General features: G+C 32.1%; 64 protein-coding genes, 1 other RNA gene and 1 pseudogene (2 of these 66 only partly in view). 35 read left to right on the top strand and 31 right to left on the bottom strand.

Annotation, left to right across the window (positions count from 1 at the left end; all coding sequences use genetic code 11):
* From ACXAFS_RS05940 to ACXAFS_RS05920, 5 genes are all read right to left on the bottom strand, one after another.
* Window positions 1-391 carry the 5' portion of a hypothetical protein gene (locus ACXAFS_RS05940; protein ID WP_475305880.1) on the bottom strand. 104 nt of this gene lie to the left of the window's left edge, so the window shows 391 of its 495 coding nt (coding positions 1-391); its start codon is at window positions 389-391; its stop codon lies off the left edge, out of view.
* A gap of 45 nt (window positions 392-436) precedes the next feature.
* Entirely contained in the window at window positions 437-1,285 is an 849-nt protein-coding gene (locus tag ACXAFS_RS05935) for a sterol desaturase family protein (protein WP_475305879.1), read from the bottom strand.
* 4 nt (window positions 1,286-1,289) lie between these two features.
* Complete coding sequence (locus tag ACXAFS_RS05930) at window positions 1,290-2,189, bottom strand: hypothetical protein (protein WP_475305878.1); 900 nt, start codon at window positions 2,187-2,189, stop codon at window positions 1,290-1,292.
* A gap of 66 nt (window positions 2,190-2,255) precedes the next feature.
* The gene (locus ACXAFS_RS05925) at window positions 2,256-2,864 is read right to left on the bottom strand and encodes a hypothetical protein (RefSeq protein ID WP_475305877.1); all 609 of its coding nucleotides are present in this window, start codon (window positions 2,862-2,864) and stop codon (window positions 2,256-2,258) included.
* Window positions 2,865-2,867: 3 nt separating this feature from the next.
* The gene (locus ACXAFS_RS05920) at window positions 2,868-3,362 is read right to left on the bottom strand and encodes a YkgJ family cysteine cluster protein (RefSeq protein ID WP_475305876.1); all 495 of its coding nucleotides are present in this window, start codon (window positions 3,360-3,362) and stop codon (window positions 2,868-2,870) included.
* A gap of 56 nt (window positions 3,363-3,418) precedes the next feature.
* Here ACXAFS_RS05920 and ACXAFS_RS05915 point away from each other — a divergent pair, with 56 nt between their 5' ends.
* A complete protein-coding gene (locus ACXAFS_RS05915) occupies window positions 3,419-4,123 on the top strand; it encodes a class I SAM-dependent methyltransferase (RefSeq protein WP_475305875.1) in 705 nt (234 codons plus the stop codon).
* Here ACXAFS_RS05915 and ACXAFS_RS05910 read toward each other — a convergent pair whose 3' ends face one another.
* From ACXAFS_RS05910 to ACXAFS_RS05890, 5 genes are all read right to left on the bottom strand, one after another.
* Complete coding sequence (locus ACXAFS_RS05910; RefSeq protein ID WP_475305874.1) at window positions 4,124-4,795, bottom strand: hypothetical protein; 672 nt, start codon at window positions 4,793-4,795, stop codon at window positions 4,124-4,126.
* 90 nt (window positions 4,796-4,885) lie between these two features.
* Window positions 4,886-6,610 carry a TonB-dependent receptor gene (locus tag ACXAFS_RS05905; RefSeq protein ID WP_475305873.1) on the bottom strand — a complete coding sequence of 575 codons (1,725 nt, stop codon included), beginning with the start codon at window positions 6,608-6,610 and terminating at the stop codon, window positions 4,886-4,888.
* A 31-nt stretch (window positions 6,611-6,641) separates the two neighbouring features.
* Window positions 6,642-7,184: a T9SS type B sorting domain-containing protein gene (locus ACXAFS_RS05900; protein ID WP_475305872.1), complete on the bottom strand. Its 543-nt coding sequence runs from the start codon at window positions 7,182-7,184 to the stop codon at window positions 6,642-6,644.
* A gap of 55 nt (window positions 7,185-7,239) precedes the next feature.
* Window positions 7,240-10,263 carry a tetratricopeptide repeat protein gene (locus ACXAFS_RS05895; RefSeq protein ID WP_475305871.1) on the bottom strand — a complete coding sequence of 1,008 codons (3,024 nt, stop codon included), beginning with the start codon at window positions 10,261-10,263 and terminating at the stop codon, window positions 7,240-7,242.
* Between the two features lie 117 nt (window positions 10,264-10,380).
* Window positions 10,381-11,976 carry a right-handed parallel beta-helix repeat-containing protein gene (locus ACXAFS_RS05890; protein ID WP_475305870.1) on the bottom strand — a complete coding sequence of 532 codons (1,596 nt, stop codon included), beginning with the start codon at window positions 11,974-11,976 and terminating at the stop codon, window positions 10,381-10,383.
* A 98-nt stretch (window positions 11,977-12,074) separates the two neighbouring features.
* On the opposite strand from ACXAFS_RS05890, the gene ACXAFS_RS05885 reads away from it, so the two are divergent.
* The 3 genes from ACXAFS_RS05885 to ACXAFS_RS05875 are packed head-to-tail and all read left to right on the top strand — an operon-like array spanning window position 12,075 to window position 14,545.
* The gene (locus tag ACXAFS_RS05885) at window positions 12,075-12,758 is read left to right on the top strand and encodes a cell division ATP-binding protein FtsE (RefSeq protein ID WP_475305869.1); all 684 of its coding nucleotides are present in this window, start codon (window positions 12,075-12,077) and stop codon (window positions 12,756-12,758) included.
* A gap of 3 nt (window positions 12,759-12,761) precedes the next feature.
* A complete protein-coding gene (locus ACXAFS_RS05880; protein WP_475305868.1) occupies window positions 12,762-13,625 on the top strand; it encodes a glycosyltransferase family 2 protein in 864 nt (287 codons plus the stop codon).
* On the top strand, window positions 13,625-14,545 hold the full coding sequence (locus ACXAFS_RS05875; protein WP_475305867.1) for a glycosyltransferase family 2 protein: 921 nt from the start codon (window positions 13,625-13,627) through the stop codon (window positions 14,543-14,545). Before ACXAFS_RS05880 ends, ACXAFS_RS05875 begins: the two co-directional genes overlap by 1 nt.
* On the opposite strand, the gene ACXAFS_RS05870 is transcribed toward ACXAFS_RS05875, so the two are convergent.
* Entirely contained in the window at window positions 14,530-14,937 is a 408-nt protein-coding gene (locus tag ACXAFS_RS05870) for a sugar 3,4-ketoisomerase (protein WP_475305866.1), read from the bottom strand. The two genes, ACXAFS_RS05875 and ACXAFS_RS05870, sit on opposite strands and share 16 nt — an antisense overlap.
* A gap of 14 nt (window positions 14,938-14,951) precedes the next feature.
* On the bottom strand, window positions 14,952-16,037 hold the full coding sequence (locus ACXAFS_RS05865) for a glycosyltransferase (protein WP_475305865.1): 1,086 nt from the start codon (window positions 16,035-16,037) through the stop codon (window positions 14,952-14,954).
* A 37-nt stretch (window positions 16,038-16,074) separates the two neighbouring features.
* On the opposite strand from ACXAFS_RS05865, the gene ACXAFS_RS05860 reads away from it, so the two are divergent.
* Window positions 16,075-17,220, top strand: coding sequence for a glycosyltransferase (locus ACXAFS_RS05860; protein WP_475305864.1), 1,146 nt, complete (start codon window positions 16,075-16,077; stop codon window positions 17,218-17,220).
* A gap of 4 nt (window positions 17,221-17,224) precedes the next feature.
* Here the strand turns inward: ACXAFS_RS05860 and ACXAFS_RS05855 are convergent, their stop codons facing one another.
* The 6 genes from ACXAFS_RS05855 to typA form a co-directional block, all read right to left on the bottom strand.
* Window positions 17,225-18,520: an O-antigen translocase gene (locus ACXAFS_RS05855; protein ID WP_475305863.1), complete on the bottom strand. Its 1,296-nt coding sequence runs from the start codon at window positions 18,518-18,520 to the stop codon at window positions 17,225-17,227.
* Between the two features lie 11 nt (window positions 18,521-18,531).
* Complete coding sequence (locus ACXAFS_RS05850) at window positions 18,532-19,839, bottom strand: O-antigen translocase (protein WP_475305862.1); 1,308 nt, start codon at window positions 19,837-19,839, stop codon at window positions 18,532-18,534.
* Window positions 19,840-20,940, bottom strand: coding sequence for a DegT/DnrJ/EryC1/StrS family aminotransferase (locus tag ACXAFS_RS05845; RefSeq protein ID WP_475305861.1), 1,101 nt, complete (start codon window positions 20,938-20,940; stop codon window positions 19,840-19,842).
* Window positions 20,937-21,914 (bottom strand): GNAT family N-acetyltransferase, encoded by a 978-nt coding sequence (locus ACXAFS_RS05840; protein WP_475305860.1) that lies wholly within the window; start codon window positions 21,912-21,914, stop codon window positions 20,937-20,939. The genes ACXAFS_RS05845 and ACXAFS_RS05840 overlap by 4 nt, the downstream gene beginning before the upstream one ends.
* 65 nt (window positions 21,915-21,979) lie before the next feature.
* The gene (locus ACXAFS_RS05835; protein WP_475305859.1) at window positions 21,980-22,216 is read right to left on the bottom strand and encodes a uroporphyrinogen decarboxylase; all 237 of its coding nucleotides are present in this window, start codon (window positions 22,214-22,216) and stop codon (window positions 21,980-21,982) included.
* 70 nt (window positions 22,217-22,286) lie between these two features.
* Complete coding sequence (gene typA, locus ACXAFS_RS05830) at window positions 22,287-24,086, bottom strand: translational GTPase TypA (RefSeq protein ID WP_475305858.1); 1,800 nt, start codon at window positions 24,084-24,086, stop codon at window positions 22,287-22,289.
* 188 nt (window positions 24,087-24,274) lie between these two features.
* Here typA and ACXAFS_RS05825 point away from each other — a divergent pair, with 188 nt between their 5' ends.
* Genes ACXAFS_RS05825 through ACXAFS_RS05815 form a run of 3 tightly spaced genes read left to right on the top strand, consistent with a single transcriptional unit; the run spans window position 24,275 to window position 26,617 of the window.
* On the top strand, window positions 24,275-24,634 hold the full coding sequence (locus ACXAFS_RS05825) for a hypothetical protein (protein ID WP_475305857.1): 360 nt from the start codon (window positions 24,275-24,277) through the stop codon (window positions 24,632-24,634).
* Window positions 24,635-24,672: 38 nt separating this feature from the next.
* A complete protein-coding gene (kdsA, locus tag ACXAFS_RS05820) occupies window positions 24,673-25,485 on the top strand; it encodes a 3-deoxy-8-phosphooctulonate synthase (RefSeq protein ID WP_475305856.1) in 813 nt (270 codons plus the stop codon).
* Between the two features lie 49 nt (window positions 25,486-25,534).
* The gene (locus tag ACXAFS_RS05815) at window positions 25,535-26,617 is read left to right on the top strand and encodes an acyltransferase family protein (RefSeq protein WP_475305855.1); all 1,083 of its coding nucleotides are present in this window, start codon (window positions 25,535-25,537) and stop codon (window positions 26,615-26,617) included.
* A 20-nt stretch (window positions 26,618-26,637) separates the two neighbouring features.
* Here ACXAFS_RS05815 and ACXAFS_RS05810 read toward each other — a convergent pair whose 3' ends face one another.
* Entirely contained in the window at window positions 26,638-27,015 is a 378-nt protein-coding gene (locus tag ACXAFS_RS05810; protein WP_475305854.1) for a DUF1801 domain-containing protein, read from the bottom strand.
* A 31-nt stretch (window positions 27,016-27,046) separates the two neighbouring features.
* On the opposite strand from ACXAFS_RS05810, the gene ACXAFS_RS05805 reads away from it, so the two are divergent.
* The gene (locus ACXAFS_RS05805; RefSeq protein WP_475305853.1) at window positions 27,047-27,985 is read left to right on the top strand and encodes a transglutaminase domain-containing protein; all 939 of its coding nucleotides are present in this window, start codon (window positions 27,047-27,049) and stop codon (window positions 27,983-27,985) included.
* On the opposite strand, the gene ACXAFS_RS05800 is transcribed toward ACXAFS_RS05805, so the two are convergent.
* Window positions 27,982-28,326, bottom strand: coding sequence for a hypothetical protein (locus tag ACXAFS_RS05800; RefSeq protein ID WP_475305852.1), 345 nt, complete (start codon window positions 28,324-28,326; stop codon window positions 27,982-27,984). The two genes, ACXAFS_RS05805 and ACXAFS_RS05800, sit on opposite strands and share 4 nt — an antisense overlap.
* 110 nt (window positions 28,327-28,436) lie before the next feature.
* On the opposite strand from ACXAFS_RS05800, the gene ACXAFS_RS05795 reads away from it, so the two are divergent.
* From ACXAFS_RS05795 to ACXAFS_RS05760, 8 genes are all read left to right on the top strand, one after another.
* The gene (locus tag ACXAFS_RS05795) at window positions 28,437-29,048 is read left to right on the top strand and encodes a hypothetical protein (RefSeq protein WP_475305851.1); all 612 of its coding nucleotides are present in this window, start codon (window positions 28,437-28,439) and stop codon (window positions 29,046-29,048) included.
* 51 nt (window positions 29,049-29,099) lie between these two features.
* Window positions 29,100-29,393 carry a winged helix-turn-helix domain-containing protein gene (locus ACXAFS_RS05790; RefSeq protein ID WP_076617240.1) on the top strand — a complete coding sequence of 98 codons (294 nt, stop codon included), beginning with the start codon at window positions 29,100-29,102 and terminating at the stop codon, window positions 29,391-29,393.
* A 58-nt stretch (window positions 29,394-29,451) separates the two neighbouring features.
* A complete protein-coding gene (locus tag ACXAFS_RS05785; RefSeq protein ID WP_475305850.1) occupies window positions 29,452-30,837 on the top strand; it encodes a DUF4153 domain-containing protein in 1,386 nt (461 codons plus the stop codon).
* Between the two features lie 315 nt (window positions 30,838-31,152).
* A complete protein-coding gene (locus ACXAFS_RS05780) occupies window positions 31,153-31,665 on the top strand; it encodes a Coq4 family protein (protein WP_475305849.1) in 513 nt (170 codons plus the stop codon).
* A 2-nt stretch (window positions 31,666-31,667) separates the two neighbouring features.
* Complete coding sequence (locus ACXAFS_RS05775) at window positions 31,668-32,282, top strand: SanA/YdcF family protein (protein WP_475305848.1); 615 nt, start codon at window positions 31,668-31,670, stop codon at window positions 32,280-32,282.
* A gap of 3 nt (window positions 32,283-32,285) precedes the next feature.
* On the top strand, window positions 32,286-32,684 hold the full coding sequence (locus tag ACXAFS_RS05770; RefSeq protein WP_475305847.1) for a ribosomal maturation YjgA family protein: 399 nt from the start codon (window positions 32,286-32,288) through the stop codon (window positions 32,682-32,684).
* A complete protein-coding gene (locus tag ACXAFS_RS05765) occupies window positions 32,647-33,315 on the top strand; it encodes a DUF1361 domain-containing protein (RefSeq protein WP_475305846.1) in 669 nt (222 codons plus the stop codon). The genes ACXAFS_RS05770 and ACXAFS_RS05765 overlap by 38 nt, the downstream gene beginning before the upstream one ends.
* 61 nt (window positions 33,316-33,376) lie before the next feature.
* On the top strand, window positions 33,377-34,237 hold the full coding sequence (locus tag ACXAFS_RS05760) for a hypothetical protein (protein ID WP_475305845.1): 861 nt from the start codon (window positions 33,377-33,379) through the stop codon (window positions 34,235-34,237).
* Here ACXAFS_RS05760 and ACXAFS_RS05755 read toward each other — a convergent pair whose 3' ends face one another.
* A complete protein-coding gene (locus ACXAFS_RS05755; protein ID WP_475305844.1) occupies window positions 34,238-35,446 on the bottom strand; it encodes an NAD(P)-dependent oxidoreductase in 1,209 nt (402 codons plus the stop codon).
* Between the two features lie 171 nt (window positions 35,447-35,617).
* Between ACXAFS_RS05755 and ssrA the strand changes: the two genes are divergently transcribed.
* The 4 genes from ssrA (at window position 35,618) to ACXAFS_RS05735 (ending at window position 37,328) form a co-directional block, all read left to right on the top strand.
* Window positions 35,618-36,015: a transfer-messenger RNA gene (ssrA, locus tag ACXAFS_RS05750) on the top strand.
* 87 nt (window positions 36,016-36,102) lie between these two features.
* A complete protein-coding gene (msrB, locus tag ACXAFS_RS05745) occupies window positions 36,103-36,561 on the top strand; it encodes a peptide-methionine (R)-S-oxide reductase MsrB (protein WP_475305920.1) in 459 nt (152 codons plus the stop codon).
* Window positions 36,554-37,096: a peptide-methionine (S)-S-oxide reductase MsrA gene (gene msrA / locus ACXAFS_RS05740; RefSeq protein ID WP_475305843.1), complete on the top strand. Its 543-nt coding sequence runs from the start codon at window positions 36,554-36,556 to the stop codon at window positions 37,094-37,096. Before msrB ends, msrA begins: the two co-directional genes overlap by 8 nt.
* Complete coding sequence (locus tag ACXAFS_RS05735; protein WP_475305842.1) at window positions 37,089-37,328, top strand: DUF7672 family protein; 240 nt, start codon at window positions 37,089-37,091, stop codon at window positions 37,326-37,328. Before msrA ends, ACXAFS_RS05735 begins: the two co-directional genes overlap by 8 nt.
* Here ACXAFS_RS05735 and ACXAFS_RS05730 read toward each other — a convergent pair.
* Window positions 37,318-38,679, bottom strand: coding sequence for an NAD-dependent succinate-semialdehyde dehydrogenase (locus ACXAFS_RS05730; protein WP_475305841.1), 1,362 nt, complete (start codon window positions 38,677-38,679; stop codon window positions 37,318-37,320). The genes ACXAFS_RS05735 and ACXAFS_RS05730 overlap by 11 nt on opposite strands.
* 97 nt (window positions 38,680-38,776) lie before the next feature.
* Here ACXAFS_RS05730 and ACXAFS_RS05725 point away from each other — a divergent pair, with 97 nt between their 5' ends.
* On the top strand, window positions 38,777-39,505 hold the full coding sequence (locus ACXAFS_RS05725) for a nitroreductase family protein (RefSeq protein WP_475305840.1): 729 nt from the start codon (window positions 38,777-38,779) through the stop codon (window positions 39,503-39,505).
* Here ACXAFS_RS05725 and ACXAFS_RS05720 read toward each other — a convergent pair whose 3' ends face one another.
* The 5 genes from ACXAFS_RS05720 to ACXAFS_RS05700 form a co-directional block, all read right to left on the bottom strand.
* The gene (locus tag ACXAFS_RS05720) at window positions 39,506-41,482 is read right to left on the bottom strand and encodes a protein-disulfide reductase DsbD family protein (RefSeq protein WP_475305839.1); all 1,977 of its coding nucleotides are present in this window, start codon (window positions 41,480-41,482) and stop codon (window positions 39,506-39,508) included.
* Between the two features lie 130 nt (window positions 41,483-41,612).
* Window positions 41,613-42,023, bottom strand: a complete 411-nt coding sequence (locus ACXAFS_RS05715; protein WP_475305838.1) for a rhodanese-like domain-containing protein — start codon at window positions 42,021-42,023, stop codon at window positions 41,613-41,615.
* Window positions 42,024-42,052: 29 nt separating this feature from the next.
* The gene (locus ACXAFS_RS05710) at window positions 42,053-42,364 is read right to left on the bottom strand and encodes a rhodanese-like domain-containing protein (protein WP_475305837.1); all 312 of its coding nucleotides are present in this window, start codon (window positions 42,362-42,364) and stop codon (window positions 42,053-42,055) included.
* A 126-nt stretch (window positions 42,365-42,490) separates the two neighbouring features.
* Window positions 42,491-43,102 carry a thioredoxin family protein gene (locus tag ACXAFS_RS05705; RefSeq protein ID WP_475305836.1) on the bottom strand — a complete coding sequence of 204 codons (612 nt, stop codon included), beginning with the start codon at window positions 43,100-43,102 and terminating at the stop codon, window positions 42,491-42,493.
* A 7-nt stretch (window positions 43,103-43,109) separates the two neighbouring features.
* Complete coding sequence (locus ACXAFS_RS05700; RefSeq protein ID WP_475305835.1) at window positions 43,110-43,658, bottom strand: TlpA disulfide reductase family protein; 549 nt, start codon at window positions 43,656-43,658, stop codon at window positions 43,110-43,112.
* Between the two features lie 102 nt (window positions 43,659-43,760).
* On the opposite strand from ACXAFS_RS05700, the gene ACXAFS_RS05695 reads away from it, so the two are divergent.
* The 13 genes from ACXAFS_RS05695 to ACXAFS_RS05635 all read left to right on the top strand — a co-directional run bounded on the left by ACXAFS_RS05695 (window position 43,761) and on the right by ACXAFS_RS05635 (window position 53,922).
* Complete coding sequence (locus ACXAFS_RS05695; RefSeq protein ID WP_475305834.1) at window positions 43,761-44,216, top strand: MarR family winged helix-turn-helix transcriptional regulator; 456 nt, start codon at window positions 43,761-43,763, stop codon at window positions 44,214-44,216.
* Window positions 44,217-44,275: 59 nt separating this feature from the next.
* Window positions 44,276-44,908, top strand: coding sequence for an NAD(P)H-dependent oxidoreductase (locus tag ACXAFS_RS05690; protein WP_475305833.1), 633 nt, complete (start codon window positions 44,276-44,278; stop codon window positions 44,906-44,908).
* 22 nt (window positions 44,909-44,930) lie between these two features.
* Window positions 44,931-45,500, top strand: coding sequence for a YceI family protein (locus ACXAFS_RS05685; RefSeq protein WP_475305832.1), 570 nt, complete (start codon window positions 44,931-44,933; stop codon window positions 45,498-45,500).
* A gap of 259 nt (window positions 45,501-45,759) precedes the next feature.
* Window positions 45,760-47,160 carry an anthranilate synthase component I family protein gene (locus ACXAFS_RS05680; protein WP_475305831.1) on the top strand — a complete coding sequence of 467 codons (1,401 nt, stop codon included), beginning with the start codon at window positions 45,760-45,762 and terminating at the stop codon, window positions 47,158-47,160.
* A 1-nt stretch (window position 47,161) separates the two neighbouring features.
* Window positions 47,162-47,728 (top strand): anthranilate synthase component II, encoded by a 567-nt coding sequence (locus tag ACXAFS_RS05675; RefSeq protein ID WP_475305830.1) that lies wholly within the window; start codon window positions 47,162-47,164, stop codon window positions 47,726-47,728.
* A gap of 128 nt (window positions 47,729-47,856) precedes the next feature.
* Entirely contained in the window at window positions 47,857-48,849 is a 993-nt protein-coding gene (gene trpD / locus ACXAFS_RS05670; protein ID WP_475305829.1) for an anthranilate phosphoribosyltransferase, read from the top strand.
* Window positions 48,846-49,631: an indole-3-glycerol phosphate synthase TrpC gene (gene trpC / locus ACXAFS_RS05665; RefSeq protein WP_475305828.1), complete on the top strand. Its 786-nt coding sequence runs from the start codon at window positions 48,846-48,848 to the stop codon at window positions 49,629-49,631. Before trpD ends, trpC begins: the two co-directional genes overlap by 4 nt.
* Window positions 49,628-50,275 (top strand): phosphoribosylanthranilate isomerase, encoded by a 648-nt coding sequence (locus ACXAFS_RS05660; protein WP_475305827.1) that lies wholly within the window; start codon window positions 49,628-49,630, stop codon window positions 50,273-50,275. The genes trpC and ACXAFS_RS05660 overlap by 4 nt, the downstream gene beginning before the upstream one ends.
* Before the next feature lie 54 nt (window positions 50,276-50,329).
* The gene (trpB, locus tag ACXAFS_RS05655) at window positions 50,330-51,517 is read left to right on the top strand and encodes a tryptophan synthase subunit beta (RefSeq protein WP_475305826.1); all 1,188 of its coding nucleotides are present in this window, start codon (window positions 50,330-50,332) and stop codon (window positions 51,515-51,517) included.
* A gap of 82 nt (window positions 51,518-51,599) precedes the next feature.
* Window positions 51,600-52,364: a tryptophan synthase subunit alpha gene (gene trpA / locus ACXAFS_RS05650; RefSeq protein WP_475305825.1), complete on the top strand. Its 765-nt coding sequence runs from the start codon at window positions 51,600-51,602 to the stop codon at window positions 52,362-52,364.
* Entirely contained in the window at window positions 52,361-52,573 is a 213-nt protein-coding gene (locus ACXAFS_RS05645) for a hypothetical protein (protein ID WP_475305824.1), read from the top strand. Before trpA ends, ACXAFS_RS05645 begins: the two co-directional genes overlap by 4 nt.
* A gap of 392 nt (window positions 52,574-52,965) precedes the next feature.
* The gene (locus ACXAFS_RS05640) at window positions 52,966-53,418 is read left to right on the top strand and encodes a tRNA (cytidine(34)-2'-O)-methyltransferase (RefSeq protein ID WP_475305823.1); all 453 of its coding nucleotides are present in this window, start codon (window positions 52,966-52,968) and stop codon (window positions 53,416-53,418) included.
* Between the two features lie 84 nt (window positions 53,419-53,502).
* Window positions 53,503-53,922 carry an EF-hand domain-containing protein gene (locus ACXAFS_RS05635; RefSeq protein WP_475305822.1) on the top strand — a complete coding sequence of 140 codons (420 nt, stop codon included), beginning with the start codon at window positions 53,503-53,505 and terminating at the stop codon, window positions 53,920-53,922.
* A gap of 53 nt (window positions 53,923-53,975) precedes the next feature.
* Here the strand turns inward: ACXAFS_RS05635 and ACXAFS_RS05630 are convergent.
* The 4 genes and pseudogenes from ACXAFS_RS05630 to ACXAFS_RS05615 form a co-directional block, all read right to left on the bottom strand.
* Window positions 53,976-54,656 (bottom strand): annotated as a pseudogene (locus ACXAFS_RS05630) (uracil-DNA glycosylase family protein).
* A complete protein-coding gene (gene yaaA, locus ACXAFS_RS05625) occupies window positions 54,656-55,414 on the bottom strand; it encodes a peroxide stress protein YaaA (RefSeq protein WP_475305821.1) in 759 nt (252 codons plus the stop codon). The pseudogene ACXAFS_RS05630 and the gene yaaA overlap by 1 nt, the downstream one beginning before the upstream one ends.
* Window positions 55,415-55,611: 197 nt before the next feature.
* Window positions 55,612-56,646, bottom strand: coding sequence for an RluA family pseudouridine synthase (locus tag ACXAFS_RS05620; RefSeq protein WP_475305820.1), 1,035 nt, complete (start codon window positions 56,644-56,646; stop codon window positions 55,612-55,614).
* Window positions 56,647-56,648: 2 nt separating this feature from the next.
* On the bottom strand, window positions 56,649-56,760 hold the 3' end of the coding sequence (locus tag ACXAFS_RS05615) for a PASTA domain-containing protein (protein WP_475305819.1). It continues 440 nt past the right edge of the window; only the last 112 of its 552 coding nucleotides appear in the window; the start codon falls outside the window, past its right edge — the gene reads right to left on this strand; it ends in the stop codon at window positions 56,649-56,651.

Raw genomic sequence — 56,760 nt, 5'->3', positions numbered from 1 at the left:
CTTTGCATTCTACCGGAACAAATACTGTTTGTCCTTGTTTTAGAGTATCTGCATCAAAAAAAATTCCTCCACATGAAATTTCTTTATTATTAATTAAAACCTCTATCTCATAACTTTTAGATTTTCTTAATCTAAATGAAACTATTCCTTCTTCATTAGGTCTCACTTCAGCCATTTGCATTGTCATCCACATATAATACCATGGTTTTTCAATTCTAGAAAGAATAATATCAGTTTTATCAAATGAAATTTCTTTCTCGTTCTTATGTATTTTGAAGTAAATTTCAACTTCAGAGTTGGCAAGTATATTGTAATGTTTGATATAAAAAATTACACCAAACAAAATCAATCCAAAAGTGATTAAATGTTTCTTCTTTAAATCTACAACCAACTGACTTATATTTTACATTCTTTCTGAATCAATAATTGTATAATATTACTCCTCAACATCTGCAGAGAGTGTCGGTTTTTCATATTTCTGGAAAGGTTGTTTCAATAGTTCTTTTATCTTACCATTCTTTACCTCATCTGGAAAAACATCTACTCCGTAAACCAGATTTTCTCTATCCATGTACATGTAAGTACCAAGTAAACGATCCCAAATACTAAAAATATTTCCATAATTAGAATCGGTATAAGGCAATCTGTAATGATGATGAATCTTATGCATATCTGGCGAGATGATAAAGTAGCTCAAGGCTTTGTCCAAACCTTTAGGCAATTTGATATTAGCATGCGTAAACTGTGTAAAAATTAAAGACATGGCTTGGTATATCATTACCAAAGCAAATGGTGTGCCTACAGCAAAAACACCAAATAACGTAAATGCAAAACGAATAACACTTTCTATGGGATGATGCCTGTTGGCTGTTGTCGTATCTACTTTATGGTCTGTGTGATGCACCAAATGCACCATCCAAAGTGGTTTTACTTTATGCTCTACAAAATGTGCTAAATATGCACCAAAAAAATCTAATAACAGAACTCCAAGAAATGCATACAGCCATAAAGGTTGGCTATCTGGAAACAACCAATTAATAATACCAAAATTGTGCTTAACCACCCAATCTGATGACCATAAAAGTAACGTCGCTAATGCAAAATTAACAATGACAGTTGTTAGCGTAAAAAATAAGTTAGGCAATGCATGCTGCCATTTGTTATACTTAAATTTGAATAAAGGCAAACCACCTTCTAATAGCCAGAAAAATGTTAATCCACCTATTAAAATAAGACTTCGGTGTGATGATGGAATTGTGTCAAAGTAATTAATAATCGTTTCCAAAAGATTATCTATTTAGATTTATAATCAACTGTGCTTTTTTCAAATTTACTGAAGAAATTTGAGATTTCCACAACTCAGCATCTTCAGATTTATCTGCGCTCATGTATGCTGTGTAATATAAAAATGCTATAAATGGTTTATTACTTTCTACAATCTCATCCTCTTCCATTTTCTTTAATTGTCTTATCACTTTTTTTGGACGCTTTAACAATAATTCTTCCTGTAGTTCTAACAAACCACATCGTTGTTGTAAGGCTGAATGTTCAGATTGTTCTTCGGCTTTAATAAATCTTTCTGCCTCTTTAAGATAGATATTAGACAATTTTATAACGTCATTTCTGGTTTGCTTATTAACATATAAGCTTAGATCTAAATATTTAGATGCGAGAAAATAAGCTGAATAAAAGTTCTTATCCTTTTTATAATCCTGTAATTCTTGGGCAATGTAGGTTGTATTTAAAGCATAACGTTCAATTAGAGTTGTGATATTCTGAAAATCTTCGGTAGAGTAATCAACATTAAGAATATTACCATTGATATCCATAATTTTTATACTATCATCATTAAACTTATCAATGTAATTCTGGCTGCGCTTGCCTTTTATTTTTTCGTATAAATCTGCATATCGATATTCTGATACAATTACAGGCACAAAATGTTCCCAAATTAAGGGACTCACTTGCTCGTCTTCATACAGATTATTAATAAATATAGTTCTACCTTTATCATCTTTTACAATAACAGGATATTGATACGTTGTGGTTTCTTCCCAAACCATTAAAACCATTTTATTCTGAACCGTTGCTAAGGCTTGCGCTACCTCAAGATTTTTCATCCATTCTTGAGCTGAAGCTGTGTTTACCATTAAAACAACAAGCAATAATTTTAGTAGAACGTTTTTCATGTTAAGTTTTTTCAAAAAGTTGTATCAAAAATCATTCCTAATGACATTGGTTTTTGATTTTAAAATTTATCTAACCAGATACTCTGTTTCAGTTCTTGTACTTATTCGTCTTAATAAAGAGAAAAATGCTAAGAAGAATAGTACAAGATATATTATTATAACCTTAAAATAACCCAAATTGGCTATAGAAAAAATAATACTTCCCAAGCCAGGTCTACCTCCTGATAATTCATATTCAACTCCATTACTCAATTGAACAGTATAATACATGGTCCATGCAAAGAAAAGTAATACCGATATTATTGCAAAAGCAGGTCCTTTTACATATTTAAATTCATTTGGAAGCCTTTTAGAATATTTAAATTGTGGCAACTTCGTTTTTATATAATCAAAAACCTCACTCTTTATCTTTTCGTCTGAAATATTCAATTCTTCTTCTAAATCATTACCGTAATATATTTTGATATAATTTACATTTTCTTGATTCTCTATACTTTTAACATATGTAAATGGAATAGAAAATAAGTCTCTTAATTTTTCTTCATTTATATTAGATTTATAGATACGAATATCTCCTTTTGGGTTCCCTTTATATATATCCGAATCTGTTACGATAATCACCTTATCATTCTTTCTTACATTAGACAACCAAACTTTATAATCTTTTTCATCCATAGATTATAGTAATATTCTTTTTTTCATTTCTTCAACAATATTATAAGCTGCAGGACAAATAGCTACATTCTTTAAAGTTAAATTAGAAATTTGCTGAAACTTTTTACGATCTGTATGCGGAAATTCTCGGCAAGCCTTTGGTCTTACATCATAAATCATACAGTAATTATCCGCATCTAAAAACGTGCAAGGCACAGATTGCAACACATAATCATTATCTTCATCTACACGTAAATATTGATCTATAAATTGCTGCTCTTTCATTTTGAAAGATTTTGATATGCGCTGAATATCCTTATCCGTAAATAAAGGTCCTGTAGTTTTACAGCAGTTAGCACATTGCAAACAATCCGTACGCTCAAACTCTTCCTCATGCAACTCCTGCATAATGTAGTCTAACTGTTTTGGTGGCTTTTTTCTAAGTTTGGCAAAGAAGGTTTTGTTTTCCTTATACTTATCTTTGGCCAGCTTTGGCAGATTATTGATTTGGTTTTGCATATTGTAAATATAATCAGAATGAGATGCTGAATCAAGTTCAGCATAACAAAAATATTATGACAAAAGACATCTTTGGAAAAGCACTATTAGATTATCAGAATGGCAATTATTCTGAAGATATTATCACATGGACCAATATATCTGATAAGGACGAATTACCACTTCCCTATTTATTTAGAACTTATTCTGAAATGCCAAAACTAGAGCAAAAAGCTTTACAACTAAGCAAAGGTAAAATCCTCGATGTTGGTTGTGGTGCAGGCAGTCATTCGCTTTGGCTACAAGAAAAAGGATTTAATGTAAAAGCAATTGACAGCTCTAAAGGTGCTATTGAAGTCTGCAAATTAAGAGGTCTAAAAAATGCTGAACATATAGCGTTATTAAATGAAACAGATATGTTTGACACCATTCTGCTTTTAATGAATGGCACCGGTATTTTTCAGAAAATAATACAGGTTGTTAAATACTTAAACCATCTTAAAACTTTATTGAAACCTAACGGACAAATTTTAATCGATTCATCTGATATATCCTATATGTACGAAGATGAAGATGGTGGTACTTGGCTAGATTTGAACAGTGGTTATATTGGTGAACTTGATTATTTCTTTAGCTATAAAGGTGAAGAAGCAACTCCAATGAAATGGCTCTACTTAGATTTTGAAACACTAAACACAGCTTGCCAAACCGTAGGTCTTAAATGCGAAAAAATTATGGATGGCAAGCATTTTGATTATTTAGCGAGGATAACCTTAATCTAATCATAAACAATTTGAATTATAATACTTTACAATCTCTTGAAGATCTTTCATTTTGAATTCTTTGTTGTCTAATTTAGATCTTAACGACGGACAGTCATCAAAATATTCCATTGCCCTTTTTCTAAACGACTTTAAAATATTAGCTTGATTAAACACTACAGGTTCTTCTCCTTCTCTAAGAAACATAACCTGATTATGACTACCCATAAAACCTGGCTGATACACAGGCGCAGCATTAACACCTGGTCCAGGAACCCACATTCCGCCAGATTGTACCATCACAGTTCTTCCAACTAACCTAAGTTTCCCTTCAACCAATACCTCAACAAATCCTTGCTTAGTTTTTTTCTTATTTAAAAAAACAGGAATATAGGTCTCTACTCTTGTCTTTTGAATCTTCTTCTTATTAACACGCTCCGTATAATGAATGGTAAACACAATACTATCTACTTCTTCAGGCTTGTATTTACTCTTCTTTCCTTTTTTATCTTTTCTATATTTTAATTGCTCTTTCTTTAAATTAAGAGTTGCATACATCATTGGTATTTTAGCCTCACCAACAAGTGTTTTTCCGTTTTTTAGATACACTTCTGCATCTGTCCATCCATATTGCGCGAAAGATAGATTTAAACATAATAGAAATGCCAATAAGAAGAAAAACTGTTTATTCATGGTTGTAAATTTAATTGTCTATATATACATAAAAGGGACACTGAAACAAGTTCAGAATGACAATAAAAAGATTCCTTTTTCAAAGGAATTTTAGAAATCAAACTGATACGTAGCACCTGCTAAAAACTGAATGCCCTGTACTGGAAAATTTAAGTAACGCTGATAATCTTGATTAAGAATGTTATTCACTTTTCCAAATACAGATAATTGGTCATTAATTTTATATCCTAAATGTGCGTTTGCATCAAAATAGCTATCTAATGTTATTACTGGACTAGATTCTTCCGGAATCAATACAGCTATCAAGTCTTGCTGATCTTTACGTTCACCTATATAAATGGCGCTAGCACCTGCATACCATTGCTCAGATATTTGTAAATCCATAAAAATAGAACCTGTAACGTTTGGTAAATTCCATGCTTCTGCCTCGTTATCCATATTATAGTTAAAGTATTCTCCTTTAAAGCCAAGGGTAAAGTTTCTATTAACATCAATATTTAATTCGCCTGCTACTGAAAAGGTAGTGACATCATCATAAACAACTCCAAATGAGTTACCGTATTGGTAATCTGCAATAGCATCTCCTCTGGCATCATTCGCTTTAAAAAGCGCCTTGTTTTCTTCTGCGTAGTAATTTCCTTTTACGTTATAACTTACGTTATTAGACAACTTTCCCTTTAAGCCCAAAAAGCCATTATAGCGTTGGTCTGTAGGTGCTACAAATAGTGTTGGAGATACAAACGGATTCTCAGTAGCAAAATCGTAGTAAGAGTTTTGCTGAAGTTGGCCTGTAATTCCACCATAAGCAATCAAAATTTCATCTACTAAACGATATGATGCTTCAATGTTAGGGTAGATAAAAAACTTATTGTCGCTTAACTCAGTATCGTTAAGATAGACTAATCTTACACCTAAATTTACTGTTAAATCATCTTGGGTCAACTGATATGATGGAGATAAGCCAAAAGTGACATTACCATAATTTATTTCACCACCAAAATAACCTTCCTTAAAATTACCACCTATGTAATCAATGTAAAATTCAGTATTAATAGCTTCGCCTTGCACAGGAATATCAAAACCTGCTTTGGCTACAAAACGGTTTTCACCAGAATCTTGATTATCTCCAAAACGTCTAAAACGAACACTACCATCATTGATAATAGCATCGTCAAAACTCAATTTTCCACCTAGATAAAAACTATTGAAGGTATGACTTGGGTCTATCATATCGGCTTCGGTCTGCCCAAAGAAATTTTGAGGCAAACCATACCAGTTGTAAGTCATTAAGTCGAAACCTCCATATACTTTCCATGAAAAATCTCTTAACTTTTGAGAGTAATGCGCATTTAAGTGCGTGGTAGAAAAATCATCATCTAACAATAAATCTTCAATTCCACCTTGAGAAGAATGGTGACTGAAATAACCACCAACATTTTCAGAATTACTTAGCTCATGGTTAAGATATACTTCACCTAAAATTGAAGTATAAGTACCTACTCCAAGCGATGCGTAATTATCATATAACTTCACAGCTTTTGCTTTATCAACCGTTGCTGCTTTACCCTTTGCAGGCGTAAAAGTTGAAGCCACTGGAATTGAAAAAATATTATACTTCACCTCTTTTTTCTTTACCAAATTAGAGTCTTGCAATTTTGGAGTATCCTTAATCTTAAAGGCATCTGAAATTGTAGGTTTGTATGGTGTTACCACATTTACTACCTGGTCATCAATGGTATCCTTTGCTCGTTCTTGAGCTATTATTGATACACTGCTTGATATGGTGATTATAAAAATTAAAAACTTGATTTTCATTTGTAATGTTTTGATTGAATCTTATGCAATATTAATTTCCTGTAAGAGTTGGGTCGAATTGAGAACTAGGGGTGCAATCACTAAAATTTTGTTCGTCTAAAGCCGAGAAATTTCCAAATAAGCAAAATGTACCAGATTTCATATAAATCTGTTCATTTTCAACAACTATTTTGTACTTATACGTTCCATCTGGAACACCTTCTACACCAAACTCGCCTTGAGGTTCTGTTGGAAAAGACTCATCTGAACTTGAGCCATAATCAGTACTTTCAAAAACAAGCTCGTCATCAATGTTATATATAGATACAATATGATTTTCATATAGCTGAATATTCTCAATACCAAATCTATCATTGTAAGCATCATTGTTTGGTGTAAATAAATTATATACAATTATTTCTCCTTGAGATTGGTCTAAATTATCAACATTCAATCCAAATACTGGCTCCTCTGAGCAACAACCAGCAAATACATCTTCCTCTTCTTGGTTATTGTCATCTTCGCTACAAGATGTGAATGCTATTGTAATTAGAAAAATGGTTAAAAGTGATATGTAATATTTTGTTTTTTTCATCGCTTAAAAAATGGTAGTTGAATTTCGATTATGAGATTCCTGCCTGCGCAGGAATTTAGTTATCGTCGGTTTCGATTGATGAATTTGTTTTAGCTTCTTCGGTTTTAATCTTATTAAGTTCTTGCTGTGCCTCTTGTACCACATCATCAAACTCAGGGAAATTAGAAATCACACTTTCTAAAATATAATTGGCCTGAAAAGCATCACCCAAAGCATAGAAATTCTTCGCCATAACTACTAAACCTTTAGCACTGTAGTACTTGTAACTGCTATAATCCTTAGCTAATTTTTGAATGGTTGTGTTTGATGCTTCATACTTACCTTCCTTGTTTTTAAAGTAAGCATTGTAGTATAGCGCTTCTGCCGCAACGCTTCCTGTAGCAATTTTTTCAACATCGCCATAGGCTGTTTTTGCCTTATCCTCGTTTCCTGTTTTTATAGCAGAACGTGCAATGATGATTTTAGCATCACTCTTCACTTTAGTATCTAAGTTAGAATTTGCCAATACCTTTTCGGCATAATTTTCAGCACTAGAATAATCCTCTGTTTGGTAATACGCATTCATTAAGTTAGACTGCGCATACAATACATTCTGAGGGTAATCTGCTTCAGCTTCTAAAGTTTTTAAAACCGGAATCGCTTGAGACCAGTTAGAATCTTTCAGGTAAATTTCGCAAAGTTTTACTGTTGCCTGCTCTGTATATTCACTTCTTGATGCATCAACAACATATTTGTAATGTGGTTGAGCGGTTTCAAATAAACCCTTTTTGTAATATAATTGTGCAATGTAGAAATGCGACTTTAAAGCATGGATACCATTAGGAAACTGATTTAAATATTTATTAAACTGACGAATGGCATTATCTGTATCATTTTCTAAATAAGGTTTCTCTGCTGCTAAGTACATGGTGTTATCCAACTCTACATCTGACACCTCAACATAATCCAAAGACTTTACCCAAGCTGCATACTCATCTACTCGACCTAAATCGATATAAATTAAACGCGCTGTAGAAACCGCTTGAACAGCTTCACCAGAACCTGGAAAATCGGATGCAACTTTTTTAAACTTGGTTAATGCACGCTCATTGTCATTGGCATTGTAATACACCAACCCTTGACGTAATAACGCTTTTGATGTGAAAGCACCACGTTTGTATTCCGAATTTAATCGGTCGTACATTTGCATTGCTTTGTCTGTCTCATTAGACTTTACATAAGAGTTTGCTAACTCGTACATAGCATCGTCTCGTAATGCTGATCTAGGATATGCTTCAATAAATGAATTTAGTTCTGAAATTTTAGTTGAACTTTTGCCCAAATATCCATTACTCATCGCCTTTTGAAATGCTGCGTAATCGGTTTCTATTTCATTAATCTGAATGGCTTTATCATAGGCATTGATGGCATTTTGATATTTACTCGACACGAAATATCCATCTGCCAATCTTAAATACGCATCGTTTCTTCGTGGTCTATCGCTAGAATTTTTATCAATAAATTTTTGAAAATAGGTTGATGCGTTTGAGTAATCTTTCAACTTGAAATACGTGTAAGCTAAATTGTAATCTAAGTTTTCATTCTCAGATAATCCTGAAGCTTCAGACATACCTGCAAATTGTTTAAACCCAATTAACGCATCATTATAATTGGTTAAATTATATTCGGTTTCGGCTTTCCAAAAAGTAGCTTTTGCTACAAAAATAGGATCTCTTGGTTCTTTTAATGAGTTATTAAATAGCTCTAAAGCTTCACTATACTTGGTTTCATTATACAATTCAATTCCTCTTAAAAAAGCTACTTTTTGATAGGCAACTTTGTTCTCAAAACTATTTTTGCCTTTTAATAACTCTAAGGCTTCTTTGTAGTTTTTTGATGTGATGTAAGAATCAATCAGCAAGGTTTCTATTTCTTCTCTGTAGCTTGTATCTGGATATTTATCTAAATAGCCTGCTAATACTTTCGGTACGGATTGGTAAGGGTTACCAATTTCGTAACTAATCTTAGCATAGTTTAACCAAGCATCTTCCTGAATTTTTAAATCATAATCCATTTCAGATGCATTTCTAAAGGCGTTTAATGCTTCTTGTTTTTTTTCTAGGTTTATATAACTTTCACCTAAATGATAGTAAGCGTTTTGAGCAACAGCGTTGTTTCCATCTATGATTTTATTGAATTCTGAAATGGCTTTTTCAAAATCGTTTTGCTTGTAATATGTGTAACCTAACTGGTAATAATCTGTATTACTCCACTTTCCTTTTTTGCCTTCATAATCTTGAAGGTACGGAATGGCTTCTGTATATTTTTCGAGGTTAAAATAACTTTCGCCTATGATTTTAGACAGTTCAGACTTTTCGACACCTCTAGAACTTGGCAACTGCTCCAAAGCGAGTTCTATAGCTTTTTCAAACTTACCGAGTTTAAAGTTTAAGTCCGCTTGGTAATACGATAGCTTTTCCTTGTACTTTTCGTTATCGCTCACCTGATCGAAATACTCATTGGCTGTATCGTAATCATCGCCTTCATAAGCCATATAACCAATATAGTATTTGGCTTGTGAACCATACTCTTTAGAATCTACAACTCGGTTTAAATATTTAGTGGCTTGGGTCTTGCTTTTTGTTGAATATAATGTGTATCCATAATTAAAATTGAAACGGTCACGCTCAGTACGTGCTATACTAGACTCGTCTACTTTTTGGTACCACTTGCGTGCGTAAGCATATTTAGAATTTTCGAAATAGTAATCTGCAACATCCAAAAATGCAGTGTTTCGCTTTGTACTTGTTGGGTATTCCTCAACAAATTTTTCGATTAAATCGTCTGCGTTTCTCTGATTTAGTCGTACAGCACAATTGGCAATGTAGTACGAACAGTCAGACTTTAAAACAGCATCATCTGTATTGTACTTAATATCGTCGAACAAAGATTGTGCAGCCTTATATTGTTTATTATTGTATAGTGTTAATGCCTTTTGATAATCTTTTAACTCACTTGTATATACTGCGGATTTTTGTGCAAATCCAAGCATTGAAAACGTAAGGAAAACGATAAGTAATTGTCTTTTTAAAACTAGCATTAGAGTCGTTTTTTGATTAATATGTATTGATGATAAACTATCACTATTCAAATATACTTGAATACAAAATTTATAACGACAGAAAACCTGTATAATTATAAAGTAGCTTATGAAATGTTAAAATAACCACCCTAAGAATCGCTTAAAAATGTTCCTCTTTTTTGTCTTTTCTTCGAACACAATTCGGTAAACACCAAAATTATCAGCCGATTTTGTAGCAACTGTGTTATGTAGAGGCATTTCAAAATCTTTCAAACCCATAGGAAAAGTAATTTTTTTGTCCTTAGAAACTATTCCTGATTTAACAACTTCATTTCTATTTTCTATATCATAGATTCTATAAGAAGAACCCTTTTTAATGTTATGATTGCTGAAGTCTACTATAACATCATTACCATTTTTTTCTAATAAAGCAACATTATACTCATTTGGTCTTGAGCTTAGTTTTTGAATCTTTAGAACTGGAATGATTTCAAAATCTTTTAAATGTTTCCATTCACTGTTTTTATCTACATTGAATATTTTTTGCCAATCAGAATAATTAAAAGTCATATCTTCTATAACCCTATGACTCCCTTTCTTTCTTGTGTAGTATGAATTATTGTCTAATACAAAATTTCCATTTTCTAAAGCAGGAACAGAAGATTTATGCATATTAACATAACCAGAATAAACTGTATTATTCTTAAACTCTAGTGATTTTATATGCATTAGATTAAGACCATTGTTTCTTCCCAAAATAATATTATCTACAACCAAAATTTCTTCTACCAAAGCCCTTGCTTTAAAACCAATTGCCAAAGAAACACCAGTGCCATAATTATTTGAATCTTTAAAGTCTATGTTTTGATAAAGAACATTATTCTCTACACTTATGTTATTTGCGATATTAGTTCCCTTAGTATCGTTTGTAGCTATTATAATATTATCTCTTAAAGTCCCTGACGGTAAGCCATTATTAAAAAAAATATTATTACTTAGGTTAACGTTTTTAACAAATTCATAATCATGTCCTGAAGAAGCAGACCACACTTCTACACCTTTATAGTAATTTCCAAAAATGATGTTATTTCTAATAATTCTGGTATCATCGCTCTTATTCTGAACATACATACCTTCACCTTCTCCACGCTTTTCACTTACATATCCATTATAAAAAATTAAACAATCTTCTATTACAGAACCGCCTGTATTCTTCCATGACCCAAACCCTAAACCAGGATTATTATGTATTATAATGCTTTGAAATTTACTAACCCCTGAAAGATGATTTATTCCATCACATTTATTAAAATTAATATCTCTTATATTGCGAGAATATTCGCCTAAAAAAGTGACTTCAAAATTTTTAAAGACTACGTTGTGTCCACTTACTTCTAAAACACTTTTTAAATTACTATCAATATTTCCATTTAGGGTAACCAAATCATTTTTATACCCAGAAACTGTTATAAAATTTTCATTTACAGACCTTAAAGTACTCTTGTAGCGTCCATTGTAAATTCCTTGATGTAACCAAATAATATCACCTCCATTTACACGTTCTGAAGATTGAGATAATGCTGTTTGCAAATCCCATGGATTATTGAGACTACCATCGCCATTTGGAGAACCTTTGATTTGACCATCGTCTATTGGATAGACGTGAAATTCATTTTGTGCAAAAGAAATTGCTACAAAAAACAAAAAAATATAAGTGATAGATTGTCTCATAAATTTAAGTTTTCAATTACTATGCCAAGCTCTAAATAGTATTTGGGAATTGAAATTTTACGCCATACATTTACAGATACTAAAATTATAGAAAAAATATGTCCGAAACTGTTTTACAACTTAAAAACGCAACCATCTATCAAGGTGGTAATATGGTTTTAAATGATGTTAACTTTGAAATGCAAAAAGGTGATTTTGTATACCTCATTGGTAAAACAGGAAGTGGAAAAAGTAGTTTTATGAAAACGCTTTATGGTGATTTGGAATTGACTGAAGGAGAAGGCACTATTGTTGACTTTAATCTAAGAACAATGAAAGAGCGGGACATTCCTTTTCTAAGAAGAAAACTAGGTATTGTTTTTCAGGATTTTAAATTATTACCAGATCGCACTATAAATGGTAATCTTGAATTTGTTTTGAAGGCTACTGGCTGGAAGGATAAAGACAAAATTAAAGAACGTATTGAAAAGGTTTTGGATAAAGTTGCCATGAAAACTAAAGGCTTTAAGTTTCCTCATGAGCTTTCCGGAGGTGAGCAACAGCGTATTGCCATTGCAAGAGCCCTTCTTAATGATCCAGAATTGATTTTAGCTGACGAGCCAACCGGTAACCTAGATCCACAAACAAGTATTGAGGTTATGGAAGTACTACAAGACATTAACAAAAATGGTAATACTATCCTCATGGCTACACATGATTATGCTTTGCTTTTAAAATACCCAAGCAAAACCTTAAAGTGTGATGAGAATAAGGTTTTTGAAGTGGTACAGAGAAAGAATTAATCTATGCTCTCTATTCTTATACCAACATATAATTATGATGTTGTACCTCTTGTAAAAGAAATACATAAACAAGCCAATAATAGCAATATTGAATTTGAAATAATTGTTCTAGATGATGCATCTAGTGAAATAAAATATTGTGCTGACATCTTTACTAGCTTTAAAAAAGTAAGATTAAAAGTCTTAGATAAAAATATAGGCAGAAGTGCAGCTAGAAACAAATTGGCTAATTTGTCATCTTACGATGATCTACTTTTTGTTGATGCAGGCACGTTTCCAAAATCAGAACAATTTATAAACAATTACTTAACCATTTTAGATAATGATGTTGTTATTGGTGGAATGACTCACAAAGAAGTGAAACCAAAAAAACCATTTATCCTTAGATGGGCTTACACAAAAAAAAGAGAAGCCAACAAAAAAAACAACACTTATACTTCTGCTAATTTTTTGATTAAAAAAACAATAATTAAACGCCATCCTTTTGACGAATCAATCAAAACTTATGGCTACGAAGATTTTTTATTCTTCAAAACAATAGAATCCGATAAAATCACTTTAAAGTTCATAAACAACCCCGTGATACACGATTGTGATGAAGATGCTAAAACTTTTATTAAAAAAACCGAAGAAGGACTAAAAAATCTCAAAAAATTATCAATCGAACACTATCAAATCTTTAAGGGTAGTAAAATCATAAAAGTCTATAAAAAATTAAATTTTTTAGCTTTAGATGTTATATATGGCAAAACCTTTAAATTAATTAAACCTATTATATTAAAAAATTTAAATTCTTCGAGCCCATCAATATTTTTATTTGATTTATATAAGTTAGGTTACTTTTGTAATCTAAAACAAAAAGACTAGTGCCATTTTTTTCTGTAGTCATAACAGTTTATAACAAAGCTGAGTTTATAAAAAACACTATAAATAGTGTTTTGAATCAGACATTTCAAGATTTTGAAATTATTGTTGTTAATGATGGATCAACTGATGAAAGTAAAAATATTATCGAATCTTTTAATGATAATCGTATTGAACTCATTACAACAGAAAACAAAGGAGTTTCTACAGCAAGAAACAAAGGTGTTGAAGTTGCAAATGCCAATTATATTGCGCTTTTGGATGGTGATGATTTATGGGAAAGGGATTTTTTAAAGTTTATTAAAGAAGCAATAACCAAGTATAGCAACGTTTCGATTTTTTCTACAGCTTTAGCTCATAAATATGAATACAAAATTGTTCCTGCAACCTATAACTTTAAACAAAGAAAAACCTACGAGATTCGTGATTTTTTTAAATCTAGTTTAGATCACACCATACTCACTAGTTCTAGTATAGTGTTCAAAAAAAATATTATAGAAAAAATAGGTGATTTTGATACTTCAATTGAATCTGGTGAGGATACAGATTTTTGGATAAGAATTGGAATACATTTCAAGATTGTATTTATAAATAAAATTCTTGCATACTACAACTTCGTACCCGAAAGTATAAGCAACACAGTATTTAGCGTAAAAAACAAACCCAAATACGACAAGTATTTTAAGGAAGAGCTGCAAAACAAACATTTGAAAATTTATATTGACAGAAATAGATTTCCTTTAGCTATACTTAGCAAACTCGAAAGAGACAAAGAAAGTTTTAAGTATTACAAAAGCTATATAAATCCTAACAACTTACGTTTGAGTCAAAATATAATTTTAAACTCACCAAGGTGGTTTATTAGATTATTACTTAGGATTAAATCCTTGAAAGGAGAAAAATTATATTATCCTATAAACTGATTTTTAAATTGATCGTAATCTCTAATATATTCAGCCTCGTTATAATTAGTTGAAGCCAAAACTAAGCATACTGAACCAGATGAAAAATTTTCCATCTCTCTCCAAATATTATTAGGTATGTAAAGTCCTTGTGTAGGCTTATTTAACATAATTCTTTTTCTGACATTACCATCATCTACAACAACCTCAAAACTTCCACTAAGAGCAATTAAAACAGATAGCTGTTCTTTATTAGCATGACCACCTCTGTAACTATCGTAAGGCACATCAAAAAGGTAAAATACACGTTTAATGGCAAATGGTATAGTGTCTTTTTCTATAACTGCCAATGAGCCACGTTCATCATACACTTTCGGGATTTCTATGAGTCTAATTTTGCTATCTGTTTTCATCTAATAATAAGTACTTATTTTAATATAGACTGCCATTGTTTACTTACTTCTTCTTTTGATAATTTGGCCACACTATCCTTGGCGTTAGATCTGCAATGTAAATAAAAATCTTCATCCACTACCATTCTATTCATAGCGTTTGCTAAAGCTTGCTTGTTATAATTTTCTACTAAAATCCCATTCTCTTCATTTATGACTATTTCGTTTGGCCCAGATTTACAATCTACCGATACAACGGGCACACCCAAAGCTAGAGATTCAATTAAAGCCCTCGGAAAACCTTCATACCTACTAGTTAATACTGTGAACTGTGCTGTCTTCACTACATCATACGGATTAGATTTAAAACCTAAAAATTCAACTTTTTCTTTAAGGTTTAAATTTATAGCCTTTTCTATCAGCATAGATTTATCCTCACCATCACCTAATATTTTTAGTTTAACATTGGAGCTAGGTAAAATTGATTCTGAATAAGACTCTAACAATAAACTTATATTTTTTACTCCATCATCTAAACGCCCAAAAAATAAAATATATTTTTCACTAAAATTTTCACACTTAGCCTTGTCAATTTTTAAATCTACAGGATTATATATTGTTTTGAGATTGCTGAAATTATAGTTCTCATTAAGTTTATCTTTAATAGCTAGCGAAACCGTTACAATCTTAAATGCAGATTTATATAAGATTTTACCCAAAAATCTATTAGGATTTACATATAAACTTGTTTTATAACTTCTCACACAGTAAACGAGTTTTTTAGGGCTATAAATCCATCTCGAAATAATAAACTCCTTTAAAAAACCTGTTTTGGTTCTATTATCAATTACATAATCAAAATCATTTTTTCTTAAATAATTTTTGAAAACCATTAGCCTTTGCAATCTTCCCAATACAGAGTCATTTATAGCTTTTAGTTTCCCTAAATTTAGGAGTATACCTTTGTAAGGATAATCTATTACATCTAATACAGAAATGATATGAACATCATAACCCATATCAAACAAAATTTCAGATAAAGTCGCTGAAGATCGTTCTGCTCCACCACCTCCCAAAGAAGTAACTACAATACATATCTTTTTGGTGTTGGTTTTACTCATTAACAATTATATTTGAAAAGCAAATGTAAGGATATAAATGAAGATATTACTCGTTGGGGAATATAGCAGACTCCATAACTCTTTAAAAGAAGGCTTAGAAAAACTGAATCACGATGTAAAAATTGTTGCACCTTTTGATGGTTTTAAAGCATACAATGTAGACATACTCATAACAAAAAAATACCAAAAGGGTATTGGTAAAAAAATAAAGAATATTGTATATCGTTTATTCAGTTTTGACTTGGAGTCTCAGAACATAAAAAGACAAATAATGAAACTAAAATCTAATCTAAGTGATTATGATGTAGTTCAATTTATAAATGAAGCTTCCTTTGGCTGTACCCCTAGGGTTGAAAATGATATTTTTAATGCTATTTCTTCATGGAATAAGAAGACATATTTATTGTCTTGCGGTGCTGATTATATTAGTATCGCTTATGCAAATGAAGATAATTTTAAATACTCGCTTTTAACACCATACAAAAGCGGAAAAGATAAAACTTTCATTGAACCTTATGGATTAAAGTTTTTAAATTCAGAGTTTATAAAACTCCACAAAAACATCTATAAAAAAATTAACGGTGTTATTGCATCAGATATAGATTATCATTTACCACTAAAGAATCATCCTAAATATTTAGGTTTAATTTCAAACCCAATAAATACTGACACATTAAAATTTAAAAAGCCTGTCATAAATGATAAAATTGTGATTTTCCATGGTATAAATTCGCACAATTATTACAAGAAAGGAAATGATATATTTGATGAAGCTATATCAATAATAAATAAAGCTTACAATAATCGCGTTAAAATTATAACTACTAAAAGCCTACCATACAACGAATATATTAAAAGCTATGATGAGGCACATATCTTGCTAGATCAAGTGTATGCATATGACCAAGGATATAACGCTTTAGAGGCTATGGCGAAAGGAAAGGTTGTATTTACAGGTGCAGAAAAAGAATGGTTAGAATACTATAATTTAGAAGAAGATACAATAGCTATAAATGCTCTACCAAATGCAAAAGAGATTGCAAAGAAACTTGAATGGTTAATAAAAAATCCTCAAAAAATAATTGAAATATCAATTAATGCTCGACAATTTATTGAAGAAAGACATAATTACATTCTGTCAGCTAAAAAGTATTTAGTTACTTGGAATGAGATTAAAAAATGATTATCTATAAATTATTTTGTTGTTTTGAATTGTTATTAAAGTAATTTACAACCACCATTAACACTATTATAAAATATATAATATACCTAACTAAATGTGCTATTACAACACCCTCTGTGCTAAAATAATTTATAAACAAGGTGGTAAGCACATAAAATAAGATAAGTGATATAATCTCCGTAATTACAAAGCTTTTCACCATTCGTTTTGCTAAAAATTGATGGGCTAAAATAAGACTACAAAGTCTTATAAAATCACCTAAGAGTTGCCATTTAAACAAAGGCTCCATACCTTCAAAATCTGGGTAAATAACATCTATTATTACGTTACGTAATAGATAGACCAAAGTCATACCCAACCCAAAAATTGGTAAAATTGTTTTGTAAATATTAAGAACTTCGCTTTTAAATTCTTCTTTGGTATAAATATTAGCAAATTTGGGAATGACATATAATGTAAACAATCCAGAAGCAAAAACCATATAATTTTTTGATATAAAACTCACTGCAGTCCAATAGCCTGCCTCATTAATATTTATTTTATCTTCTATAAGACTGATTATACTTAATTCTATATAGTTGAGTAAAAATGTAGAAACAAATGACATTAAGGTAAAGGCCAACAGACTATTCTTATAATCTAAGCCTAACCGTAACTTCTTAAAGTCAACAAACCGTTTTAAAACTTTTCTGAAAACAGCTACAATTACTCCTAATTGTATTACTGGCGCAATAGCTATGGCCAAAATAGCAAACTCTAAATTTACTTTGTAAAGTGCAATGACTAAAAGTATTGCTGCTAGCAGGTAACTTATCATTTCTATTCTGGCGTAGTTTTTATATTCTGATAAGCCATTAACTATACCATACAAAACTCTGTTTAAAGCAATAAAAGGCACTATAAAAGCAATAATTTTAAATACATATTTAAAATCATCAGATTTAAACAAAATTTCAGAAAAATAGCCAGACCCAAAGAAGAGCACAGTTCCTGAAATAAAAGAACCTATAAGAACAAATACTGTAGTTGTAGAAAAGAGTTTGTTTAATTCTGCCTTATTATTTTTGTGCTCAGCAACATACTTTACAATACCATTAAAAATTCCAAGAGATGAAATACTGGTTAGCATACCCATAATATTTCTAACCTGCCCTATTCTGGCAATTCCTGTTTCTCCAAAAGTTGTAGACAGCAACCATTGTGTAAAACCAGAGATAACAAGTCTTACTGTAATTACAACTGCATTAAGCGAGGTAATCTTAAGCACAATATTATCTCTAATGAATCTAGGAATTTTCATGCTCAAAATTTTTAGAATTCGTCTATTCCTTCATCATTTATAACACCAAATAATGAACTACCAAAAATAAGTAAGACTATACCAAAATGCATCAAATAGCTAAGACAATGTCCCATCACAGCACCTTTTAATCCAAAAGCATCAATGAGATATATACTAGAAAAGTACATTATAACAAATAAGAATATCTCTATGATTATAAAATGTGTAAACATCTTTTTAGCTAGGAATTTATAAGCAATAACCATAGACATTACACGCATAAAATCACCTAGAATCTGATAACCCATTAAATCTTCTATCGGTCTAAATTCTTCAGTAAATAATAAAGTAACCAACAAACTTCTACTCAGGTAAATGACACCTAATATTAGTGCGAAAACAGGAAGAACAGTTTTATAAAAACTAAACACTTCTTTTCTAAACTCGGTTTGAGTTTTTAATTCAGCAAATCTAGGCAAAATGTATAATGCCATTAATGAGTTAATAAACATGAGGTAATAATCTGAAACCCTTGTTACAGCTGTCCAATAACCAGCCTCTTTTATGCCTATTTCAGAAATAAGATAATTTCTAATAATAATATATACTATTGGCAGTGCGATTGTAGATACCAATGCCATAATCATATTTGGACTTAAGTTTCTGAGCACAGAAATCTGAATATCAGTTATGTTTATTATTGACATTAAATTTTTTCTAAAGGCAATTCCCACTATCGTAATGAGAAGATTAAGAGCAGGTGTAATAACTACTGCGATTAATGCGCCATCAATATTTTCTTGCTTTATTAAAAGAAGCGTAACTAACAGACCTAATATTTGACCTGTAATATTTATGACCAATAAGATCCTATACTTAGAAAAGCCATTCATTATGGCAAATACATACATATTTAATGAATAAAACGGAAGGACTATCGCCATCGTTTTGATGACATAAACATAATTGTTATTGAAAAAAATTAGTTCATTAATAAACTCAGCATTGTAGTAACATAAAAAAGCCAATATGAGTGATGCAAAAAAACCAAAATAAAATACAGTAGATAGCGTGTTGGTTAATTCTTTTACGTTGTTTTTATACTTACCAATGAGTTTAACAAAACCATTGTAAAGACCAGCTATTGATATGGATTGTATGGTACTAAGAAAGTTTCTTAAATTGCCAATAAGCGACATACCTTCAGGTCCTATAAAAACTGCTATAAACTTTGATATGAGAATTCCTGCAAGAATCTTAATACTAATATTGGCAGTATTAAGACTAGCGGCTTTTACTAAAACTTCATTATTTATGTAGTGAAAAAACTTTTTCAATTAATAAGCATTTATAACCTTAATCACGGTATTTACTTCTTCATCAGATAACACTGGACTTATTGGCAAACTTATAACTCTTTTATGAATTTGTTCGGTTATAGGAAGTTTTAAATCAGAAAATCTTTCTAAGGCCTTTTGTTTATGAGGTGGAGTTGGATAGTGAATCAACCATCCTATCTTGTTTTGATTTAAATAATTTACAAAATTGGCTCTATCATCTACTTCAACCACAAATGCATGAAATACGTGATTTTCAGAACCATCATAAAAAGGCAAAATCAATTTGGGGTTTTTTATCTTTTCAAGATATCTTCTCGCTATATTTCGCCTTTTTGCATTATCAGCATCTAAATATTTTAGTTTGACACTTAAAAAAGCAGCTTGTAAATCATCAAGCCTACTGTTATATCCAATAACTTCGTTTTCATATTTTATTTTGCTACCATAATTCCTCAAAAGCAAAATCGTCTCGTACAATTCTTTATCATTAGTTGTTACTGCACCTCCATCACCTAAAGCACCCAAATTCTTACTTGGGTAAAAGCTAAATGCAGCTGCATGTCCTAAATTTCCGGCTTTTATATTATGTTTCGAAACAGCACCATGTGCTTGGGCAGCATCTTCAATTAATAATAAATTATGTTTGTCTGCAATGAATCTCAATCGTTCTGCTCCTGCTATTTGACCATACAAATGTACAACTACAATGGCCTTAATGTCTTCAGTTAATTTAGGCTCTAAATCTTCGCCAGAGAGGTTATAAGTTTCACTATTAGGTTCAACTAAAACAGGTTCTAATTGCGCATGTAGAATAGATAGAATGGTTGCTATGTAGGTATTAGCAGGCACAATAACTTTATCTCCAACTTTAAGTCTTCCTATTTCTATATAGCCTTTTAGAATAAGAGTTAATGCGTCTAAACCATTCGCAGTCCCAATACAATAGTCTGTACCGCAATAGTTGGCAAATTCGTTTTCAAATGTCTTAACATTAGGACCAAGTATATAATACGAAGTGTTCAAAGATTGGGCAAATGATGCCTTAAGCTCTTCTCTGAATCTATCATTAATTTTATGTAGGTCTAAAAATTTAATCATGTATAAAGATTCTCTAAGAGTTTATAGTTTTCTGTATCAATCTTGTAGAATCCTTGGGTTGTAGAGCGCGCTCCGAAACCTTCTTTCCAATATTGCAACCCTTCATTTATATTTTGACCGTCATTTTCATTAGAAATACCAAAGTTAAAATAAGATTTATCAGCAAAAACCCCCTCTAAAAGATAATGATGTAAAAAATCTAAACTTCCTAGTGTATTTTTATCTGCATTCCCAGAAATATACTGGCTATGTGCTACATGTTTTGTTTCAAAAATTGTAGTACCAGCTACAATTATATCATTGTGGTATACATTAAATTGTCTTATTTTATCTGGAAATCTGGATTTTAAAAGCTGTATTTCTTCTAAGGTATGGACAGGCTTTACATCATGCTTGTTATCTAAATTGGGCATTAATATTTCATTCCAAAACTCTTGAAATTCATCAACTTCTTCAACGATGAGATTATTTTTCTGACCTCTTTTGTAACCGTTTTTTCTACTTCTATTATAACATTTAAACTTGATGTCTAAAGTAGAATGCATATCCATACGTTGTAGTTGTGCCTTTAGTTTAAAACATAAATAAGCTAATGGATTATTGGTCTGGTTATCCAAAAAAACAAAGGGTAACTCTTTTATGACAAGATTTTTTATTCCATTTCCTGCCAAATACTCTAAAACTGTTTTTAAAATACTTATAGCATCTTGACTTTTTAAACTCGATTTGTATATCAATCCGCCATAAGTCAAACCTTGATGAGAATGCACAATATTTTTGTCCTTATTTGCTGGTATCAATGCTATTAATTCATCATCCTTATATAACATTAAGGAATAATCTTGAAACCTATCACTATGATAGTCCATAAAATCTCTAAGGAATAAAAATGTTTGTTGGTTACTTCCTAGAGTAAATGTATCCCAATCATTTTTATGAGATGGTTTATATTGTAAAACCTTGAAGTTTTGCATCTATCAAAAATAATCTTAATTATTTATTTAACGATTTAGTGATAGATTTTTTGAAATAAAATATGCTATTTCTTCTTAATTAAATAAAACATATTAACACCCAAAATAGCTGCATTTGCTATAATAATAGGCAACCCAACTCTTAAAGTTGGCATTAGAAAACCATAAATAATAAACAAAATACAGCCTGTCATATTAACTAATCGTAATTTATTTACATCTTTCATTGTGAAAGAAATCAGCACCATTAAAGATGCTAAATATCCTATATACTCAGTCTCTGTGATTCCAAATAGTTCCATATCACTTTAAAAAAATAAAAGAGAAATGTTTTAAAACATTTCTCTTTTGTTAGTTATAATAAATTAGTCTTTACAAACTCTTATTTCGCTTACGATCTACCTCTTTCAATAAGATTTTACGCAATCTTAAATGATTTGGCGTTACCTCAACGTATTCATCCTTTTGTATGTATTCTAAAGCTTCTTCTAATGAAAACTTAATTGCTGGCACAATCTTAGCTTTATCATCTGCACCTGCAGAACGTACGTTACTCAACTTTTTGGTTTTTGTTACGTTAACTGTCATATCATCACCACGAGAGTTTTCTCCAATAACTTGTCCTTCGTAGATATCTTCTCCTGGGTCGATAAAAAACTTACCTCTTTCTTGTAATTTATCAATAGAATATGGTATTGCAGTACCGTTTTCCATAGATACCAAAGAACCATTTTGACGCTCTGGGATTCCACCTTTTAATGGTTGATATTCCTTAAAACGGTGTGCCATAATAGCTTCACCAGCTGTTGCAGTAAGCAATTGATTACGTAAACCGATAATACCACGAGATGGTACTATAAACTCACAAACCATACGGTCGCCTTTAGCTTCCATACTTAGCATTTCACCTTTACGCATTGTTACCATTTCAATGGCTTTACCAGATACGTTTTCTGGTAAATCAATGGTCATTTCCTCAAAAGGCTCGCATTTTACACCATCAATTTCTTTGATGATTACTTGTGGCTGACCAATTTGAAGCTCGTAACCTTCACGACGCATAGTTTCAATCAATACAGATAAGTGCAATACACCACGACCAAATACCATAAATTTATCAGCACTATCAGTTTCCTCTACTCTAAGCGCTAAGTTTTTTTCCAACTCTTTAGTTAAACGGTCTTTAATATGACGAGATGTTACATATTTACCATCTTTACCAAAGAAAGGCGAATCGTTAATGGTAAATAACATACTCATTGTTGGCTCATCTATAGCAATGGTTTTTAAACCTTCAGGATTTTCAAAATCTGCAACAGTATCTCCAATTTCAAAACCTTCTAAACCTACAATAGCACAAATATCTCCTGCTTGTACTTCTTCTACTTTTAAACGGCCTAAACCTTCAAAAGTATGAAGCTCTTTAATTTTACTCTTTACAATTGAACCATCTCTCTTTACCAAAGAAATTGGCTGACCAGCCTTTAACGTTCCTCTAGTTAAACGACCAATAGCAATTCGTCCTGTAAAGCTTGAAAAATCTAAAGACGTAATCAGCATTTGAGTTGTACCTTCTTCTATTTTAGGTTCAGGAATATGTTCAATCACCATATCTAATAATGGCTCTATATTTTCAGTTGGCTTTTGCCAATCTTCACTCATCCAGTTTTGCTTTGCCGAACCATATACTGTCGGAAAGTCTAATTGCCACTCTTCAGCACCAAGCTCAAACATCAAATCAAAAACTTTTTCGTGTACCTCATCTGGTGTACAATTTTCCTTGTCTACTTTGTTTACAACAACACAAGGTTTAAGCCCTAAATCAATTGCTTTTTGCAATACAAAACGCGTTTGAGGCATTGGTCCTTCAAAAGCATCTACCAAAAGCAACACGCCATCAGCCATATTTAATACACGCTCTACCTCACCGCCAAAATCGGCGTGACCAGGTGTATCAATAATATTGATTTTTGTGTCCTTGTAAACCACAGAAACGTTCTTAGAAGTAATAGTAATACCTCTTTCACGTTCTAAGTCATTGTTATCAAGGATTAGATCTCCTGTATTTTCGTTCTCACGAAACAATTGACAATGGTACATAATCTTGTCTACCAAGGTAGTTTTTCCGTGGTCTACGTGAGCAATAATTGCAATGTTTTTAATCTTCGTCATAACTGATGCTGATTTTAAGCGCGCAAAGGTACATCATATTCCTTTCAAATCGTTAATTATATGTTATATTTTAAAAATGAGACAATTTCAGTTTGTATCTTGTCGTTATAGAATTGATTAATAGTAAAAGCCTTTTCATCAACCGCTAATTGGGCTATTTACGTCTGAACCCTAAAATTTGAAAACAGATGAATGCAATTAGCAAGTACACAAAGTTTATACCTTACTTATATTTTTTATCAGTAATTTCTTTTTGGTTTACTCATATTAACAGAAGCGAAGGATTATCTGCTTACCCAATTTTATTATTCGGTATTCCGTTTTTATGGCAACTTATAAAGCCTAATAGAAAACTTAATTTTTCACTAGGCATTATATTTGTTTGCCTATCTTCTTACTTAATACTTGCCTATTTGTTTAATATACTTAACATTATGAACTGGTCAGAATCAGCTCAACGCTTATTATTTTATGGTGGTGTTTTAGTTTTTGGAAACTTTATAATGTCGCTGTGGATTATACGAAATAGTATTAAAAAGGTGTTTTAAAATGTTATCTTTGTGGCTTAACATTTAAGTCTTAAGCTTTGATAACAGTTCCAAAATTAAAACACATTGATTCGAACAATTTCTTTTTGCTTTGTGGCCCTTGTGCCATTGAAGGAGAGGATATGGCACTACGTATTGCCGAAAAGGTAGTTTCAATAACTGATAAGCTACAAATTCCTTATGTATTTAAAGGTAGCTTTAAAAAAGCCAATCGTAGTAGGATTGATAGTTTTACAGGAATTGGAGATGAAAAAGCATTAAAAATATTAAAGAAAGTTTCGGATACTTTTGATATCCCAACTGTAACAGACATCCATGAAGTTTCTGATGCTGCTAAAGCTGCTGAATATGTTGATGTTTTACAAATTCCTGCTTTTTTAGTGAGACAAACAGATTTAGTTGTTGCGGCTGCTAAAACAGGTAAGGTTGTAAACCTTAAGAAAGGGCAGTTTATGAGTCCTGAATCGATGAAACACGCTGTACAAAAAGTAAAAGATTCTGGTAGCGATAAAGCTTGGATTACCGATAGAGGCACTATGTTTGGGTACCAAGATATGATTGTAGATTTTAGAGGTATACCAACCATGCGTCAATATGCACCTACAGTTTTAGACGTAACACACTCTTTACAACAGCCTAACCAAAGTGTTGGAGTTACTGGTGGACGACCAGACATGATTGAAACTATTGCCAGAGCTGGTGTGGTTAATAATGTAGATGGATTATTTATAGAAACTCATTTTGATCCTGCAAATGCGAAAAGTGATGGTGCAAATATGTTACATTTAGATAATCTTGAAGGGTTGCTAACGCGTTTGGTTGCGATTAGGACAACCGTTAATTCTTTATAATTTACTTTTGTAATGAGACATTAGTTGTTAAATAGCAAATCAACTGTTTATGATAAAACCATTAACTTCTTTGCGATTTGTGTTTGCATTGATGGTTTTTGTCTCGCATCTTAGCTTTGTAGAAGAAAAAGACAGTACTCTAGCTTCTCTATTTAATAATATATTTTATGAAGGTTACATAGGTGTAAGCTTCTTTTTTATTCTGAGTGGCTTTATACTCTCTTACAGATACCAAAATGAATTGCTAAATGGTAAAACATCTAAAAAATCGTTTTATAATGCTAGAATAGCAAGAATATTTCCTTTGCATTTGTTAACTTTTCTAATAGCTATACCTTTAACATTTTATGAATTTGCACAAAACAAACTTCTATATAGCTTACAAGCATTAACAAACGTCACTTTAACACAAAGCTTTGTTCCAAATAGATTTATCTATTATTCGTTTAATTCACCATCTTGGAGCATTTCAAACGAAATGTTTTTTTACCTTCTTTTCCCTCTAATTATGGTATTCTTTTCAAAATATAAACAATACCTCAAGGCTTTTATACCATTAATAATAATTCTCATACCTGTTTTATCACTAACAATTCCTGAAACTTATCATCATCAACTATTTTATATAAACCCTTTATTTAGGATTGTTGATTTTATTATTGGGATACTTTTATACATAGTTTTTAAACGTTATGAAGAGACGAAAACGCAAATCAATTTCACCTATTTAGAGATTACAACAATTCTGTTATTAGTTTTATTTATAGCATTCCATAAATTCATTCCAGAAGTTGCGAGATATTCCTACTATTATTGGATACCAATGAGCTTATTAATTATTGTATTTGCATTTCAAAAAGGAGGCTTATCAAAGCTAATATCACACAAAGTCTTTATGCATTTTGGACACATTAGTTTTAGTTTTTATTTATTCCATCAACTAATAATTAGATATACATTAAAAATCAATTCTAAGTTTTTTAATTTTGAGAACGACATATTACTTGTAATCTTTATGTTTATAATGACTGTTATAGTTAGTCATTTTAGTTTTATTTGGTTTGAAAAACCAATGAATAGATACACAAAAAATCTTTTACAAAAACTAAAATTAGGCTTTAAAACTATTTAATAACTATGACAATTCGGTTTTTATTTTTTCTTACCGAGAATAAGCTTAAAAGGATTTGTATTAATTTCTAATTGTTTTTCTAGTACATAGACTATTACCTCGTCGTTAATATCTTCTACTGATTTAAAACGTAATGAGCGAATAGATTTTCTATTAGCATCAATAAAATGCTCTGTATATTTTTCTAATTTTTCAAAATGCCAAAAGGCAAAATCCACATAGTCTTTAGATTGGTTAAGGAAACATATAGGAATACCGTTATTATAATAAAATGGAATTCGCCATTTGTAAAGTAGTTCTGCATTTGGCAGCACTGCTTCAATGATGACTTGAAGTTGTAGTAAAATAGATTTATAGGGCTCCTCTTGTTTTAGGATATAGGCTTCTGAAGGATTCAAAATTGGAATAATTTTTGACTAATTTAGTAATATGAGAACAATCTTACTAGCCATATTTTTATTTTCAACGTGGTTTAGCTTCACACAGGACTATACTAAAATTGATTCTATAGTGTCTACATATCCCAACAAGTTTGAATCAATTGAAATATTTACAGATAAAATCAAATCAGATTTTAAAACTGATATAGAAAAGGTTAGAGCAACTTATTATTGGATATCTAATAATGTAAGATATGATTATAAAAGTGCTAATAACCAGAGAAATAGTTCTATGTCTTTCTCTAGTGAAGAAAGATTAAGTCAATATCAAAAAAACTATGCTGAGAAAGCTATGAGGAGAAGATTAGCTGTATGTGAAGGCTATTCTCAGTTATTAAAATTTAGTTTAGAAAGATTAAATATTAAATGTGTAGTTATTTCTGGTTTTGCAAAAACAACAATAAGAGATATTGGATGGATATCTAAAGATACCAACCATGCATGGAATGCGGTTTTTTTAGATAACAAAGGGCAATTAATTGATGCTACTTGGTCTACAGGTAGTAGACCAGACCGACCTAATGAATTTAGTTTTAGAGATGTCTATTTTTTAATTAATCCAAAACAACTTATATGGAGCCACAGACCTGAAAATGATAAATGGCAATTACTAAATAATGTCATTAATCAATCAGCTTTCTTTTACGCACCAATTATTCATGCTGGTTATTATAATTCTGGCTTAGAACTAACAAGAATGCAAGGACTAATTAAACCAAAAGAAAATATACAAATAGCATTCGATACAATAAATCAGGAAAATCAATACTATTATCAGTTTAGTGAAGATTCATTAAATCTAGAACCTATTACATTTGTAAAAGAAGGCGAAATGTATATCGCACAAATCCCTTACAATAAAACCAAGGGGAAAAAACTAGTCATTTTTAGTAACTATAAAGCTTGCCTATCATTTAAAATCATTTAAAACAATCCCAAAATTCCTAGAACCAAAATTGCTATACCAATTACAGCTTTAAATGGCATTAACTTCTCTGACAGTTTGCGTAAGCTTGATTCTAAAGCTGGCACTTTACCAAAAACATGAGTAAGCAACAATACACCACCTAAAATACTCACAATACCTATTAAGCTAAATTTTAAAATTGGCAGCACAACAAGTGCACCTCCAATTACGGTCTGAAATGGAGCTAAAAATCCAGCTATTTTATTAAAAAAATTACTCTCACCATCCCATTTATCTAAAGTCGCTAGTCCAAGTAATATACCACCAGAAATATTAGCTATTGTTAAAAGAAGTCCTATCATAATGTATTATTTTTTAATTCTTAAAACATAAATTTAGTTAATATCTTCTAAAATTGTTTTGTTGAAATCAAATTTATTTATTTACTTTGTATTTCAAAGTACTTTTAATTATGAGCAACGAAGACTATCTAAAAGACATTAGCGAGATTAAAAATTTAATGAATAAATCGTCTCGCTTTATATCATTAAGTGGCTTATCTGGCATACTAGCAGGAATATACGCTTTAATTGGTGCTGCTGTTGCCTATTGGTTAGTTATAAACCATAGCGGAGGCCTTCTTTACATTTTTCATGGTTGGGTATTTTGGACCTGTATGGCAGTACTAGCTATGATTGCTATTCTCAGTATAATAACTGGAATTATACTTACAACACGTAAAGCGAAACAAAATAATGAGAAAATTTGGGATAGCTCATCGCGTAGGCTCCTACTCAACTTTTTAATACCGCTTGTTGTAGGTGGTATTTATTGCCTCATTATTTTAGACCAAGGACGTTATGGACAAACTGGTGGTTTAATGCTAATATTTTATGGCCTGGCTTTAGTGAGTGCCTCAAAATATAGTTTAGGAGATATTAGATATTTAGGATATATTCAAATCGTACTTGGGTTAATTGCAAGTTATTATCCTGGTTATGGCTTTTGGTTATGGGTTATAGGATTCGGAATAATGCATATTGTTTATGGCAGTTGGATGCATTTTAAATATGATAGGATGTAGTTTACAGTTGCCATTCACAGTTTTCAGTAACTTTACATTAAATCTTGAACCTTGAATATTATTTCAAACATAAATAAACTTTTTGATCACAGAATACGACTAGGAATTATGTCTATTTTGATGGTAAATGAGTATGCTGATTTTAATACACTTAAAGAGCTGCTTGGCGCAACAGATGGCAACTTGGCAAGTCATACAAAAGCATTAGAAAATGCAGAATATATATTAGTTGAAAAACAATTTATTGGACGAAAACCAAATACCAGATACAGCGCAACAAAACTTGGTAAAGCCGAATTTAAAAAACATATTGAAGCTTTAGAAAAGCTTATCAAAAAGACATAATCGTATTTTTTTATCAATTTACTTTGTTTTTCAAAGTACTTTTAAATACCAAAAAACCATGAAACAATTTATTCTACTTGCCTCAGCACTATTCTTTAGCACTTTGTTTTACGATAAACAAATTGGGCTTAACCTTTTTTTATTCAGCTTGCTATCTGTCTTTATTCTTGCCATAAATAATAGTGACGATTTTAAGAGCAAAAAGAATATAGGCTTTGCTGGTATTTATCTTGCTACAGGACTTGCAGTCTTTTTTCATGACTCTGCTCTTGCTATTATTGCAAATAGTGTATCATTCTTTACACTCATTGGATTATTGTCTAAAAATAAATCGTCTATTTATGTAAACTGGCTCAATGGTTTATATACAACCATTGCAGGATTCTTTCATCGGAATTTCACAGTAAATGAGGCTACGCAAACTGTAGAATCAAAAAAAGAAATTGATTATGTTCACTTAGCTAAAATTATTTTAATTCCTGCAGCGATTGTCATCATATTTATTGGACTATATCAAAACGGAAACCCAATTTTTAATGAACTTATTGAAAAGATTGATTTTAGTTTTATCAACATTCAATGGTTACTATTTGCAGGTCTAGGTTATTATTTATTTTTAAATATTCACAAACCAATTGTAGTAGAACCTGCTACATCACAAGACTTAAAAACTGGTAACCTTCTATTTAAAACAAAAGATTTTTCTATTCCAGTTTTAAAACAAGAAAACCAGCTAGGCATCATACTAATTGCCTTACTCAACGTGCTTATTGTAATTTTTCTAATAACAGATATCACTTTTATTTTAACAAACGAAGAAGTTCGTGGTTCGGTTTTCTCAAGTCAAGTGCATAGTGGCATTAACGCTTTAATTGCATCTATAGTTATTGCAATAATTATTCTACTTTATGTTTTTAGAGGTAATCTTAATTTTTATAAAGAGAATAAGACGGTAAAAAACTTAGCCTTTACATGGATTATTCTTAACGCAATATTAGTGCTAAGCATTGCTATAAAAAACAGTCAATATATCTATTATTTTGGGTTAACCTATAAGCGTATTGGTGTTTTAGTCTACCTTATTTTAACTTTAACAGGACTTGTTACTACACTTATAAAAATCGACAAAACAAAAAACATTTGGTATTTGTTTCGATTAAATACAAAGGCAGCATTTATTGTATTGGTTATCGCAGCAATGGTTAATTGGGATTACCATATTACTAACTACAATTTTAATTACGCCAAATCAATGGATATTAATTATCTGATTGACTTGTCTGACAACAACACCTTACTATTAAAAGAAAAAATAGAAACTAAAGGAATTGAAAACAAAAGTATTCATCGCATTGAAGAAAAGTATAAAAACTACACTATGGAACTATATACTAATTCCTGGCAAGAGCTTCAATACGATAACTTAAAACTAAACCGCAGATAACATGGTTGCATTAATAATTTTTGGCATATCATTTATTTTGTTGGCAACTTATACCATTATAAGAATCAGTATTGCTTGTGTGTTTTGGTCCTTCAATACATCAACTGATGCTATGCAAATATTTAAACTCTGTTTCCCTTACTACATAATTACTTTAACATCGATTTGTATAGTATTTATTGTCACTTTCAACAATTCAATCCTTGTTATTTACTATTTCTCGTCAGTTTATTTTTTAGCCTTATTTCTGTGGAGAAGAAAAATTAAACCTTCTAAAAAAACTTTTGCCGTTGAACCAAATCAAACCCGTCTACCATGAACAACCTATTTAAAAAAATAAAGCACCTCAGAAAACAACTCATCATTTGGTTGTTTGAAAATTCCCAACGCATCTATACAAGAATATTTAAGCATCATGAATCATGGAACATCTCAAAATCCGATTTATTAAAAATGCCCAAACCATCTTTTGGAAGGCATTTGGGTGAATTTTTAGATAAAAACAATTTTGAACTGATTCCTAAAGTAGAACGTCACGATTGCTACCATGTACTATGTGGTTATAGCACAAAAGTTGAAGACGAAATTGCACTGCAGTGCCTGTGTTATGGCAATGGAAAACGAAGTCTTTATTTATATGGAGCCATAATACTTGGTGTTGCTATCCTACCAGACTACTATGCATACTATTACAAATCTTATAAAACTGGCAAGAACGCTAATCCTTTTCATCATTTTGATTACAAAAAACTACTACATGTTTCTATTGAAGATTTTAGGAAAGTTATTTTTTCTAAATCCCAACGTTTCCAACTTAAACTCAGCTAATCATGAAGATATTTAAAATTACACTACTCATTATCATCCTTATAAGCATTGGTGTTTTTGGCACTTATCACTGGATGAGTTTCAAAACTAGACATCAAGTTTATGATAGTGTAAACGACATTCCGAAGAACAAAGTTGGTTTATTACTTGGCACTGGAAAATATGCTGCTAGTGGAAATATTAATCTATTCTACAAATATCGAATTGATGCAGCTGTACAACTTTACAAGGCAGGAAAAATCGAATACATTTTGGTAAGTGGCGATAATAGTAGAAAAGATTATGATGAACCTACAGATTTTAAAAAAGATCTTATCTCAAAAGGTATTCCTAGAGATCGAATTATTTTGGACTATGCAGGTTTTAGAACCTTAGATTCTGTTGTAAGAGCCAAAGAAATTTTTGGTCAAACTTCCATTACAATTATTTCACAAAAGTTCCATAATCAACGTGCTATATATATTGCAAAGCAATTTGGTATTAATGCTGTAGGTTTTAATGCCAAAGATGTTTATAACGCTCATTTTAGAGAATATTTGGCAAGATCTAAAGCAAGTCTCGATTTAGTTTTTAATGTACAACCTAAATTTTTAGGAGAAAAAATCACAATTCAATAACCTATGAAACTTCAATTCAACAAATACTATTTAGCATTGGCACACGCTCTTTTTTTAATTGAGCTTGCCATAGCCTTTATTATAAAAACCGGATTTATCCGCTACACCTTTGGCGACTATCTCGTGGTTATTTTATTGTATGCAATATTTAGAGGATGCACCAATATGAGTGTGAGGGCCTCAGCCTTGGTCGTCCTCTTTATTGCTTATAGCATAGAGTTGCTTCAACTCACTCCATTCTTAGCCTACTTTAATTTAGAAAACAGTACAGCTGCAAATCTCATTTTTGGTAGCACATTTCAATTTGGAGATTTAGTAGCTTATACCTTAGGAATTATAACAGTTTTAATCATAGAATATTACAATGGAAACTATAAAAACACTCATACAATCAAAGTTTAAAACGCTATCATTAGTCATAGTTGCATTAACCTTTAGCATTATCGCTTTAATGGTAAGAATAAAACTGAATAAATCATTCTTTTACCTCTTCTTGGTTTGGAATGTCTTCTTAGCCATTATACCATACACCATTACCATGTATCTTAATACCAAACAAAACTTAAGCAAACTAAAACTCGGGTTTTGGTTTTTAGTTTGGTTAGCGTTTCTACCAAATGCTCCGTACATAGTTACAGACCTAATTCATATTAGAGTTGGCAATGACACTTGGCTTTGGCTAGATGTTTTGGTTGTGCTGTCATTTGCTTTAAGTGGGTTACTCCTCTTCTACTTATCGTTATTAGATATGCAAAAGTTGATAGTTTCAGATTTCAAAAAGATTCCTATTGAAAGCACAACAACATTCATCATCTTTTTGTGTGGTTTTGGTGTTTACCTTGGTCGATTTCTTAGATACAATTCTTGGGAAATCATCAGCAATCCACAAGTGTTAATTTCTGATGTATTTGAAATTATGGTTTCCCCATTTCAAAATTCTGAAGCTTGGCTATTTACTTTAGGATTTAGTGGGTTTTTGGTTGTTGGGTATTGGATGATGAAAAACTTAATAACAAATAAAAATGTAACTTAATCAAGAATTTTGTAGTCAAAGTTTAAAAGACATCATGAGAGTTCAAATTTTTATTATATTAATGATATTGTGCCTTTGTTGCACTAAGAACAATAATGACGAGGACAACATACATCTAAAATACTTTGGTTTTGCAATTACAGACTGCGGTACAAATTACACAAATCAGGTTGATGGTTATGTAAATCTTATTGATATGTGTCCCACGGATTTAAGTAGTATGGAGTCTAGAGTGGATTTAGCTATTACAGGCAACAACAAGGTATTAATACATTTACAAGGATTGTTTATTAATAATATTGAGGACAGTAGTTCGCCATCTGGTTTTAGATATGAGCTATTTGAAGATTATGATATCCTATTTAACGAATGGGCACAGAACAATAGCTTTATTACTGTTGAAGAAGTAGCAGCTTTTGATTTTGCAGACGAGCCTGCTTGGAACCAAATGGACATGGCTGAATTAGCCTTGATAGCAGCACGTATTAAACAAGAATTTCCAGACATTCCTATTATGGTCATTGAAGCACCAGATGTTATTGACCAACTACAAATTACTGACGATATCGATTGGATTGGGTTTGACCGTTACGGAACTTTAGACCCTAAAAATGATAACGAGTACTTAAGCCGATTAACATTGATTAAGAACAAAAGAACAAATCCAAACCAAAAATTAGTTTTTGTAATGGAATCTCAATGGTTAGATTTTTACACAGATGCAGGTTTTGAAGAAAACATCCTAATACCAATGGCTAACAGTTATTATGAACTTGCAAAATCCGAGGAAGATGCCATAGCTTTAATTTCCTATCTACTATCAAGTGGCTTTGATACGCCAGATCAAAAAGGATATTTTGATTTATTGCCTGAAGTGCAGACAGCAATTCAAAATATTGGGAACGAAATCGTCAATCAATAACTATTCTTTCCCATCCACATAATCCTGAAGATATTTAAAACGCTCTGTCAACTTACCGTCAGCAGTTGTGATTTTTGCACGTTTTAAAATACCACGTTCATCATTATTGAAAAAAGCAGGAATAACGTGCTCTACAAATGTTTCGCCAAAACCTTCGCTGGCATCTTTTGGTAATTCGCAAGGCAAGTTATCTACAGCCATAACAGTAATGGCTTCTTTGTCATCAAAAGCAACTTCTTGCTCAGTTTGTGGATTGTAACCATAAAAAGGATCTGCTATGGTTGAAGGACGAATGGTTGAAGCCACAGGACCATCAATATCGCAAGATACATCTGCTACTAAATTAATTCTAAATTCAGGATGCTTGGCATCTTCTGTTGTAAACAAATATGGTGCATTATTGCCGTAAAAATGACCTGCTATAAAATAATCCGTTTGCTTGGCATAAGGCATAAAATTACTCTCATAACCTGTTGGGTCTTTATAGAATTGTTGCTTATTTCCAACTTTACCATCCTTGCGTTTGGCATATTCCATTACATCTGCCATAACGTAAACTGGCTCTGTAAATTCAGATGTTAGATATAAAGCATCGCTTACTTCTTTTATACCCAAATAGTCTAAAATTTCTTTAGCTCCATAGGCTACTTTTCCTGTTCCTGTAAGTAAGATTTTTATATTTGGAATTGTGATTTTATCCAATTCAGCTTTTACTTCTTCTAAATCCGCAAGGGTTTCTACTTTTGGTAAATTGAACAAACCATCTCTAAGTCCTAAAACCCTAAAGCCGTTGTAGGCTCCAACCAAACCAGCATAACGTCCAAAACCTATTAGTCTTGCTCCACTCTGCTTTACTATGGTTTCGTGGTCGTACATTTCAATATTTTTCTCTAGCATTGCTTTAAGCAACTTACGGTTGTACGGCTGCTTTTTTATGGTATGTGAAAAATAGAAGTACTTTTTATTCGGAATTAAATTTTCAACAGGAACTTCCTTTACACCAATCATAACATCTGCATCAGACACATCATCTGTAACTGTAAATCCTAATTTGGCATAAGCCTCATCTGGAAACACACGTATATCGGAAGACTCAACAACAAACTCAGCTTCCGGAAACTTTTCTCTGGCTTCTACTAAAGTTTCTGGTGAGAATACAACACGTCTGTCTGGTGGATTTTTACGTTCTTTTATGATGGCGAATTTCATACTGATGCGGATTTGTTAAACTGTTTATCCGTTTAATTGTTTTTTGGTGACTGAAAACTGACACTTCAAACTATAAACTGAAAATGGAATAATTTTTGCACGAAAATAAATGGATTTAAGAGGTTGCACAACTTTTTTTGTAACTTCGCGCTCCTTTACCTTTAAAATTTTGGGGTCGACTGGTTTTGACAGCGAGACTAATTAAATGGTAAGCACGTCGTGTAATGGTTTTGAAACACGTAAAAGGCTAGACCAAATTTTAAACGGCGAGAATAACTACGCTTTAGCTGCTTAATCTGAATTATAGTAAGATTTCAAGCTATATTCCTACAAGGTAGGAAGGCTAAATGTCTCCAGAAAGCCTTGGTTAGTGGCGTTCTTTTTAGAGGCATCGTAAAAATTGACTAAGATTGGGTAGTGCTTTGATGCCCTTTCGAGATTAAGAAGCTAAGTGTAAAGTAGGCTGTCTTTAGCCAGCTTTGCATCGAAAACCTAAGAATAGACTAAACGTGTAGAAAGCCCTTTGGTTACTTGTTTGGACGAGAGTTCGATTCTCTCCGACTCCACAAAAACCCTTTTAACTATATGGTTTTAAGGGTTTTATTTTTATGTAATCAAAATACAAATTCTTCGACTATCTTTACATGAAAAAAGCTATGCTCACCTGGAAAGACATTATAAATTTTGCAGTTAACGGTAACCTAACTCCAGATCAACGTGTTGAAAAATTGGATAAAGAGTGGAAAGACCAATTAACACCAGAACAATACAGAATTACAAGACAAAAAGGAACAGAACGTCCTCACAGTGGTGCACTATGCACAACTTATGAGGATGGCAAGTATAATTGTGTATGTTGCAATACTCCTTTATTTGACTCTACCATAAAATTTAGCTCTGGTACAGGTTGGCCAAGCTTTACCCAACCTATTAAGGAAAATGCTATTAAGTATGAAAAAGACACTTCTTTTGGAATGGTACGCGTAGAAGTTATGTGCAATACTTGTGATGCGCATTTGGGCCATGTATTTCCCGATGGTCCTGAGCCAAGTGGTCTGCGTTATTGTATTAATTCAGAATCTATGGTTTTAGAAAAAGAGAACACAAATGAGTAAGAATATACAAATAGCTACTGTTGGCGGAGGATGTTTTTGGTGTACCGAAGCTGTTTTTGAGGAAGTTAAGGGTGTTGAAAAGGTTGTTTCAGGTTACATGGGAGGCAATGTTCCTGGCAGACCAACCTACAGAGAAGTTTGTTCAGGTTTAACAGGACATGCTGAAGTGGTACAGGTTACATTTGATACTAATGTAATTTCATTTCAAGATATACTACTAATTTTTATGACAACGCATGACCCAACAACGTTAAATCAGCAAGGTGCAGATAGAGGTACGCAATATCGTTCTGTGATTTTTTATCATAACGAAGAACAGAAAAAAACCGCTAAACTTATTCTTAATGAATTAGCGGCTTATTTTGAAAAGCCTATAGTAACAGAAATTACTGAAGCTCAAACATTTTTTGAAGCTGAAAAAGAGCATCAGGATTTCTATAAAAATAATCCTGATTACGGCTATTGTACCTTTGTAATAGACCCTAAATTATCTAAATTACGTAAATTACATTCAGATAAATTAAAAGATGTTTAGAATATATCTTATAGGAATTGCCATACTTGTAATTGCTATTTTAGCCAATGGTATTGTCTTAAAACTGGGTATAAAATCATGGTACGATTTTATTGATTTAATTTCAAATGACGGATTTTCAGCCTTTAAATCCTTAACATTTATAGATGCCTTATGGTTGTTCTTAGGCTACCCAATGGTTTTGGGCTTTGGCTATTGGCCTGGTGACAAACTTTACAATTTTATTTTTTAATGAATACTGTTTTAGCGTTTACAAATTCCATAATACCTTCTTTAGAAAGTTCTCGTCCATAACCTGAAGCTTTGGTTCCACCGAATGGTAATCTAGGGTCGGATTTTACAAGTTCGTTGATAAAGAATGCTCCATCTGCGATATCGCCTATTCGTTTTTTGGCTTTATCTGTATTTTTAGTAAACACCATACTTCCTAAACCAAATCTAGAGTTTGATGCCATATCATAAGCCTCATTTTCATCTTTTACCTTTATAATTGCAGCTACAGGACCAAAAACCTCTTCTTTAAAAACTGGCATTTCTGCAGTGACATTTTCCAAAATTGTAGGATGATAGAGTGCATCTTCACGTTTATTTCCATAAACAACTTTAGCACCTTTGTCTAAAGATTTTTTGACTTGTTGTTCTACTTCTTCAGCCAAGCTAACAGAAGCCATTGTTGCTACTTCTGTCTTGTCTTCCTTTGGATTTCCTACGACATAAGACTCTACTTTGGCTTTAAATTTAGATAAGAATTCGTCATAAACATCCTCAACAACTATAAAACGCTTGGCTGCGATACAACTCTGACCTGCGTTTTGCATACGTGCCCAGGCCATTGTGGCTATATGCTCATCTAAATCTGCATCCTTAAGAACGATGCAGGCATTATTTCCGCCAAGTTCTAAAACTGCTTTCTTCAGGTTTTTACCTGCTATTTCAGCAATTTTACGACCTGCTCCTTCGCTTCCTGTAAGACTTACAGCTTTTACAATATCATCTTCTATAATGGTTTCAATCTGATCGTGTGAAACCAATAAGGTTTGAAAACAACCTTTAGGAAAACCTGCATCTTCAAACAATTTTTGAATTTCCAACGCACACTGTGTAGTACTTGACGCGTGTTTTAACAGCGTTGTGTTACCAGCCATAAGCGTTGGTGCTGCAAAACGCATTACTTGCCAAAACGGATAATTCCATGGCATAATTGCTAAAATAACTCCCAACGGATCGTAACTGATAAAGCTTTCTTCAGCATCGGTCTCTATTAATTGATCAGCTAAAAAGTCTTCTGCATTTTTAGCATAAAAATCACAAACCCAAGCGCACTTTTCGATTTCAGCAATACCTTGAGTTATCGGTTTACCCATTTCATCAGTCATTAGTTTTGCATAGCTTTCTTTTCGTTCAATCAAAAGTTCTGCAACTTTAGACATTAAGTTGCTCCTATCTTTAATTTCAATTGTTTTCCAACTTTGAAATTGCTCATCTGCCAGATTTAACTTTTGTTTTAAATCAGTATCACTAATTAGATTATATGTTTTTAATTCTTCTTGTGTGTACGGATTTATCGTTGTTATTGTGCTCATAATTTTTCTTTTTAAAATAAGAGATTTTTGAATTCTTAAAGCACAAACCCTGACATTTAGTATAACTTTAGTATTTTGAAAGCTAAATGTTAATTAAATGGAAAAGACGGTTTCTGAAGCTATAGCGTATAGAAGATCTACGCGAGTATACAAAGATGAAGTTATTGACACAAACAAGGTAAAACAATGTTTAGTTAATGCCTCTTTAGCACCTACTAGCAGTAATCTTCAACTTTGGGAATTTTATCATATCACCAATAAAGATGTACTAGAAAAAGTAGCAAAAGCATGCTTTAATCAGAGTGCAGCAAAAACAGCGCAGCAATTAGTTGTTGTGGTCACCAGAAAAGATCTATGGAGACAACGCGCTAAGGCCAATGTTGCTTTTTTAAATAAGGTATATGATAAAGAAAATCTAACTGAACGAGAAGCAAAACGCAAAAAGATGGCTACCAACTATTATAAGAAATTAATACCAACTGTATATGCCGACTTTTTTGGTTTTCTAGGAATTCTAAAATATGGAGTCTTTCAGATTGTTGGACTTTTTAAACCTATTTATAGACAAGTTAGACAAAGCGATATGCGTATTGTAGCACATAAAAGTGCAGGATTGGCTGCCCAAAATTTTATGACCAGTATGGCTGCTATTGGTTATGATACTTGCCCTATGGAAGGTAGCGATACACTTAGAGTAAAACGTATCTTAAATCTTCCTAGAGGTGCTGAAATCAATATGATTATTGGCTGCGGCATTAGAGACGAAAAAGGCATCTACGGTCCTCGCTTTAGAGTTCCGTTTGAGGATGTCTATTTTGAAGTATAATTACTTCTTAAAATTCTCTAAACCGGTTTTCAACCATTCGTGATAAGCATCAGCATCTGGCTCGTATGCTTTTGTAGAATTTAGCAATTCAAAATTATGATCTAGCAATGCATAATATGGCTGAGAGTTATTCTTAAAATTAATGGTTTGTAGTGTTTGCCACTTGTCACCAACAGTTTCAATATCCTTTACCGTTCCATTACTTCTTAAGTATTGAAACTGCTCATCTTCTGGCAATTTCTTTTTATCATCCACATAAAGTGAAATGATAACATAGTCTTCCATTAAAATATCATATACTTGGGATGTACTCCAAACTTGTTCTTCCATTTTACGGCAATTTACACAAGCCCAACCTGTAAAGTCTAAAAGAATAGGTTTGTTTTCTGCCTTAGCTAATGCCAAACCACTTTCTAAATCTTTATCGCAATTAAGGTCTAAAGGACACTCTGATGTTTTTTCATAAATGCTATAAAACATTGGTGGAGGAAAACCACTGAGCAGCTTTAAATTTGCCCATTTTGTGTTTGTCAATCCTGGTATTAAGTAAATGACAAAGGCTATTACTAAAAACGCAGTAGTTAACCTTCCTTTACTTAATTTTTGTAATGGACCATCGTGTGGAAACTTAATTTTCCCAAATAAATATAAGGCCAAACCAATACCAATTATTATCCAAATTCCTATAAATATTTCACGTTTTAAAAGTCCCCAATGCTGCACTAAATCTGCATTAGATAAAAATTTAAGTGCTAATGCTAATTCTATAAATCCTAAAACAACCTTTACCGTGTTTAACCATCCTCCTGATTTTGGTAAAGAATTTAACCACTTTGGAAACATTGCAAAAAGCGTAAACGGCAAGGCTAATGCTAAACCAAAACCACTCATTCCCATGGTAAGTTGAGTGGCTCCACCATCTGCAGTTAACGAACTACCTAATAATGTACCTAAGATAGGACCTGTACATGAAAATGACACTATAGCAAGTGTTAGTGCCATAAAAAAGATGCCTATAAAACCACCTATTTTATTTGCTCGACTATCCATAGCAGCACTCCACGATTGTGGTAGGGTTAATTCGTAATATCCAAAAAAGGAAAATGCGAATCCAATGAAAATAGCAAAGAAGATAAGGTTAAGCGTCACATTTGTTGAAATGTTATTTAGAATTCCAGGATCTAAAGTATCTAGTAAATGAAAAGGAATACTTAATAATGCATAGATTAAAAAGATGAAGAATCCGTATAATAACGAGTTGAACAAGCCTTTTTTCGGATCACCTGCACTCTTTGTAAAGAATGAAACCGTTAATGGAATCATAGGAAATACACAAGGTGTTAACAACGCTATTAAACCACCTATAAAACCTAGAAAAAAGATAGACAAGTTACTTTTCTCCTCAATAACCTCCTCTTCATAATTATCCCAACCTGTTACATTTAGGTTAAGACCTTCTGATAATTGTTTACTTTTTTCGTCAATTACAATGTCTTCCTTAACGATTTCTGAACCGTCTAAAGAAAAATTAAATAAAAAATCACCAGGTATACACTTAGAGTCATCGCAAGTTTGATAATCTACTTTAACGTCAATCTGTTTTAAATCTTTATTGATAAGGCTTACCCTTTGCTTAAAAACAGCTTTATCTTTAAACTTTTTTACTTCTTCTTGAAAAATCTTATCATAAATTGTTGGTACATCTGGCTCTGATGTTTTTCCTTCTAATTGATAGTTACCTTCAACATTTTGAAATTCAAAATAGGTTGTTGGAGCAAAGCTTTCTTCAGATGGTTGCTCTTGCGAGTATATATACCAACCTTTATCTACATTGGCTTTAAAAATTAGAATGAATTCTGTGTCTGAAACTTTCTCAACCTCATAATCCCATTTTACAGGTTCTAATTCCTGAGAAAATAAATTGAATGAAAAAAATAAGGATAGTAGGCTAAATAGAAAGACTTTTTTTGCTGTCATAAATAAAGCATTAGTACACAAATGTAATCTTTGCGCTTTTATTATTTCTTAAGAGTCGTCTAATTTATAAAAACCTTAAGAATTATGACAAAGGAATAAAAAAAACCGAACAAATGTTCGGTTTTAATTTTTATGACTTTACTTCAATTTTTAGTTTATCTGAATGCTTCCATTTAGAAAGCCCTCCTTCTAAATCATAAATTTTCTGAAAGCCTGCATCTTTAAGTTTTCGAGCACATTTTGCACTTCTTACACCACCTTTACAGTATAAAATTACAGGTTTTGCTTTATCTAATTTTGCTATATCTTCATCAAAAGTAGGAGAATTATAATCTATATTTTGAGAATTAGCTATGCGCTCTTCTTCGTGCTCTTTTGGAGTACGAACATCTACCAATTGCACATCTTCTAACTCTAGTATAGATTGCATCTCTTCTGCAGTTACAAGTTTCACCTCAGCATCTTCTATTTTGCTGTCCACGCAGCTTGTACCAAAACTAACAGCCATTAACAAACAGCCTATTATTAATAATCTTTTCATATGCAAACAGCTTTTTTAGATTAATTCTATTACTTAATGGTTACTTCTCCTTGCCAATCTGTGATACCTCCAACCAAATTATAGGCATTTTTAAAACCCAACTGATTCATTATGGCACATGCTTGTGCGCTCCTACCTCCAGATTTACAGTATACATAATAATTCTTGGCTTTATCTAATTGATCTATTTCATAGATAAAACCTTGACCTCTATATATGTCTATATGAATAGCATTTGGGATAATGCCTTCATTAACTTCATCTTGCGTTCTAACATCTAAAACAACAGAATTATTGTCTTCCTCTAGTTGTTTTGTCCAATCTTTTTGAGATAAATTCAATTTTTTAGCAATTTTAATTAGACAAAATTAACATTTCCTTATGATATAGACGTAAAAAAATCCGAAGTGTTACAACTTCGGATTTAATTTTAACATAATTTCCTCTTTTAAAGAGTTCTATTATCTCTATACTTTTATGGAACAACCTATAGCACGTGTTTCTTTAACCTCAATATCTTTTCCTTCTAATAATGCATCTACAGCATTTTCTACGTACTTAGTTTTTACTGCACTAGCATCTTTATAGTTGTCATCAATTGCTCCAATATACTTTACGATATTCCCTTTTTTTGTTTTCTGTAAGAGGTAAATATGTGGTGTTTTTGTAGCACCATATTGCGGATATATTTTTTGACCCTTATCCATCAAGTACGGAAACGTAAAACCTTTTGCTTTTGCTCTTGCCTTCATAGCTTCCATATTGTCACCAGGCTTTACATCTGTATTGTTTGGCATAATTGCAATTACAGGATAACCCTTATCAGCATACTTTTTATTTAGTGCTTCTACTCTATCCTCATAGGCTACAGCATACGGACAAGTATTACAAGTAAAAACCACAATAAAACCTTTTGCGTCTTTAAAATCTGATAAAGACACCATTTTACCGTCAATATTTTCTAAACTAAAATCGGTAGCTACATCTCCAATTTTATACCCACCTTTGTCAGTGGTTGCGGTAAAAGCAGATAGTGTAACTGTTAACACTATAACTGCAAGTAATTTTAGCGTATTCATAAGTTTATTAATTTAAAAATTGTTTCAATTCGGTTATTAATTCTTCTTTTGTAAAAGACTGCTCGTAAAATTTACGCTTACCTTTGTTGTAAATTATTGTTGCTGGTATAGCACCAGACCAATCTTTGTCTATTGCTGGTATCCATCGGTTTTGATCTACATCATCAAAGGCTACAACTTCTGACTTCAAATTTCTTTTAGCGATAAATGGTTTCAGTTTAGATTCATAATTCCTCGGAAAATCTAAACTTACCAATAAGACTTCTACATCTTTATCCTTGTATTCTTGGTTAATTTCTTCAAAATAAGGTAGCTCTTTTACGCAAGGAGCACACCAAGTTGCCCAAAAGTTAACCACGTGAACCTTATTATCGCTTTTATTGATTAATGGCTCTAAACCATCATAGTCATAAATTTCTAAATCAAAATCTACAGGGTTTTCGGTTTTCTTTTCTGTACTTAAAACACTCTTAGATTCATCAGACACACTTACACCTTCATTCTTATTCTTACAAGAACAAATAATTAAAAGACATAATAGAATTAATCGCTTCATGTTATAAAGTTATTAATAGTGACAAATACAGTTCAATAATTAACAAAAAATTAATTTTATTATTGATTAAATTCTTTACATTTGTATATACAATTGTTGTATATGAAAGATATAACTGAAATTTTAAAAACTAAGTCGAGTTTACCACTAGCAAAAAGAACAGTATTGAATGTTTCTTTAACTAGTATAAATTTTAAGGATGGTATCCTTTCGGTTTTAAAACCTTATGAAATTTCTATAGAGCAGTTCAATGTATTAAGAATTTTGAGAGGAAAAAATGGTGAGCCTTCTAACCTAAAAGATATTCAGGATAGAATGATAAGCAAAATGAGTAATACTACTCGCCTAGTTGACAAACTCATCCTAAAGAATTTAGTAGAACGCTTTATATGTGAAAAAAACAGAAGAAAGGTAGATATCTACATCACTAAAGAAGGTTTAAAACTTCTTGATATTCTAGATCCTGTTATTGATAAAAAGGAAAACGAATTAACAAGTAAATTAAGCACTGAAGAATTAGAGACTTTAAATCTTTTGCTCACAAAATTAAGAGGTTAAAAAATTTAAAATAACATTTGTATATACAACATAAGTACTAACAACTAAAAAATAATAACATGAAAAATATTATTGAAGACCTAAAATGGCGATATGCCACAAAAAAATTTGACAGTTCTAAAACAATATCTAACGAAGATTTTGAAACACTAAAAAAAGCTATGCAATTAACGGCTTCTTCCTATGGATTGCAGCCATATAAAATCTTAAATATTGAAGATAAGGAAACCCGAAAAAAATTGCGTGGAGTATCATGGAATCAATCTCAAATAGAAGATGCATCACATATGATAGTATTTGCCAACATGACCGACTTCGGAGAAGAATTAGTGGACGACTATTTTGAAAACGTGATCGATACCAGAAATCTAACCAAAGAGGATGTTGAAGATTATTCAAATACTATAAAATCTACCATTGGTCAACTTAGCCAGGAACAAAAAGCCATTTGGACTGCTAAACAAGCATATATAGTAGTAGGAAACTTATTATCAGCTGCAGCGCAGTTAAGAATAGATGCGTGCCCTATGGAAGGATTTCAAAGCGAAGAATACAATAAAATTTTAGATTTAAATTCTAAAAATCTCAATGCTGCAGTGGTTGTTACTCTAGGTTACAGATCTGCAGAAGACGATACGCAGAACCATGAAAAAGTAAGAAAATCAGAAAATCAATTATTCATAAATTTTTAAAACTCAAAAACAAATTATTAAAATGAAAAACAGAAATTCAAAATTCGCTATGCTATTTATCTTAGCATTATCTTTTATGTCATTTACAGTCTTAAAAGATAAAAAAGTAGATGTATCAACAAGTAAGGTAACATGGAAAGGTTACAAAGTTGGTGGTGAACACGAAGGAACAATCAACCTAAAAGAAGGTTCTTTATCATTTAATGGAGAGACTTTAGAAGGTGGCACTTTTACTATCGACATGACTTCTATTAACACTACAGATTTATCTGGTGATTATAAAGACAAACTAGATGGTCATTTAAAATCTGATGATTTCTTTGGTGTTGAAGAATATCCAACAGCTACTTTAAAAATCACTTCTGTAAGTGGTAAAAATGGCAAGTACACTGTTAAAGGAGATATTACTATAAAAGGAATTACAGAATCTATTTCTTTTCCTATGACAGTGTCTGAAAATTCTGCAACTGCTAGTTTAAAAATAGACAGAACAAAGCACAAAATCACTTATAAATCACCTTCATTATTAGAAACATTAAAAGATAAAGCTATATATGATGAATTTGATATTAATGTAGAATTAAAATTCTAATTCCCTAAGGATTAATAGCAATCCATTTTATAAAGATTCTTGTTCAAGCGTATAACATATGAGGACAAGAATCTTTTTTTATGATATAGTTTGAAATAAAAATTTTCATTTCTATATTTGGCACATAGATGAAAACAATAACAAATCATACTTGGTGGTGGAATTTTGCAAACTCATGTTCGTGAAATAAACCTTGTATGTAATATTATAGAAAAAGGCTTGTCATTCACGACAAGCCTTTTTTAATTTTAAATCATAAATGAAAACATTCAGTTTATACACACATTACAAAAAAATACTTGCAGATACCATTACTCCTGTGAGCATTTATCTTAAGATAAGAGATAAATTTCCTAATAGCATTTTACTAGAGAGTAGTGACTATCATGCCAATGACAATAGTTTTTCTTATATCTGTTGTAATCCTATTGCTTCCATTAAGGTTAAGGACGGTTTAATTTCACAAACTTATCCAGACGGAAGCTCTAAAAACAACTTTGCAGAATCTATATGTGTGGTAGAAGAAATCAACAAGTTCACACGACGATTTAAAGTTGATTCTAATGAAGACTTCAAATTTATAAATAATGGCATCTTTGGCTATACCGCTTACGATGCTGTAAAGTATTTTGAAGACATCGAGATTTCTAAAAAAGAAAAATCTATTGATATTCCAGACATTTATTATGCTGTATATCAAAACATCATTGCCATTAACCATTTTAAAAACGAAGCCTACATTTTTGCGCACTGTTTTGATACTGATAATAACATTGATGAGATACATCAAATTATTCAGACAAGGCAATATGCATCTTACAACTTCAATGAAAAAGGAGATATTCAATCTAATCTAACGGATGATGAATATAAGCACCATGTTGAGCTTGCTAAAAAACATTGTGCCAGAGGTGATGTGTTTCAGCTAGTATTATCTAAACAATTTTCCCAAGAATTTAGTGGAGATGAATTTAATGTGTACAGAGCATTAAGAAGCATTAATCCTTCCCCTTACCTATTCTATTTTGATTACGGAAGTTTTAAAATCTTCGGAAGTTCGCCAGAAGCACAACTCATCGTTAAAGAAGGTAAAGCAGAAATTCATCCTATTGCAGGCACATTTAAACGAACAGGAAATGATCTTAAGGATGCTGAACTAGCAGAAAAACTCATTAAAGATGACAAAGAAAATAGCGAGCATGTGATGCTTGTTGACCTAGCAAGAAACGATCTTAGTAGACATGGCTCTAACGTTACAGTAGAAAATTACAGAGAGGTACAGTTTTTTTCGCACGTTATTCATTTAGTAAGCAAGGTCACTGGAACTAAACATAAAGGAGCTGATACTATGCAAATTGTGGCAGATACGTTTCCTGCAGGAACATTAAGTGGTGCACCAAAGCATATGGCGATGCAACTTATAGAAAGGTATGAGAAAACAAGTCGAAGCTTTTACGGAGGTGCTATTGGTTTTATGGATTTTGAAGGCAATTTTAACCATGCCATTATGATTAGAACATTTTTAAGTAAAAATCATAAACTATTCTGGCAAGCTGGTGCAGGATTGGTCGCAAAATCCAGTCCGGAAAATGAATTACAAGAGGTATATAATAAGTTAGGTGCTTTAACAAAAGCTATTGAACTCGCTAAAGAAATTTAATATGAAAAAGGTTTTAGTAATCGACAATTACGATAGTTTCACTTACAATTTAGTTCATTATTTAGAAGACTTAAATTGCGAAGTTACCGTAAAACGAAATGATAAATTAACACTTGATGAAGTTGATGCGTTTGATAAAATAGTGCTTTCACCTGGTCCTGGAATCCCAGACGAAGCCGGACTTTTAAAGGAGATTATTGCTAAGTACGCACCAACAAAAAGTATACTTGGTGTTTGTTTAGGGCAACAAGCTATAGGTGAAGTGTTTGGTGGCACACTAGAAAATCTAGATACAGTTTATCATGGTGTTGCAACACATGTAACGCTTTCTGTTGATGATGAGTCATTATTTAAAGGTATAGATAAAACCTTTGAAGTTGGCAGATATCACTCTTGGGTGGTTAGCAATAATTTACCAGAGGTATTAGAAGCAACTTCTTTTGATACTAACGGGCAAATTATGTCATTAAGGCACAAAGTCTATGATGTTAAGGGTGTACAATATCATCCCGAGTCAGTATTAACACCAGATGGGAAAAAGATTTTAGAAAATTGGGTGAATAGTTAAAGCCCATCCTAAATCCTTCCCAAAGGGAAGGACTTAAAAAGACAAACAGATGGAAAAAATTGACTTAAAGAAAATTTAATTAAACAAACTAAATTCTCTTTCCTTCGGAAAGGGTTAGGGATAGACCTATGAAAGAAATTTTAAACAGACTAATAAATCAAGAAAGCATCTCAGCAGAAGAAGCCAAGAGAGTTTTAGTAAATATCTCAAATGGTGTATACAATCAAAGCCAGATCGCTTCTTTTTTAACCGTTTATATGATGCGAAGTATTACTACAGAAGAACTTCGTGGTTTTAGAGATGCCTTACTAGAACTATGTATTCCTGTTGAATTAGATGGTTATAATACCATTGATCTATGTGGCACAGGTGGTGATGGTAAAAATACGTTTAACATATCAACCCTATCCTCGTTTGTCACTGCTGGTGCTGGAGTACATGTAACAAAACATGGTAATTATGGCGTCTCATCTGCGTCAGGCTCTTCTAACGTTATGGAGCATTTAGGTATTAAATTTTCTAATGATATCGATTTTTTAAAACGCAGTTTAGACAAAGCAGGAATTTGTGTTTTGCATGCACCTCTTTTTCATCCTGCAATGAAAAATGTAGCACCAATACGTAAGGAGCTTGGTGTAAAAACCTTTTTTAATATGCTGGGTCCAATGGTAAATCCTGCGTTTCCAAAAAATCAGATGGTTGGAGTGTTTAATTTAGAATTACTCAGACTCTATGGTTATTTATACCAAGAAACTGATAAAAACTATGCTATTGTCCATGCTTTAGATGGTTATGATGAAATTTCATTAACGGGAAAAACAAAAACAATCACCAATACTTCTGAAACTTTATTTGAAGCTCAAGACATTGGCTTAGAACAAATCGATGCTTCAGATATTTATGGTGGAACTACTGTAAAAGATGCAGCTAAAATTTTCAAAAAAATTATTAACGGAAAGGGAACCGAAGCACAAAATAACGTGGTATGCGCCAATGCTGGTCTAGCCATAGCAACGGTAAAACAGATTTCGCACAAAGAAGGTATTGCAATGGCTGAAGAATCCTTAAAAAGTGGTCTTGCAAAATCTAGCCTGAAAAAATTAATTGAACTTAGTAAATGAATATCCTAGATAAAATAGTAATTGACAAGCGCAAAGAAGTTGCACTTCGAAAAAGTATTATTCCTTTAAAACAATTGGAAACTTCAGTGCTTTTTGAAAGATCAACAATTTCACTTTCTGAAGGTTTAAAAAACAGCACTTCAGGAATTATTGCAGAACATAAAAGACGTTCACCATCAAAATCTACAATCAACCAAAACCTGAATGTGCAAGATGTCGCTAAAGGTTATGAAGACGCTGGTGTTTGTGGTATGTCTGTGCTTACAGATAGTAAATATTTTGGTGGCTCGCTCGACGATTTATTACTAGCTAGAGCCAGTTGCAATTTGCCACTATTACGAAAAGAATTCATCATTGACACTTATCAAATCTTAGAAGCAAAAGCTTATGGAGCTGATGTAATTTTGTTGATTGCTGCAATCCTAACTAAGGAAGAAATAAAACAGTTTTCGGAATTGGCGAAAAGCTTAAAACTGGATGTTTTACTTGAGGTTCATAATTTAGAAGAGCTTCAAAAATCCATCATGCCAACAATTGATATGCTTGGTGTTAATAACAGAAATTTAAAAACTTTTGAAGTAAGCTTAGAAACGTCAAAAGCATTGAGTAAACACATTCCTAACGATTTTATAAAAGTTTCAGAAAGTGGTATCAGTTCTATTGAAGCCATAAAAGAATTACAACCTTATGGTTATAGAGGCTTTTTAATTGGTGAAAATTTTATGAAAACTGATAATCCTGGTCTTAGTGCAACAGAATTCATTAATACTCTAAACTCATGAAACTTAAAATCTGTGGCATGAAATATAACACAGCCGAAGTTGCAAAACTGCAACCAGACTATCTTGGCTTTATATTTTACGACAAATCACCGCGAAATTTTGAAGGTATCATTCCAGATTTACCAAAGTCAATCAAAAAAGTTGGTGTTTTTGTTGATGAGGCAATTAACGTCATTTTGCAAAAAATTGAAAAGTATGAACTTGATGCAATTCAGTTGCATGGTAATGAATCACCAGACTATTGCAAAGAATTAAAAAACCATTGTGATGTTGAACTTGATTCAGCATCGCAATATGAGATCATCAAAGTATTCAGCATCAAAGATGAGTTCAATTTTAGTCAACTGCAACCTTATGAAGATGTGGTAGATTATTTTCTATTCGACACCAAAGGAAAATTACCTGGCGGAAACGGTTACACCTTTAATTGGAATGTGCTAAAAGCGTATCCATCAACAAAACCATATTTTTTAAGTGGTGGCATTGGATTAGAGGAAATTGACAATGTTTTGTCATTCCTTCAGAGAGAGGAATCTAAATATTGCTATACTATAGATATCAACAGCAAATTTGAAATAAAACCTGGATTAAAGGCTATTGAAAAAATAGAAGAATTTATAACCAATTTGTCATTCCGCACTTGATGCGGAATCCACAAACTAAAACTTTAAGATTCCTGCCTTCGCAGGAATAAGACTATGAAAAACACGTACAACATCAACGACAAAGGCTACTACGGCGAATTTGGTGGTGCCTTTATACCAGAAATGCTCTACCCTAATGTAGAAGAACTACGTCAAAACTATCTAAAAGTGATGGCAGAATCGTCTTTTCAAGAAGAATTTAATCAATTACTTAGGGATTATGTTGGTCGTCCTTCTCCACTCTATTTTGCCAAACGCCTTTCTGAAAAGTATAATACCAAGGTGTATTTAAAACGTGAAGACCTCAATCATACTGGTGCGCATAAAGTCAATAATACCATTGGACAAATTCTTATGGCTAAACGTTTAGGCAAAAACAGAATTATTGCCGAAACTGGAGCAGGACAACACGGAGTTGCCACAGCTACCGTTTGTGCACTAATGGGAATGGAATGCATCGTTTACATGGGTGAGATTGACATTGCCAGACAAGCACCAAACGTAGCTCGAATGAAAATGTTAGGTGCAGAAGTAAGACCTGCATTATCAGGAAGTAGAACGCTTAAAGATGCCACAAACGAAGCCATTAGAGATTGGATTAATAATCCAGTTGACACACATTACATTATTGGCTCAGCTATTGGTCCTCATCCTTATCCTGATATGGTAACACGATTTCAGTCTGTAATTTCAGAAGAAATAAAATGGCAACTCAAAGAAAAAGAAGGTAAAGAAAAACCTGATTATGTTGTGGCTTGCATTGGTGGTGGTAGTAATGCTGCAGGAACGTATTACCACTTTTTAGACGATGAAAACGTTGGTATTATTGCTGTTGAAGCTGCAGGTAAAGGCATTCACTCTGGTGAAAGCGCAGCGACTTCTGCATTGGGTAAAGAAGGTATAATTCATGGTTGCAAAACCTTGTTAATGCAAACTGATGATGGTCAAATTACTGAGCCCTACTCAATTTCTGCAGGATTAGATTATCCTGGTGTTGGTCCATTACATTCGCATTTATATAAATCTGGTCGTGGTGAATTCTATTCTGCAACAGATGATGAAGCCATGCAAGCTGGATTAGAATTAACAAAATTAGAAGGCATTATACCTGCAATAGAAACAAGCCACGCTTTAGCTGTATTTAAACACAAGACCTTTAAACCAGAAGATATTGTTGTGATTAGTTTATCTGGTCGTGGAGACAAAGATTTACAGAATTATATTGATTATTTCGGACTTTAGTCCGAATGCTGAACTAGATTCAGCATCTTATGAATTGAAGTTAGAGTTTAATTAAAAAGATACCTGCTTTCGCAGGCATAAAATGAACAGAATAAACCAAAAACTAAACGAAGACAAAAAGCTACTGTCTATATACTTTACAGCAGGTTACCCAAATATTGATGACACGGTTTCTATTATTCAAAATTTAGAACAAAATGGTGTAGACATGATTGAAATTGGTTTACCGTTTAGTGATCCACTTGCTGATGGACCAACCATACAAGCCAGTTCAACAGCTGCACTAAAAAATGGTATGACTACCGAAAAACTATTCGATCAGCTTAAGGATATTCGGAAATCGGTTTCAATTCCATTAATAATTATGGGCTATTTTAATCCTGTGTTACAATATGGTGTGGAAGCTTTTTGTAAAAAGTGCCAAGAGATCGGTATCGACGGACTAATTCTTCCGGATTTACCTGCAGATGTCTATGACGAAGAATACAAAGCTACGTTTGAAAAATATGGACTTATCAATGTGTTTTTAATCACGCCTCAAACTTCAGAAGAACGCATTAGATATATCGATTCTATTTCAAACGGATTTATTTATATGGTAAGTTCTACGAGTACAACAGGAGCACAATCTGGTTTTGGAGAAGCGCAAACGAATTATTTTGATCGTATTGCAAAAATGAACTTAACTAATCCGCAAATTGTTGGATTCGGAATTTCAAACAACGACACATTTACACAAGCTACAACTCATACCAAAGGTGCTATTATTGGTAGTGCTTTTATAAAACACCTTACCAAAAATGGGATAGATACAATTGACGAATTTGTAAAAAATATATTGTCATGAAAATACTAAACGACTGGAAACTTGTTATTCTATTATGTTTAACTCTTGGTTTAGCACCTTTTTTTCCTGAACCACATATTGTTGGTAAGGTGAGATGGTTAGCAGGTGGTGCTGTTGGTATGACTGCAATGGATTATTTTGATGTATTGCTCCATGGATTTCCGTTTTTATTACTAATAAGATTAATCCTAGTCAAAATTTTTAAATAGGATGAAAAAGGATATTGATGTTTTGGTATTTGGCATCTTATATGTGCTAATTTTCACACTAATATATGTGGTTAAATATTACAATATCGAATCCTTTTTATTTTTGTTTATCATTATTACTGTATATAGTTTTCCATCCTTAATGATGGTTTTGATTTTACTATTTTTTGAACGACAATTCAAATTCAAAATTCATGAAATACTTTATGTGGTAATTTCGATACTAATCTTTTACATTTCATTTGCAGTATGGAATAGTAATGGGTATGATGAAAGAAACTTATACCCAAACCTGTCCAAAGAAATTCATATAATAATCTATTATTCTATTTTATGCCATTTTATATCCTATGGTATTTTAAAGGGAATGAAATATTTAAAAAAGAAAAACAATGCCACTTAACATTGTCCTGATAGAACCCGAAATACCAAACAATACAGGCAACATTGGTCGTTTAGCATTGGCCACAGGTTCTCGATTACACTTAATAAAACCTTTTGGTTTTGAAATTGATGACAAACGTCTAAAACGTGCTGGACTTGATTATTGGCAACATCTTGAAGTTATATATTACGAAAGCAAAGAAGAATTCTTCAAAAAAAACGCTGATAAAAAGATGGCTTTTTTGAGCAGTCATGGCACCAAATCGCATTGGGATATTCAATTTGCAGATGATATGTTCCTTGTTTTTGGTAAAGAATCGGTTGGCTTACCAAAAACTCTAATTGAAGCACGAAAAGAAGATCTTTTTAAAATACCAATGTTTAGCGAGAATATTAGAAGTCTCAATCTTGCTAATGCTGTGAGTATTATAGTTTATGAAGGCTTGAGACAATTACGTTAAAAATATCACAAAATCGACATTCTAATTAAACGCTTTTCAAACTATGAAGTCATAGTAGTGTTCATTAATTAAAACACATAAATTATGATTTCAAAAACATTAAAATTAAGCGTATTGGTCTTCGCAATTTGCTCTATATCATTTGTAGATGCACAAGAAAGACAACGTAAACACAGACCAAGTTCTGAAGAATTATTTCAAAAATTAGATGCTAATGATGATGGAGCATTATCGTTAGAGGAATTTAAAGACAAGCGTCAGCGAAAAGAAGTTAAAGAAGAAAATATTAACGAGCACTTTAAAGAATTGGACACCGATTCTAATGGCTCTTTATCTAAAGAAGAATTTACAGCCAGGAAAGAAGTAATGAAGCAAAAACGAATTGAAGATCGTTTTTCTAAGATGGATAAAGATGGCAACGGAACTGTAGATTTAGATGAGTACAAAGTCTTTGTGGAAAACCACAAAAAAGAAAGACCGAAGCATAAACGCGGTAGACATTAAATGAATCTTTTAAAAATCCTCTTGTTATGGCAAGGGGATTTTTTTATGGTTACTTAAAAAAATTCAGAATATTGCATCACTCTAAAATCAAAGGTATTAAACTCAGGATTTATGGTTTTTAATTGTCGGTAAAGTGGTAATCTACTAATGGATATGTTTGCTGCTCCTGAAGCAGAAGTTAGAGAGACGGTTTTAATAGTTCTTAATGAGGTTTCGACTGCGCTCAACCTGACAGTTAGTTGAAATTGATGAATTCTTGGCACTTCGTTAGTTACCAATTCTAGTTTTAGCTTATAGTCTCTTAAATGCCTTCTAAAGAAATATTCTGGTCCATTTTTACTGTTTCCTCCTGTAAATAAAATGGTTTTAATATTTGGATACTGTTTTAAATAACCAACAAGATCTCTCAATTTCACATTACTCATTCCAAAATCTGAAGCATCGATTTTTTCGCGTTCGCATGAGGCTACAATATCACAAACACCAATTTTGTTTTTAATCAAAAACTATTTGCGTTGTGCTATGGCTTCTTCAGAATTGTCGTATCTAAAATCAAGGTTATGAATTTTATCGATAAACAGCCACAATGAATTATAATAACTCCCATAGCAAAAATCAACATCTTGCTCTAAAAGTTCTCCTGTAGAAAATCTTGGAGGTGGTAAGGTGCCAACAATTAATTTTTCAGTATCTTCTTTTATAAATGGAGAATATGGATGCTTATGAAGAAACATTATCTGGTAAACACCAACTCTTTTTCAGAAGATAATTCTTCACTAAAACCGTAGTTTTCATAATTAAAGCCTTTTACGTCGTCCAGCGTTTTTGCATCTGTATCTATAATGTACCTCGTCATTAAACCACGAGCTAATTTTGCAAAAATGGCAATGGTTTTATACTTGCCATCTTTAAACTCTTTAAAGTTAACATCAATTACAGGTACTTTTAATGCTTTTTTATCTACAGCTTTTGAATACTCGTTACTAGCAAGATTTAAGAACAGTTCGTCTTCTCCTAATTCGTCATTAAGTGCCTTTGTAACTTTCTTTTGCCAAAATTCATAAAGGTTTTTATTCTTACCAACAGGCATTTTTGTTCCCATTTCTAATCGATAGGGTTGTATTAAATCCAATGGTTTTAAAACACCATATAAACCAGAAATTATACGAACCGTATCCTGGACCTTATCTAACTTTTTAGTGTCAATAGTATAAGCGTCTAAACCTCTGTACACATCACCATTAAAGGCATAAATGGCTTGTCTTGCATTATCTTTTGTAAATGGCAATTCCCATTCTTGGTTACGCTCGTAATTCAGCTGACCTAAATTATCAGAAATATGCATTAACTTAGATAAGCTCTTTGCAGACTTCTTTTTTAGTAATTTATTCAGGCGTTCTGCCTCTGCTAAAAAACAACCTTCAGAAGTTTTTGTTGTTGGCAATTTGCTTTCGTAATCTAAAGATTTTGCTGGTGATAGTATGAGTTTCATAAAAAGCCCCTTTTAATTTCCCCAAAGGGGAAAAATTGAACACTCAAAAATACAACCTTAAAGAGACAGTTAAAAATGGAACTAAAAACTTCTTTTGATAGTTATATTAATAATGTCTATCGTTATTATTGAGATTCTGAAACAACACTTCGACTGCGCTCAGTGTGACAGTTCAGAATGACAAAAAACTTACGCTCTTACTGACTTTGGTGCTTGGCGTAGCCTCTCCATTTCTCTATACATTGCTGCATATCTTCTGGTATTTCGGTTGAAAAACTCAACCACTCTCCTGTTGTAGGATGCTCAAATCCTAAAGTTTTAGCATGTAGCGCTTGTCTTGGCAACACCTTAAATGCGTTTTCTACAAACTGCTTATACTTAGTAAAGGTTGTGCCTTTTAAGATTTTTTCACCACCATAACGCTCGTCATTAAAAAGCGTATGGCCAATGTGCTTCATATGCACACGGATTTGGTGTGTTCGACCTGTTTCGAGTTTACAGCTTACTAAAGTTACATAGCCTAAGCGTTCTAAAACTTTATAATGTGTTACTGCTGGTTTTCCTTTATAAGCATCCTCACCTTCATAAACAGTATTTTGAAGTCGGTTTTTAGGATGACGACCAATATTACCTTCAACCGTTCCTCCTTCTTCTTCAATATTTCCCCAAACTATAGCCACATATTCGCGTTCACTGGTTTTTTCAGCAAACTGATTAGATAAATGTGCCATAGCTTGTTCGGTTTTAGCAACAACTAAAAGTCCGCTTGTATCTTTATCTATACGATGTACTAAACCAGGACGGTTGCTAGAATTGTTTGGTAAATTTTCAAAATGATAGATTAATCCATTGATTAACGTACCAGAGTAATTACCATGACCAGGATGCACTACCATACCTGCTGGTTTGTTTACCACCAACAACTCGTCATCTTCATAAACTATATCGATTGGAATATCCTCTGCAACCAACAAATACTCATGTGGTGGATGCTCAAACTTTACAGTAATATGATCGTTTGGTTTTACCTTGTAATTAGATTTTACAGGTGTTCCGTTTACAAAAATACTGCCGTCTTTTGCTGCTTGTTGAATTTTGTTTCGCGTAGCATTTTCAACAAAATTCATTAGGTATTTATCAATACGAAGTGGTTGCTGTCCTTTTTCTACCTTAAAAGCATAATGCTCATAAAGCTCGTCTTCTGCTTCAGACATATCTACGATATCTGCCATATTTAACGTTTTCCGTTTCCTAAAACAACATCGATTGTAGATGTTAAAGGCAGTAATGTACCCGGTTTTAAGGTTTTTCCTTTGTGTTTTAGACCTAATACTACATCTTTTCCG

The sequence above is a fragment of the Winogradskyella sp. ABM4_392 genome (genome assembly GCF_056160445.1).
The sequence above is the reverse complement of the archived record's forward strand: the minus strand, read 5'-3'. Positions and strand labels throughout refer to the sequence as shown.

What these genes read in the sequence shown, in the direction of transcription:
- ACXAFS_RS05660 (WP_475305827.1), top strand. Translation starts at nt 49,628, where the DNA reads ATGAAACTTAAAATCTGTGGCATGAAATATAACACAGCCGAAGTTGCA.
- ACXAFS_RS05620 (WP_475305820.1), bottom strand. Translation starts at nt 56,646, where the DNA reads ATGGCAGATATCGTAGATATGTCTGAAGCAGAAGACGAGCTTTATGAG.
- ACXAFS_RS05910 (WP_475305874.1), bottom strand. Translation starts at nt 4,795, where the DNA reads ATGAATAAACAGTTTTTCTTCTTATTGGCATTTCTATTATGTTTAAAT.
- trpB (WP_475305826.1), top strand. Translation starts at nt 50,330, where the DNA reads ATGAAAAACACGTACAACATCAACGACAAAGGCTACTACGGCGAATTT.
- ACXAFS_RS05825 (WP_475305857.1), top strand. Translation starts at nt 24,275, where the DNA reads ATGAATGCAATTAGCAAGTACACAAAGTTTATACCTTACTTATATTTT.
- ACXAFS_RS05880 (WP_475305868.1), top strand. Translation starts at nt 12,762, where the DNA reads ATGCTCTCTATTCTTATACCAACATATAATTATGATGTTGTACCTCTT.
- trpA (WP_475305825.1), top strand. Translation starts at nt 51,600, where the DNA reads ATGAACAGAATAAACCAAAAACTAAACGAAGACAAAAAGCTACTGTCT.
- ACXAFS_RS05685 (WP_475305832.1), top strand. Translation starts at nt 44,931, where the DNA reads ATGAAAAACAGAAATTCAAAATTCGCTATGCTATTTATCTTAGCATTA.
- ACXAFS_RS05815 (WP_475305855.1), top strand. Translation starts at nt 25,535, where the DNA reads ATGATAAAACCATTAACTTCTTTGCGATTTGTGTTTGCATTGATGGTT.
- ACXAFS_RS05870 (WP_475305866.1), bottom strand. Translation starts at nt 14,937, where the DNA reads ATGAAAACAGATAGCAAAATTAGACTCATAGAAATCCCGAAAGTGTAT.
- trpD (WP_475305829.1), top strand. Translation starts at nt 47,857, where the DNA reads ATGAAAGAAATTTTAAACAGACTAATAAATCAAGAAAGCATCTCAGCA.
- ACXAFS_RS05735 (WP_475305842.1), top strand. Translation starts at nt 37,089, where the DNA reads ATGTTTAGAATATATCTTATAGGAATTGCCATACTTGTAATTGCTATT.
- ACXAFS_RS05895 (WP_475305871.1), bottom strand. Translation starts at nt 10,263, where the DNA reads ATGCTAGTTTTAAAAAGACAATTACTTATCGTTTTCCTTACGTTTTCA.
- ACXAFS_RS05705 (WP_475305836.1), bottom strand. Translation starts at nt 43,102, where the DNA reads ATGAATACGCTAAAATTACTTGCAGTTATAGTGTTAACAGTTACACTA.
- ACXAFS_RS05730 (WP_475305841.1), bottom strand. Translation starts at nt 38,679, where the DNA reads ATGAGCACAATAACAACGATAAATCCGTACACACAAGAAGAATTAAAA.
- ACXAFS_RS05755 (WP_475305844.1), bottom strand. Translation starts at nt 35,446, where the DNA reads ATGAAATTCGCCATCATAAAAGAACGTAAAAATCCACCAGACAGACGT.
- ACXAFS_RS05925 (WP_475305877.1), bottom strand. Translation starts at nt 2,864, where the DNA reads ATGGATGAAAAAGATTATAAAGTTTGGTTGTCTAATGTAAGAAAGAAT.
- msrA (WP_475305843.1), top strand. Translation starts at nt 36,554, where the DNA reads ATGAGTAAGAATATACAAATAGCTACTGTTGGCGGAGGATGTTTTTGG.
- ACXAFS_RS05680 (WP_475305831.1), top strand. Translation starts at nt 45,760, where the DNA reads ATGAAAACATTCAGTTTATACACACATTACAAAAAAATACTTGCAGAT.
- ACXAFS_RS05780 (WP_475305849.1), top strand. Translation starts at nt 31,153, where the DNA reads ATGAACAACCTATTTAAAAAAATAAAGCACCTCAGAAAACAACTCATC.
- ACXAFS_RS05920 (WP_475305876.1), bottom strand. Translation starts at nt 3,362, where the DNA reads ATGCAAAACCAAATCAATAATCTGCCAAAGCTGGCCAAAGATAAGTAT.
- ACXAFS_RS05800 (WP_475305852.1), bottom strand. Translation starts at nt 28,326, where the DNA reads ATGATAGGACTTCTTTTAACAATAGCTAATATTTCTGGTGGTATATTA.
- ACXAFS_RS05865 (WP_475305865.1), bottom strand. Translation starts at nt 16,037, where the DNA reads ATGAGTAAAACCAACACCAAAAAGATATGTATTGTAGTTACTTCTTTG.
- msrB (WP_475305920.1), top strand. Translation starts at nt 36,103, where the DNA reads ATGCTCACCTGGAAAGACATTATAAATTTTGCAGTTAACGGTAACCTA.
- ACXAFS_RS05915 (WP_475305875.1), top strand. Translation starts at nt 3,419, where the DNA reads ATGACAAAAGACATCTTTGGAAAAGCACTATTAGATTATCAGAATGGC.
- ACXAFS_RS05805 (WP_475305853.1), top strand. Translation starts at nt 27,047, where the DNA reads ATGAGAACAATCTTACTAGCCATATTTTTATTTTCAACGTGGTTTAGC.
- ACXAFS_RS05640 (WP_475305823.1), top strand. Translation starts at nt 52,966, where the DNA reads ATGCCACTTAACATTGTCCTGATAGAACCCGAAATACCAAACAATACA.
- ACXAFS_RS05835 (WP_475305859.1), bottom strand. Translation starts at nt 22,216, where the DNA reads ATGGAACTATTTGGAATCACAGAGACTGAGTATATAGGATATTTAGCA.
- ACXAFS_RS05765 (WP_475305846.1), top strand. Translation starts at nt 32,647, where the DNA reads ATGGAAACTATAAAAACACTCATACAATCAAAGTTTAAAACGCTATCA.
- ACXAFS_RS05785 (WP_475305850.1), top strand. Translation starts at nt 29,452, where the DNA reads ATGAAACAATTTATTCTACTTGCCTCAGCACTATTCTTTAGCACTTTG.
- ACXAFS_RS05775 (WP_475305848.1), top strand. Translation starts at nt 31,668, where the DNA reads ATGAAGATATTTAAAATTACACTACTCATTATCATCCTTATAAGCATT.
- ACXAFS_RS05695 (WP_475305834.1), top strand. Translation starts at nt 43,761, where the DNA reads ATGAAAGATATAACTGAAATTTTAAAAACTAAGTCGAGTTTACCACTA.
- ACXAFS_RS05885 (WP_475305869.1), top strand. Translation starts at nt 12,075, where the DNA reads ATGTCCGAAACTGTTTTACAACTTAAAAACGCAACCATCTATCAAGGT.
- trpC (WP_475305828.1), top strand. Translation starts at nt 48,846, where the DNA reads ATGAATATCCTAGATAAAATAGTAATTGACAAGCGCAAAGAAGTTGCA.
- ACXAFS_RS05860 (WP_475305864.1), top strand. Translation starts at nt 16,075, where the DNA reads ATGAAGATATTACTCGTTGGGGAATATAGCAGACTCCATAACTCTTTA.
- ACXAFS_RS05715 (WP_475305838.1), bottom strand. Translation starts at nt 42,023, where the DNA reads ATGAAAAGATTATTAATAATAGGCTGTTTGTTAATGGCTGTTAGTTTT.
- ACXAFS_RS05760 (WP_475305845.1), top strand. Translation starts at nt 33,377, where the DNA reads ATGATATTGTGCCTTTGTTGCACTAAGAACAATAATGACGAGGACAAC.
- ACXAFS_RS05855 (WP_475305863.1), bottom strand. Translation starts at nt 18,520, where the DNA reads ATGAAAATTCCTAGATTCATTAGAGATAATATTGTGCTTAAGATTACC.
- ACXAFS_RS05690 (WP_475305833.1), top strand. Translation starts at nt 44,276, where the DNA reads ATGAAAAATATTATTGAAGACCTAAAATGGCGATATGCCACAAAAAAA.
- ACXAFS_RS05700 (WP_475305835.1), bottom strand. Translation starts at nt 43,658, where the DNA reads ATGAAGCGATTAATTCTATTATGTCTTTTAATTATTTGTTCTTGTAAG.
- ACXAFS_RS05635 (WP_475305822.1), top strand. Translation starts at nt 53,503, where the DNA reads ATGATTTCAAAAACATTAAAATTAAGCGTATTGGTCTTCGCAATTTGC.
- ACXAFS_RS05900 (WP_475305872.1), bottom strand. Translation starts at nt 7,184, where the DNA reads ATGAAAAAAACAAAATATTACATATCACTTTTAACCATTTTTCTAATT.
- ACXAFS_RS05645 (WP_475305824.1), top strand. Translation starts at nt 52,361, where the DNA reads ATGAAAATACTAAACGACTGGAAACTTGTTATTCTATTATGTTTAACT.
- ACXAFS_RS05840 (WP_475305860.1), bottom strand. Translation starts at nt 21,914, where the DNA reads ATGCAAAACTTCAAGGTTTTACAATATAAACCATCTCATAAAAATGAT.
- ACXAFS_RS05890 (WP_475305870.1), bottom strand. Translation starts at nt 11,976, where the DNA reads ATGAGACAATCTATCACTTATATTTTTTTGTTTTTTGTAGCAATTTCT.
- ACXAFS_RS05720 (WP_475305839.1), bottom strand. Translation starts at nt 41,482, where the DNA reads ATGACAGCAAAAAAAGTCTTTCTATTTAGCCTACTATCCTTATTTTTT.
- ACXAFS_RS05725 (WP_475305840.1), top strand. Translation starts at nt 38,777, where the DNA reads ATGGAAAAGACGGTTTCTGAAGCTATAGCGTATAGAAGATCTACGCGA.
- ACXAFS_RS05845 (WP_475305861.1), bottom strand. Translation starts at nt 20,940, where the DNA reads ATGATTAAATTTTTAGACCTACATAAAATTAATGATAGATTCAGAGAA.
- yaaA (WP_475305821.1), bottom strand. Translation starts at nt 55,414, where the DNA reads ATGAAACTCATACTATCACCAGCAAAATCTTTAGATTACGAAAGCAAA.
- ACXAFS_RS05930 (WP_475305878.1), bottom strand. Translation starts at nt 2,189, where the DNA reads ATGAAAAACGTTCTACTAAAATTATTGCTTGTTGTTTTAATGGTAAAC.
- ACXAFS_RS05795 (WP_475305851.1), top strand. Translation starts at nt 28,437, where the DNA reads ATGAGCAACGAAGACTATCTAAAAGACATTAGCGAGATTAAAAATTTA.
- typA (WP_475305858.1), bottom strand. Translation starts at nt 24,086, where the DNA reads ATGACGAAGATTAAAAACATTGCAATTATTGCTCACGTAGACCACGGA.
- ACXAFS_RS05675 (WP_475305830.1), top strand. Translation starts at nt 47,162, where the DNA reads ATGAAAAAGGTTTTAGTAATCGACAATTACGATAGTTTCACTTACAAT.
- ACXAFS_RS05770 (WP_475305847.1), top strand. Translation starts at nt 32,286, where the DNA reads ATGAAACTTCAATTCAACAAATACTATTTAGCATTGGCACACGCTCTT.
- ACXAFS_RS05905 (WP_475305873.1), bottom strand. Translation starts at nt 6,610, where the DNA reads ATGAAAATCAAGTTTTTAATTTTTATAATCACCATATCAAGCAGTGTA.